Below are 55,924 nucleotides of genomic sequence, written 5' to 3'. Positions count from 1 at the left end.
CAGCTCCGCGTCGGCGTACTCGGCGGGGATTTCGAGGGGGTCGTTCGCGCGGTGCCGTAGGAGGGCGTCGCGTATCTGGTCGGCGGTGACGGCCGCGGCGAGGTCGGCGCCGGTGCGCCCTTCGGCCCGGTGCCGGGTCTCGGACGTCTCCCGCGCGGCCGGGTCGAGGTAGCGGCGCAGCAGCTTCTGGCCCTGGCGGATCTCGACGCGGCGGCGCAGCAGGGGGAAGTGGGCGCTGCGGCCGCGCAGCAGGTCGTCGCGGTGCGGGGCCGGGCGGCGCAGGGTGATGCCGGGGTCGGCCCGGTCCAGCGCGGCCCACAGGTGGCGCAGCTGCCGGTAGCGGAGGTGGGCGGTCGTCCAGTCGCGGGCTGCGGCGGTCCGGCGGGCCAGCGTGGGGAGGAAGTAGCCGATCTGGGTGGCGGTGGCGCCGATGTCGCCGCACGCCCAGGCGAACGGGTCGAGCTGCTCGACGCCGAAGCCCGCCTCGGCTCCGACGACCGCGCCGATCCGGATGGTGCTGTAGCCGAGGGTGATGATCGCGCCGGCCGTGATGAGCCGCAGGCCCCAGGTGATCGAGGGGTTGCTCGCGGTGCGGGCGTACTTCCAGCAGGACCGCGCGAGGTAGAGCTCGGCGACGGTGTAGGTGCCGAAGTACAGCAGCACGTACGCCTGGTAGTACGGGTCGTGCGCGTAGTACGTGGCGAAGTCGGCGGGGCGGGTCGTCGCCGGGGTGAGCAGGGCGAACAGTACGGCCATGCCGGCGATGACCGCGGCGGCCGCGATGAGCAGGAGGCGGCTGCGGCGGCGGGCTTCGGCGGCCGGCTTCGACCAGTACGCGAGGACGGTGGCCTGGAGCGCGAAGACGAGGATCACGCAGCTCTGGGCGAGCGGTACGGAGATGTTGGTGACGCCGAAGACGTCGTCGATGCGCACCCACACCCAGGTGAGGGAGACGGCGTAGCTGATCGCGGAGAAACCGTACGTGAAGGCCAGCGCGATCAGGGCACGGTCGCGGCGGCTCTTGGCGAGGTCGCGCAGCAGGAAGAGGAATCCGCTGCCGGCGATCGCCAGACACAAGGGGTGGAGGATGTCTTTCACGGGGCCTGATTCGGTCAGCGCAGCAGCGTACGGGCGATGGGGTCGGCGTCCCGGGAGACATGGGAGGCCGTGGCGCGGGAGGTGCTCACGTGCTCCTGCAGGAGGGAACCGAGCATTTCGGCTTCGAACTCCTCGGGTTCGTTGTAGCGGGTCCGGCCCAGGACGAGCTGAACGGTGCTGGGGTCGATGCCGGTGATCAGGCCGCCGAGGCTGTCTGGGGCGACCGGTGTCTTGCCGCGGTGCCGTCTGAGCATGTGCGCGAACTCGTGACCGACGATGATCTCGGCGTGTGCGCGGCTGATGCCCGTGTCGTAGAAGACGTAGTCCGTGGTGTCCGTGGCGAGCCACATGCCGCAGGGGGCGGAGGCGTCCAGGGAGTCCGCGTCGGCCGGGTCCGGGGAGAACGGCATGAGCCGGATCGACCGGCCGAATCGATTCTCCATGAACGGCACCAGGTCGAGGACGCTGTCCACGGGCGGCAGGTCCAGCTCTGCCACGAACGCCCGGCTGCGACGCTCGACTTCGTCGGCCCCGCGGTCACGGCGGTCGGCCCCCCGGTCACGACGGCTGCGCCACATGCGGCTCCCTCTCAAGATCGACCCCCTGGGGCCCGTCACGGCGAGCCCCTCTCGGGGTCGGCGGGCAGACCCTCCTGCTCCCGCACGGCGTCGATCGCCTCCAGGACCTTGCGCTGACTCGTGTCGGACAGGCCCATCGCGCGCAGGGCGATCTCCCGCACGCCGGCCTCGCTGAGCTTCCGCAGCAGCTCGAACTGGTCCGCGACCTTCCGCGTGATCTCGTCCTCGACGAAGTAGCCGGCCTCCACGCCGAAGAACCGCGCGAGGAGCGGCACGAGGGTGATGGTCGGAGTCCGTTCGCCCTTGCGCAGCATGCCGATGTAGGCGCCGGTGCAGCTGTCGTCGCCGTACGACGAGATCGTCCGGGCCACGTGCGCGTTGCTGAACTCCTTGGTCCCCGGCGCGCGCACCCGGTCGAAGAGGAAGTTCAGCCGGTCGGCGAACGAAGCGCCTGGTCCCGGGACGGGAACGGGCACGGACGCGGGAACCGCGGGGGGCTCCCCCGGCGTCCCGGCGTCGGCACGGTCGTCCATCACGGCCACGGCTGCTTCCTCTCGATCAGCCTAAACTATAGTTGACGCCGCAGCGTGACCGGAAGCCCGGGTTCTGTGCGGAATACGACGCAACCGACAGCGAACCCCGGCGAATGCCTTCGCCGGGGTTCGCTGTACGACCGGTGACCGGCCTCAGTCCGTGCCGGACTCCATCGCCGCGCGGTCCAGCACCGCGTCCTCGGCCGAGACCTCGCCGCGCGAGGCGATGGCCTGGGCGCCGCCCTGGTCCATGGCGCCGATCAGACCGGTCGAGGCCGCCTGCGCGGCGCCGATCGGGGTCGGGTGCACGCTGCCGACCAGACCCAGGCCCGCGTACTGCTCAAGGCGGGCACGCGAGTCGGCGATGTCCAGGTTCCGCATGGTGAGCTGGCCGATCCGGTCCACCGGGCCGAACGCCGAGTCCTCGGTGCGCTCCATGGAGAGCTTGTCCGGGTGGTAGCTGAACGCCGGGCCCTTGGTGTCGAGGACCGAGTAGTCCTCGCCGCGCCGCAGCCGCAGCGTCACCTCGCCGGTGACGGCCGCACCGACCCAGCGCTGCAGCGACTCGCGGATCATCAGCGCCTGGGGGTCCAGCCAGCGGCCCTCGTACATCAGCCGGCCGAGACGCCGGCCCTCGTTGTGGTACGCCGCCAGGGTGTCCTCGTTGTGGATCGCGTTGACCAGGCGCTCGTACACGATGTGCAGCAGCGCCATGCCCGGCGCCTCGTAGATGCCGCGGCTCTTGGCCTCGATGATCCGGTTCTCGATCTGGTCGGACATGCCGAGGCCGTGCCGGCCGCCGATCGCGTTGGCCTCCATGACGAGGTCGACCGGGGAGGCGAATTCCTTGCCGTTGATGGTGACCGGGCGACCCTGGTCGAAGCCGACCGTCACGTCCTCAGTGTCGATCTCCACCGACGGGTCCCAGAACCGCACACCCATGATCGGGTCGACGGTCTCGATGCCGGTGTCGAGGTGCTCAAGGGTCTTGGCCTCGTGCGTGGCGCCCCAGATGTTGGCGTCCGTGGAGTACGCCTTCTCCGTCGAGTCCCGGTAGGGCAGCCCGTGCGCGAGCAGCCACTCCGACATCTCCTTGCGGCCGCCGAGCTCCGTGACGAAGTCCGCGTCCAGCCAGGGCTTGTAGATCCGCAGGTGCGGGTTGGCGAGCAGCCCGTAACGGTAGAACCGCTCGATGTCGTTGCCCTTGAACGTGGAGCCGTCGCCCCAGATCTGCACCCCGTCCTCGAGCATGGCGCGCACCAGCAGCGTGCCGGTCACGGCGCGACCCAGCGGCGTGGTGTTGAAGTACGGGCGCCCGCCCGACCGGATGTGGAAAGCGCCGCACGCGAGCGCGGCCAGCCCTTCCTCGACCAGCGCGGCGCGGCAGTCGACGAGCCGGGTGATCTCGGCGCCGTACGCGGAGGCACGGCCGGGCACGGACGCGATGTCGGGCTCGTCGTACTGACCGATGTCGGCGGTGTACGTGCACGGGACGGCGCCCTTGTCGCGCATCCAGGCGACGGCGACCGAGGTGTCGAGCCCGCCGGAGAAGGCAATGCCGACGCGCTCGCCGGTGGGGAGTGAGGTGAGGACCTTGGACATAGCAAGATTATGCAACATCACGCATGACCATGCAAGGCGGGGGCGGTGCACCCCCGCCTTGCCGGGGTGAGCTCGCTCACTTCCGCAGCGTCACCGTGAATTCCCGGTCCATGGAGATCCGGTCGGTGCGGATCGTCGTCACTCCCGTCTTCGCGTCGTAGGACCAGCCCGTCCCGGCCTGTGCGAGCGAGGCCGCGGAGTCGGTCCGGTGCAGGGCGCGGCCCCCCAGCGAGACCCGGCGCGGGGCGGCGTCCGTGTGGATCGTGAAGCGGTACGACCGCGCTTCGGGCTTGCCGGTGTACGTGCCCTTGCTCGCGCCGACTTCGACGTCGACGCCGTGCCTGTCCTCGTCCATGGTCACGCGCTGCGTCGCCGCCGCGCCGGACGCGTACTTGCGCGTCACACCGTCGTCCTCGTACAGCGTGTACCCGCTGTGCCCCTTCGGGTACAGGTCCCAGCCCAGTTCGTGCCGGTCACGGGTCTTGTACGACGTCGTGCCCTGCGGCCACATCGGGACGATCGCGCCGTCCCGGACGAAGAGGGGAAGCGTGTCGAGGGGCGCGTGGTAGCCGTTCACCGTGGTCGGACCGTGGTACTTCTTGCCCGTCCAGTAGTCCGTCCAGGTGCCCTTGGGCAGATAGATGCCGTCGCGGGTGTCGGAATCCTTGTACACCGGCGCGACGAGGAAGTCGGAGCCGGCGAGGTACTCGTATTTTGCGTCGGGGCCGAGGGTGCGGGGGTCGTCCGGGTATTCCAGGTACAGCGGGCGGACGCCGCCGACGCCGGTCTTCGCGGCCTCGGCGGCCAGCGTGTACAGGTACGGCAGCAGCCGCTCGCGCAGCTGAAGGTACTTGCGGTTGATGGACGTGTAGGGCTCGCCGTCGACCCACGGCTGCTGGTTGATCTTCTTGCCGGTGCTGATGTCCTTCGCCCAGCCGTCCATCGTCATGATGGCGGGCAGGAACGTCTTGGCCTGGAGGTCACGCGCGTACATCTTCGCGTCGTGGGAGTAGATCGAACCCACGTCGCCGGTGTTGTACGCGATGCCGGACATCGTCGCGCCCGCGTACGTCGGAATCTGCCAGCGCACGAAGTCCCACGACAGCTTCTGGTCGCCCGACCACAGGACACCGCACCGCTGCGCGCCCGCCCATGACACCGGCAGCCACACGAATCCGCGCGCGTCGCTGTTGTCCTCGATGCCGGCCTTCGCCTTGTCGCAGCCGTCGAGCGCCATGCCGTAACCGTTGCCGACCCAGGCGACGTCGAGCTTCGCGACGCGCTGGCCCGCCTTGACCTGATCGGCGAGCTTGTCCAGCCCGTCCTGGGTCCACAGGCCCAGCTCGGCGCCGCGCTCCCGCAGCCCCTTGCCGGTCTCGGCGAGATTCTCGTAGCCGCAGCCGTATCCGTCGTTGACCAGCATCCAGCCCAGCGGCAGCTGATGCTGCACATAACCGTCGGCGACCTTGAGGGAGTCGAGCGTGTGGCGCTCGCCCTGGTTGGCGTTGTGCAGATAGCAGTCGGCATCGCCCGGTTCGAGTCCGTACACCGGTGGCATGAACGGCTTGCCGACCAGGGAGGTGTACTTGCCGATGACCTTCTTCGCGTCGCCGAGGAAGTAGTACGCGTCGAGGCGGCGCTCCTGCTGCCCCGTCTGCACCGAGGAGCCGAAGTGGTACACACCGGGGGCGAAGGTGTTGCGGTAGACGCCGTATCCCGCCGAGGAGAGGTAGAACGGCTGCGAGTTGTTGTAACCGCCCTCGTTCCAGTTCGTGTTGTTGGCGACGTACACCGTCTTGTCGCGGTGCGAGAACGAGCCGTTCTGCTCGCCGCCCCCGAAGAACTGCTCGCCGCTCCCCCGCTCCAGGCTCTGCCGCATGCCGCTCGTCGACCAGCGGAGGGGCTTGTCCTCCTGCCAGATGCGGGTCTTGTTGTCGGCCTTGTAGAGACCGAACCGCAGCGGCTTCTTGTAGACGCGCAACACCGCTTCGGAAGACCGGATGCCGTAGTACGCACCCGCGTCGAAGGAGGTGGTGTGCTTCTGGAGGGCGGGCCGCTTGCGGACGATCTGCGAGCCGGCCGGGTCGCTGAAGTCGCCCGACGGGTCGGCTTGGAGGCGGAGTTGACCTCCTGTCAGGAAGTCCGCCTTCGCCTTCAGCGGGCCGGCCGCGAAGCGGTAGCTGCCGTCCCGTCCCTCGAAGGACGTCAGGTCGCCCGCGTCGGTCGTCTCCGGCAGATACGCCTTGCCGACGAAGGAGTTGTCGTGCACGTCGTACGGGACGACCACGACGTGGTACGTGCCGTTGGCCTTCGGAATCACCGTGGCCTCGGGGTCGGCCGCGCCCGCGCCGCTGGCGACCTGCTTGCCCGCGTCGTCGTAGACGTACATGTCGAAGTCGTCGGTGGGCCGCTCGGTCCACTCGATCGAAATCGGCACGCCGCCCTCGGGGTTGTCGTCCCAATAGCCGTCCGGCACGGAGACCTTGAGGTCGAACCGGTCACAGACCTTGCCGGCCGGGTCCTGCGAAGCGGGCGGACACTTCTTGGGGTCGCTCACGGTCCCCGCGGCGTACACCGGGCTCTGCCAGGTCACGCTCTTGTGGTCGCCGTCCAGCACACCGCTCGCCGGTGTCGCGGCGCTCGCCGGCTGCGTGGGAGCGGCCAGGAGGGCCGCGGCGAGGGCGGTGACGATCCCGGCCGTGGCACCCCCCGCCCACCGTGAACGGTGCCGCACTCTTCGGCGCATTCTTCGCATAGGACCAACTCCAAGCCGACGCTAGCTGTCTAATCTTGCTTGAAAGTGCACTGCTGCGAGCATGTTCACGCAGTACGGTCCACCTTCAGGCATAGACATGTCAACGGATGGGGGGAGGTCACCCGACACGACCCGGCGGATACGCGGCCGATAACTCGAACGGGCCTGTCCTCTGCGTGGCTGACGGGGACTCAGCTCGAGAAGTGGTGCTCTCTGTGCAGGGGGACACACCCAACTACAGGAGAGTCATGCGTACCGCACTGCAGAGACACGGGGCGAGGGCTGCGACCGCCGCCCTCGCCTTCACCCTCGCCTTCGCTTTCACCCCGCTCGGCGGCGTGGCCACCGCCGATGCCTCGCGCCACGGCGACGACGCCCGGAAGCCCATCGAGGTGAGCATCGGCGCCTCCGGCATCCAGGCACCGCACACCGCGCAGGCCGGGCTGGCCGAGTTCCACGTCAAGACCGACGACCCCAAGGGCCGCTTCGTCCAGGCGTTCCGGCCGCACCGGGGCGTCACGACGCACAAGGTGCTCGCCGACCTGGCCAAGGCCGTCGGCGACAGCCCCGCTGCCGCCGCCAAGGGCGTCTCATCGATTCGCGGCGAGGCGGAGCTGTACGGCGGGGCCCAGGTCACCCCGTCCGTGTCGGCGACCTTCAGCACTCCGATCACCGCGGGCACCGTCGTCCTGCTGGACTTCACCGCCTTCCTCAAGGACTCGGCCCATCCGGTCACCCGCACCCTGGAACTGCGCGGCGGACCGTCCCGGGGCCGCGCCGACTTCCCCGACAGCATCGTGACCACGAAGGAGACCAAGGCCGGTCCCCGCTTCGAGGTGCACGGCCTGCGCAAGGCCGAGGACAACATCCTGGTGCACAACGCGTCGGACGAAATCCACGAGATGGGGCTCCAGCCCGTCCCGCGGGGCACCACGGACGCGCAGATCCAGAAGGCGTTCAGCGGCACCGCGGCCGGCTCGCCGCCCTTCACCGGTCCGTCCCTCGGTCTCGGCGCCATCTCCCCCGGCCGCACCGCCCTCCTGAGTAACCATCACCTTCCCCGGGGCACGTACGCGCTGCTCTGCTTCGTCCCGGACGACAAGACCGGGCACCCGCACGTCGCCGAGGGAATGCACAAGGTCGTGGTGCTGAACTGAGGCAGATCTGTCGGCTCCGTGGCCGGCATGCTCCCCACGGACACCGCCCTATGGGCCCCGGACTCCACTCCTCCGGCGAGGGAGCCCGGGGCCTCGGCGGAGCTAGCGCTCGTCCCGTTCGGCCGGAGTCTGCAGGTTGGCCATGGCGGAGCTCATGTGCTCGTGCAGGATGGCCAGCGCCGCGTCGGTGTCCGCGCGTTCGATGGCGTCGACGATGGGGGCGTGGTGGGCGGCGGACATGGTGACCTTGCGCTGTTCGCCGGCGGCGCTCATCACGACGACGCGCGTGGGGCCTTCCAGGTGGCGCCAGGTCTTCACCAGCATGGAGTTGTCCGACAGTTCGCACAGCAGGAGGTGGAAGGCGAGGTCCGCCTCCACCTGCTCCTCCAGGCCGTTGGACGGCCCGAAGGCCTTCTCCAGGCGGTGCAGTGCCTCGCGCAGTGCCGTTACCGCCGCCTGGCGGTCGGGGGAGGCGATGACCTGTGCCACGGCGAGGCCTTCGAGGGCCTCTCGTACCTGGAACAGCTCGCGCACTTCGCGCGGTGACAGGGCCCGCACCCGCAGCATGCCCCGGGCGCCGGCGACGACCAGTCCTTCTTGCTGCAGGTGTCGCAGTGCCTCCCGCACGGTGCCGCGGCTGACCGACATGCGCGAGGCGATCTCCACCTCGCCCAGGTGATCCCCGGGCCGGTACTGGCCGGTGGTGATCGCGGAACGCAAGGCCGCCAGGGCGCGTTCGCGCAGCGTCGACCGGTCGAGGTTCGGCAACGCCGGAACGGTCATGGCCGTCTCCCCCTTCAGCGATGTACGGCGATGTACGGCGGCGCCCTGCTCGGACACAGCAGCGCGCGGGCTCGGGAAGTCTACTGTCAACTGTTGACCGCCGACCATGTGGGCATGGCGCCGCCCGGGTCATAGAAATCGCGCGTCCGAGGCGTTGACAAGCGCCATCGCGGCGCTCAGTATCGACACCGCCTGTTGACTGTTAACAGTCAACACTGAGAGGCAGGCGCGTTGCGATCAAGGAGGATCCGCATGGTCAGCTCCATGCCACCGGCACCGGCACCACCACCGCCACCGGCCCGGCCGAGGGCCGAGGGGTCACCGGAACGCCGCCGGGTGGCCGTCGGCTGCGGCGTCGGCGCGGTCATCGAGACCTACGACTTCATCGGCTTCGGCACGGCCGCCGCCCTGTACTTCGGGGACGTCTTCTTCCCCGGTTCCGAGCCGCTGGCCGCGATGCTGCTGTCGTTCGCCACCTTGGGGATCGGCTTCGCCGCCCGCCCGCTGGGCGGCATCATCGCCGGTCACCTCGGCGACCGCATCGGCCGCAAGCCGGTGCTCGTCGGCTCCCTGCTGATCATGGGGGTCGCCACCGTCCTCATCGGCTGCCTGCCCACGTACCAGATGGTCGGCCTGTGGGCGCCGATTCTGCTGGTCATCGTCCGCATCGTGCAGGGGCTCGCCTTCGGTGCCGAGTGGGGCGGCGCCATCCTGATGACCTTCGAGCACGCCCCGTGGCGCAAGCGCGGCCTGTACACCGGCATCACCCAGGCCGGCTTCCCCGTCGGCCTGCTCCTCTCCAACCTGGCGTTCCTGGTCAGCACCCGCACGCTGGAGGGCTCCTGGGCCTGGCGCGTCCCCTTCCTCCTCAGCTCCGTACTGATCGTCGTGGGCATCCTCATCCGGCTGAAGATCGATGAGTCGCCGGAGTTCGAGGAGCTCAAGGAGACCGGCCAGGTCGCCAGGAATCCGCTGCTGGAGGTGGTCCGCGACGACTGGCGCAACGTGGTGCGCGCCTTCTGCCTCCGGACGGCGGAGACCGCCGGCTACGCCGTCTCGATCACCTTCGTACTGTCCTACCTGGACGACGACGCCGCGCCGAACGTCTCCGGAACCGTCTCCCTCACCGCCCTCGTGACGGCCGCCGCGCTCGGCATCCTCGCCACCGTCTTCTGGGGTGCGCTCTCCGACCGGATCGGGCGACGCCCGGTCTATCTGCTGGGCTCGGCGGTCACACTGCTGTGGGGCGTCCCGATGTTCTTGCTGGTGGGCACCGAGAGCGCGGTGCTGGTGCTGCTGACCTTCGTCGTCAGCTACTGCCTCTGCCAGAACTCGCTGGCCGGCGTGCAAGGCGCCTGGTTCTCCGAGCTGTTCGCCACCAAGACGCGGACCGCCGGCACCTCCCTCGCGTACCAGCTCTCCGCGGTGGTCTCCGGCTTCACGCCCATGATCGCCACCGCGCTGTACTCCGCCACGGGCTGGGCCGGCCCCGCCGTCCTGTTCAGCTGCTACGGCCTGCTGGGGCTCGTGGCGACGCTGCTGACCCGCGAGACGTGGGGGCCCGGGGACCGCACGCCGGCCGATCACACGCGCACGCCCGAACCCGCACCACTCCCCCAGTAAGCAAGGAGCACCGAAGAGTGAGCTCTACCGACACCACACTCCGCACCGGCCCCGCCCCTACGGACGCCACCGACGCCACCGACCGCACCCAACGGGTCAGCGCGCTGCGCGACTCGGCGTATCGCATCCGGCGCCACGCCCTGGACATGGGCGAGGTCCAGGGCCAGGGATACATCGGCCAGGCGCTCGGCGTCGCGGACATTCTCGCCGTCGCCTACAAGGACGTACTGAACTACCGTCCGGACGAGCCCACTTGGCCGGGGCGCGACCGGTTCCTGCTCTCGATCGGCCACTACGCCATCGCCCTGTACGCGGCGCTGGCCGAGGCCGGCACCCTGGACGTCGCGGAGCTGGCCACCTACGGCAGCGACGACTCGCGGCTGCCCATGTCCGGGATGGCCTCCTACACCCCCGGCATGGAGATCTCCGGCGGCTCGCTCGGCCACGGCCTGGGCGTCGCGGTGGGGATGGCGCTGGGCCTGCGTCACCAGGGCAGTGCGGCACGCGTGTACAACCTGCTCTCCGACGGTGAGCTGGATGAGGGCTCCACCTGGGAGGCCGCCCTGGCCGGTGCCCACCACGGTCTGGACAACGTCACCGCCATCGTCGATGTCAACGCCCTCCAGGCCGACGGCCCCACCGCGGGCGTGCTGCGCACCGAGCCCGTCACCGACAAGTGGGAGGCGTTCGGCTGGCGCGCCATACGGGTGGACGGCAACGACATCGATGCCCTCCTCACCGCCTTCGACACCCTGCGCACCCACCGGGGCTCGCCCTCGGTACTGATCTGCGACACCCGGATCGGATGCGGCGTGCCTCTGCTGGAGACCCGGGAGAAGGCGCACTTCATGCGGGTCGAGGAGCACGAATGGCAGGTCGCCCGCGACCAGTTGGACGGGACACACCACCACCGCATCCGGAAGGACACCGACGCATGAACGCCCCCGCCGCGGCCCAGGCCGCACCGCGCAAGCTCACCACCTCGGCCATGATCGCCTCGATCGCGGAGGAGGGGCAGCGCACCGCCAAGGCACCCTTCGGCCATGCGCTGGCCCGGCTCGCCGAGGAGCGCCCGGAGATCGTCGGGCTCTCCGCCGACCTGGCCAAGTACACCGACATGCACGTCTTCCGAGCGGCCCACCCGGACCGGTTCTTCCAGATGGGCATGGCGGAACAGTCCATGCTGGGGGCCGCCGCCGGCCTGGCGGAGGTGGGCCTGGTGCCGTTCGCCTCCACGTACTCCGTCTTCGCCACCCGCCGCGCGTACGACTTCCTGTGCCTGGACATCGCCGAGCCGGGACTCAACGTCAATGTCGTCGGCGCGCTGCCGGGCCTCACCACCGGTTACGGGCCCAGCCATCAGGCCACCGAGGACCTGGCCATCCTGCGCGGCATCCCCGGCCTCACCATCGTCGACCCGGCCGACTCGGTGGACATCGAGCAGGCCGTCCCGGCCCTGGCCGCCACTCCGGGGCCGACCTATCTGCGGCTGCTGCGCGGCGCCGTGCCGACCGTGCTCGACGAGTACGACTACCGCTTCGAGGTGGGGCGGGCCGCGGAGCTGCGCACCGGCCGCGACGTGCTGTTCATCTCCACGGGCCTGATGACGACACGGGCCCTGACCGCGGCGCGGGAACTGGCGGCCGATCACATCGATGTTGCCGTGCTGCACGTGCCGACCATCAAGCCCCTGGACAGCGAGGCGATTCTGCGCGAGACGGCGAAGGGGCGGCTGGTGGTGACACTGGAGAACCACACCGTCATCGGCGGCCTGGCCGAGTCCGTGGCCTCCTGCCTCGCCTACGCCGGAGCGGGGGTACGCATCGTACCGATCGGCCTCCCCGACGCCTTCCTGGCCGCGGGCGCGCTGCCGACGCTGCACGACCGGTACGGACTGTCCGTGGCCGCCATCAAGGCGCGCGTACGGGACGAGTTGTGCGCACCCGGCCCCGGAAACCACTGAATTCCGCCACCCGTCCCCAGAGCCCTTTCCTCTTTCATCCGTACCACTCGACCGCCGCAAAGGAAGCAAGCACCCATGACCAGCACCGCCAACTCCATCGCCAACCCCACCGCCGCCGTTCCTCGCACCGCCCTTGTCACCGGCGCCGGATCCCTCCGCGGTATCGGCCGGGCCACCGCGCACGCCCTGGCCGCGGACGGTTACCACATCGCCGTACTGGATCTGGACAAGGAAGCCGCCGAGCACGCCGCCGAGGAGGTGGCCCAGGCCCATGGCGTGCAGGCGCTGGGCCTGGCCGCCGACGTGACCGACCCCGACGCCGTGCACGCCGCCGTGGAATCCGTCGAGGCCGCACTGCCGCCGGTCGGCGCCCTGGTCAACAACGCCGGCATCACCTCGCCGACCCGCTTCCTCGATGTCTCGGCCGAGGAGTGGGACCGCATCTTCGACGTCAACGTCCGCGGCAGCTTCCTCCTCACCCGCCGGGTGGCCCCCGGCATGGCCGAGCGCGGCTTCGGCCGCATCATCCACCTGTCGTCGGTCTCGGCCGAGCGCGGCGGTGGCGTCTTCGGCGGTGTGGCCTACTCGGCGGCCAAGGCGGCCCTGCTCGGCTTCTCGCGCGCCCTGGCCCGCGAGCTCGGCCCCTCCGGCGTCACCGTCAACTCCGTCGCCCCGGGCCTGATCGACACCGACATCACGTCCGGCAAGCTCGACCCGCAACGCAAGGCCGCGATGATCGACGACATCCCGATGCGCCGCGCCGGCAGCGTCACCGATGTCGCCGACGTCATCGCCTTCCTGGCCCGCCCGGCCTCCGGCTACCTCACCGGTGTCACCTACGACATCAACGGCGGGTCACACATCCACTGACCCTTTCCCCGGCCGGGTCCGCGTCCCTGTCCCGCGCACACGCCCTCGTGGGCGAGGTGCCGCCGCGGCGGACGATGACGACTGCCGCGAGGCCGATGGCCAGGCCCAGCAAGGTCTGAAGGCCGAACGTCTCACCGAACATGACGGCTCCCCAGACCGCCGTGACAGGGGCCATGAGGAACATGAGCGTATTGACCTCGGTGACTCCGGAGCGCTTCAGGATGAGCCAGTACAACCCGTACCCGCCAAAGGTGGACAGGGCCACGAGCCAGGCGATCGCGGCCCAGAACGAGGGCTCGGCGGGGGGCTTCGCGGCTCCGGTGCTCGCGGCGAGCGCCGTGAAGATGACGGTACTGGTGACGCAGTGGACGGTCATCGACACCGCAGGCGCGACCCGCGTGCGGGAACGGCTTTCCAGGAATGTGGCCGCGACCAGCGAAAACATTCCGAGGAACGGGATGAGGTAGGCCCACCAGGCCACGCCGGTGCGCGCCGCGGCATCGGCCGTGGTGACGAGGGCGACGCCGCTCACCCCCAGGCACAGGCCGAGCCACTGCGTGCGCGAGACGTACTGACGCAGCAACGGGCCGGCGAGCGCTCCGGCGACGAGGGGCTGGACACCGTCGATCAGGGCCGTGGTGCCGCTGGAGACCCCGAGCTGGATCGCGTAGTAGACGGTGAGCAGATAGCCGCTCTGCGACAGCACGCCGACCACGGCCTGCCTGGCCACGTCCCGCACCGCCAGGCCCCGCCACGACGCTCTGGCGGCGGTCGCGGCGACGGCGATCAGGATGACGGTCAGCGGCAGGAACCGCCACATCAGGACCGTGACCGCGGAAGCGCTGCCGGCCCCGAGCTTGGCCCCGATGAACCCGGAACTCCAGCACAGCACGAAGGCGATCGAGAGCAGGAAGTGCACGTCTCACCCTCCAGTAAACAGATCGGTATACCCCTTCACCCTTCACTATACAGATCGGTATACTTTTGGGCATGGGTACTACGGAGAAGTCGCGGCGGATCAGGATGACGCCTGCCGCGCTGCGCGTCCTGGAGGCCGCTGCACGGCTGTTCTACGAGCGCGGGATCCATGCCGTCGGCGTGGACCTGATCGCCGCCGAGGCCGGGGTGACCAAGAAGACCCTCTACGACCGGTTCGGCTCCAAGGAGCAGATCGTCGTGGAGTACCTCGCGGACCGCGACGAGCGTTGGCGGGCCTTCCTCGCCGAGCGCCTGGCGGCCGCGGACCCGGCGCCGTCGGCACGTGTCCTGGCCGTCTTCGACGCCTCGCACGCGTGGTCGTCGGAGCACAGCTCCAAGGGGTGCAGCATGGTCAACGCCCACGCCGAGATCAGCGATCCGGCCCACCCGGCCCATCCGGTCATCACCGGGCAGAAGCAGTGGATGCTCGACCTGTTCAGCCGCCTCGCCGGGGAGATCGCCCCCGACGGAGCCGACCAGCTGGCCCGGACGCTCATGCTGCTGCACGAAGGAGCGCTCGTCGCCCACGGCCTGAGCATCTTTCCTGACCCCATCCGCCATGCCCGCGAACAGGCACAAGCCCTCCTTGCCGGGACGCGGACCCAGTAGCGGGAACTCCCCGGACGCTGCTGGGCGGTGACGGCCCCCGGGGTCACTCCGCGATGCCCACCTGTGCCACCACCCTCTCCACCCGCCCCCGGACGAGGTATTCGCCGGGGACCGCGTTGCGGCGGCCGTAGGTTTCGGCGTGCTGCGGGCCCATGTAGCGGGCGGCGAGGCGGGTGGCCCAGGTGAGGAGGGGGGCGGGGGCGGGGGCCAGGCGGGCGGTGCCGTTGAGTTGTACGTAGGCGTACGGGGCTGTCTGGTCGTCGACGCAGAGGCTGAAGCGGCCGCTGCGGCGCAGGGCGCGGGCCTTCAGGGAGTCGCCCCAGACCGTGAAGACGACCTCGGTGACGGTCCCGGTACCGGTGGCGTCGGGGACCTCGTCGAGCAGGAACCAGACCGGCGTGACGTGCGGTTCGCCGGCGGCCCGGGTCACGGCGAGCTTCCCGGTGCGGGTGCCGGCCGAGACGAATGTCTTCCATTCGGTGTCGGTCATGGTGCGCATGGGGTGCTTTCCTTTGCGGCGTTTTGTGCCGGTGATTTTCGGCGTTGTGTAGTGGCGGTGGTCAGGCGCGGCGGGCGGCCTTGCGGAGGGCTTCGGCGCGGTCGGTGCGTTCCCAGGTGAAGTCGGGGAGTTCGCGGCCGAAGTGGCCGTAGGCGGCGGTCTGCGCGTAGATGGGGCGCAGCAGGTCGAGGTCGCGGATGATCGCGGCGGGGCGGAGGTCGAAGACCTCGGTGACGGCGCGCTCGATGCGGGCCTGGGAGACGGTGGCCGTGCCGAAGGTCTCCACGAACAGGCCGACCGGCTCGGCCTTGCCGATGGCGTAGGCGACCTGCACCTCGCAGCGGGTCGCGAGCCCGGCCGCGACGACGTTCTTCGCCACCCAGCGCATCGCGTACGCGGCGGAGCGGTCGACCTTGGAGGGGTCCTTGCCGGAGAAGGCGCCGCCGCCGTGCCGGGACATACCGCCGTACGTATCGATGATGATCTTGCGGCCGGTGAGGCCCGCGTCGCCCATCGGGCCGCCGGTCTCGAACCGTCCCGTCGGGTTGACCAGCAGGCGGTAGCCGTCCGTCTCCAGGTCCAGGCCCGCTTCGGCGAGGTCCTTCAGGACGGATTCGACGACGTACGTGCGGAGGTCGGGTGCGAGGACGGAGTCGAGGTCGAGGCCCGCGGCGTGCTGCGAGGAGACCACGACGGTGTCCAGCCGGACCGGCTTGCTGCCCAGGTACTCCACGGTGACCTGGGTCTTGCCGTCGGGACGGAGGTAGGGCAGCGTGCCGTCCTTGCGTACCTCCGTGAGCCGGCGGGAGAGGCGGTGCGCGAGCTGGACTGGCAGGGGCATCAGCTCGGGGGTCTCCGTGCAGGCGTAGCCGAACATCAGGCCCTGGTCGCCGGCGCCCTGCTCGTCGAGCGCGTCCCCGCCCCCGCCGACCCGCTTCTCGTACGCGGTGTCCACGCCCTGCGCGATGTCCGGGGACTGGACGCCGAGCGAGACGCTGACGCCGCAGGAGGCCCCGTCGAAGCCCTTGTCCGACGCGTCGTAGCCGATGGCGAGGATCTTCTCGCGGACCAGGGCAGCGAGGTCGGCGTACGCGCGCGTCGTGACCTCGCCGGCGAGGTGCACCTGACCGGTGGTGATCAGCGTCTCCACGGCGACCCGGGACGCCGGGTCCTGTGCGAGGAGTGCGTCGAGGACGGTGTCGCTGATCTGGTCGGCGATCTTGTCGGGGTGGCCCTCGGTGACGGATTCGGAGGTGAACAGACGGCGGGACATGGCGCTCCCAGGGGTTGCGGCGGCTGCCGGCTCGGTGGCGGAGAGGGAGGTGCGGGGTGGGCCGTGGGCCGGAGTGCTCCGTCGCGGGGGTCGGCGAAGCACTCCGGCGGTCTGTGGGGGCCGGGGACAGTGGCCGCGCGGCATGGGCCGGGCGGACCCCGGGCCTACGCTGCGCGGCAGCGCAGCAGGACGAGTGTGGGGTTGGCACGCCAGTCGTCCCAGTAGGCGTCGCCGAGGGCGGCGACTCCCTCCGGGGCGATGTGCACCGGCTCCCAGGTGATGTCGGTGAAGCCGGTGGCCTTCAGGGCGCTTTCGTAGACGTCGCGGCGCGGGAAGTGCGCGGTGATCGTGACAGGGGGTTCCAGGAGCGCGGTGATCGAGGCGCGGGGGCCCGCTTCGGCCTGCTCGTCGAACTCGTGCAGGAAGCCGTACTTCCGGGTGGACGGGCCGTCGAAGCGGTAGTCCGGGTTCTGGGTGAGGGTGAGGAATTCCCCGCCGGGTGCGAGGGCGCTCCGTACGCCCTCGCACATCCGCTTCATGGCGGTGCCGCTCTCCGCGTAGTTGAGCAGATAGGCGGCGGTGACCAGGTCGAAGGGGGCGTCGGGGAGCGTCATGGCGGCCACGTCGGCGACCGCGTAACGCACCCCTGCGGGCCGCTGTTCCTCGATGGCGCGGGCCGCCTCGATCATGGCCGGCGAGATGTCGACGCCGAGCACGTCAGCGGCGCCCAGCGCCTTGATCCGCCGGGTGTAGAACCCGGTGCCGCACGCCAGGTCCAGGACCGAGCGCCCGACCACGTCGTCCAACATGCCCAGGAAGCTGGGGAGTTCGGAGTACCTGATCATCGGCAGCGACTTGAAGCCCTCGTAGGCCACGCCGATCTCGTCGTACTGGTCAACGCTCATGTCGCTTCTCTCTTCTCGGGCCGCGGGAGGCGGCCGTCTTGGGCCGTGGAGTGCGGCGTCGGGTGCGGCCGTCAGGCGGTGGACCCGTCGGCCGCTACTGCGGAGGCGCGCCGGGCGCGGAGGGCGACCAGGGCGCCGATCAGGGAGACCAGGACGATGGCGGCTCCCACGTAGGCGAGCGTGTTGACGGCGGCGCCGGAGCCGAGCATCCGTGAACCGGTCCAGGAGCCCGCGGCGTTACCGAGGTTGAAGGCGGAGGTGTTGGCCGCGAGGACCAGGGTCGAGCCGCCGCCCGCCGCACCCAGCGCCCAGGCCTGCAGCGGCGGTACGAGCGCGCCGGAGGCCAGGCCGATCAGCAGGACCGCGATCACGGTGGGGACCGCGGCGCCCGCGCCGAAGCCGATCAGCAGGAGCATCGCGGCGAGCACGGCGAGCATCCCGGCGATCGTGCCGCGCAGGGACCGGTCGGCGAGCTTGCCGCCCAGCGCGTTGCCGATGAAGCCGCCGAGTCCGAAGACGAAGAGCATGGCGGCCGCCACGCCCTCGCTGAAGCCGGTGACCTGGCGCAGCAGCGGGGTGATGTAGCTGTAGAGCAGGAACCAGCCGGTCTGCGAGACGACGGTGACGCCCATCGCCCACAGGACCTGGGACCTGCCGAGCGCGCCGACCTCGGCGCGGAAGGACACCTTCGCGCCGCCGCCCAGCCCGTTGGGCACCAGGAAGCCGATGGCCAGCACGCCGACCACGGCGGCCACCGCCACCGTCCAGAAGGTGGCCCGCCAGCCCCACGTCTCACCGATCACGGTGCCGATGGGGCCGCCGAGTACGGTCGCGAGGCCGAGGCCGCCGGCGACCCAGGCGATGGCCGACGCCTGCCGGCCCGGGGGCGAGAGCCGTACCGCCAGCAGGATGCTCGCGGCGGCGAAGGTGCTGTGGGTGAGCGCGCCGATCGTCCGGGCGCCCATCAGGATGCCGAAGGTGGGCGCCAGCGCGCCGAGGACATTGGCGACGCCGAAGACCGCGAGCAGCGCGAGGGCCAGGGTCTTCGGTGCGACGCGCGCGGTGAGCACGGTGACGATGGGGCCGCCGATGGCGACGGCGAACGCGTACGCGCTGAGCAGCTGGCCCGCCGTCGCCACGGTCACGTGCAGGTCGTGGGAGACGTGGAGGAGCAGCCCGATCAATGCGAACTCCGCCGAGCAGAGGGCGAAGACGGAGAGCGAGAGGGCGAGCAGCGGTACGACGGAGAACCGCTCGGCCGCCGGATCGGCAGCCGTGGCGGAGGCCGCGGGCACCGCCGGGCCGCCGGCCCCGTCGTCGGGGGCCAGGGCCGTGGGTTGCGGATTCGATGAGGCGGACAAGGGGGTGACCTCCTAGCCATGAGGCCGGCCGCGGTCGCTCGGTTCGACCGTCGTTCCCGGCCTGCGTTTATGTCGACACGCTCTATGTCGTTGACTTAGTACATCGCGAAACTTGTATGTCGCGAGCCTTGTATGTCGTATCGACCTATGGCGAGTTTAGCCGTATGCTCGTGAGCCATGTCAAGCACACTGGATCTGGCCGTACTGGGCTTCCTCCACGAAGAGCCCCTGCACGGGTACGAGCTGCGCGTCCGCCTCGCCCGGCTGACCGGGCACGTGCGTGCCGTCAGCCAGGGCACGCTCTACCCGGCCATCAAGCGCATGGAGAAGGCGGGGCTGCTGCGGCGCTCGCCGGAACAGGGGGCCGCGGCGGCGCCCCGCCATGTGCTGACCCTGACCGGGCAGGGCGAGGAACGGCTCATGGAGCTGCTGCGCAAGCCCGAGGAGCCGTTCATCACCGACGAGAACCGCTGGTTCGTGCTGCTCGCCTTCCTGCGTCACCTGGCGGACCCGGCGGCGCAGGCGGAGGTGCTGCAGCGGCGGCTGGACTTCCTGAGCGAGCCCAGCAGTTACTTCTACGAGGGCGACCGGCCGCTGCGTGCCCAGGACCTCGACGACCCCTTCCGCCAGGGCATCCTGACCATCGCGCGGGCCACTTCGAAGGCGGAGCTCAGCTGGCTGCGGCAGACGCTGACGGAGCTGACCAGCGCGGCCGGGGCGGAGTCCACTCCCTGACGGCCGCGAAGAAGTCCTCCGCGGTGCGGATGGGGACCAGGGACCGGCTCTCCTCGGCGCTCATGAAGCCGTGGTTCGCGGCCTTGAGCGCCAGCGAGACCAGCCGGTTCCAGTACCCCTCGGTGTCCAGCAGCATCAGCGGCTTGCGGTGATGGCCGAGCACCAGCCCCGCCCACACCTCGAACAGCTCCTCCAGAGTGCCCACCCCGCCGGGCAGTGCGACGAAGCAGTCCCCCAGCTCCGCCATCAGCGCCTTGCGCTCCTGCATGGTGTCCACCACCCGGAGGTCGGTGAGGGACGTGTGGGCGACCTCCGCGTCGACCAGGGACTGCGGGATGACGCCGGTGACCTTGCCGCCATGGGCCAGCGCGGCGTCGGCGATCACCCCCATCAGGCCGACGCTGCCCCCGCCGTAGACGATCTCGCAGCCCTGCCGGGCGAGCCCGGCCGCGAACCGTCCCGCCTCCTCGGCGAAGGCCGGCCGGCTGCCCGACGAGGAACCGGCGTAGAGGGTGACACGCATATCTGGACCTCCTTGGTGGGGTACGCGGCCGGGACCGGTGCCGCACCGGTCCCGGCCGCGTACGGTCTCTTCCGCGATTACGGGCTGACCCGGCCGAACTTCTCGAACGCGGTGTGCGTGAGCGGCATCAGCCGCGCGAACTCCGTCTCCATGCCCTCCGCCACCAGCTCGATCTCCCGCTGCGGCGAGGACGGGTAGGCGGCGTCGGGCCGGTTGGTCCGCAGCCCCAGGAAGTGCATGAGCGCCCGCGCGTTGCAGGTCGCGTACACCGAGGAGTACGTCGCCACGGGCAGCACCATGCGGGCTATCTCGCGGGCGATGCCGCCGTCCAGCATCCGGCTGTACTCGCGGAACGCCGCCCCGTACACGGACCGCGCCGAGGAGACCACCTCCTCCAGGTCGCCCGGGGCGCCCGGCACGTAGTGGTAGTGGCCCGGCTTGCCCTCCTGGCGGAGCAGCCGGGCGCCGTCGGGGACGTAGAAGACGGGGCTCATCTCCCGGTAGCGCGCGCTCTCCTCGTTGAACGACCAGGTGCGGTGGCGCATGAGGTGGCGCACCGTGAAGATCGGCGCGTGGATCAGGAACGTCATGTAGTTGTGTTCGAAAGGGCTGCCGTGGCGGCTGCGCATCAGGTAGTTGATGAGCCCCGCGGCATACGAGTCGCCGCGCTCCTCCTGATGCGCCCGCTCGCCCGCGGTGGACACCCGCGCGGCCCGTACGACACCGATGTCGTCGGCCCGGTGGTCCACCAGCTCGACCGTGATGTCGCTGCACAGCTCGATGTCGGTACCGGTGTCGAGGTCGAGCGACGGGACGGTCACCGGGGTTTCGGTCATGGACGTCATGGTTGTCCGCCTGCTTCTGTCAGGGAGCCGTGAGCTCCGGTTCGAGGGAAGGACGCTCGTCGCGTGCCGTGCGTGCGGTGGCGTTCGGCGACTGGCACGCCAGCACGGCGGCGAGCAGGACAGCGAGGGAGGAGAGGACCGCCCCCGGCCCGGTGCCGGCGTCCCCGGGGAACAGCGCGTCGACGAGCAGCGCGCCCACGGTCTGCCCCGCCACCATGGCCAGCCCCGTCACCAGCACGCCGATGCGGCGCACCAGGAGGACCGAGGCGAGGACGAACACCAGGCCGAGGAGCCCGCCGGAGTACAGCAGCGGGTCGCCGGGCCAGTGGCGCGGGAGGCCGGCGCGGGCGATGTCGACGCACAGGGCGGCGCCGAGCACCACGGCCGCGAGCAGGAAATTCAGGGTCACGGACGGGTAGGGGGTGCGGGCCTCGACGTTGAGCCGGCCGTTGACCGCCATCTGCCAGGACAGCCCGATGCCGGCCAGCAGGGGGAGGGCGGCGAGCCATACGGCGCCGGTGGCCAGCGAGCCGAGCAGCGGTACGGCCACCGCCGCCAGCGCGAGCGCGGCACCGGCGATCCGGCGGGGCGTGACCCGGCAGGCGTCGCCGGGCCCGAGCCCGAAGTGGTCGACCCACAGGCCGCTCAGAGTCTGGCCGCCGACCAGCGCGACCGTGTATGCGGCGGTGCCCAGGGCGCCGGTGCTGACGCCCTGGGAGAGGACGACGACGCCGCCGACGAGACCGCCGAGGAAGTGGTGGGGGCGCAGCCTGCCGGGCGCGCCGGGCGGCGTGCGCAGGGCGGCCGCCAGGCGGCGTACACCGGCCCGGAAGGCCGGCAGCCAGGGGCAGACGAGCAGCAGGACCAGCAGTCCGGCGCCGTCCGACAGGGCCGCGGCGGCCACACCGTCGTGCACTCGGCCGCCCAGCCTGCCGTTCACCCACGCCTGGAGGGAGAGCACCGCGCCGGCCGCGACCGCCAGGGCCACGGCCACCGCCCGGACGGTGGCGGCCCGGGGCACCGCCGGCCCCGGCCGCCGTACGCGGGCGCTCCGTGTGCCGGTGCTCATATGCCGTACGCGGCGCTGAGCTTGCCGACGAGGTACGCGCCCGACGTGGTCGGGGCGTGCCGCGGCGGGTTGTCGGGGCCGGTGCAGGTGGGGATGCACTCGATGGGCGCCGTGTAGTTGGGCTGGAGGAAGAAGGGGAGGGAGTAGCGCTCGCGGTGGGCGACCTCGCGGGGCGGGTTGACGACCCGGTGCACGGTGCTGACCCAGCGGTCGTTGGTCCACACGGCCATCAGGTCGCCGATGTTGACCACGAAGGTGCCCTCGACGGCCGGCACGTCCAGCCATCGGCCCGCCTTGTCCCGTACCTGAAGGCCGCCGGGCGCGCCGTCCTGGTACAGGATGGTCAGCAGGCCCCAGTCGCTGTGCATGCCCTTGCGGAGCTGGCCGGGCTGCGGCGGGTTCTCCTGGCCCGGGTAGTAGTTGGCCGTCATGTTCGAGATGTGGTGGTCGATCTTGTCGTCGAACCAGGTCTCGGGCAGCTCCAGCGCCAGCGCCATCAGCCGGGCCAGCTCCCGGGCGAGGTGTTCCATCTCGCGGTAGTACGCGAGGTAGGCGGCGCGGAAGCCGTCCAGCACCGGCCACTTGTTGAGGCTGACCAGGCCGCGCCGCGCGTCGTCGGGGATGCCGGTCGCGCCGACGTCGCCGAGCCGGTTGTAGGTGTACGTCTCGGAGAGGTCGGCGAGCTTTCTGGCCTGCTCGGCGTCCACGCCGTCGTTCGCCGCCGCGAGGTTGCCCTCGACGCCGAAGCCGCGCATCAGCGGGTCGTCCGGGTCGGCGAGCAGCCGGCGCTTCTCCTCCGGCGCGAGGGCGAAGAACCGCTTGGTCGCCTCGTACACCTCGCGGATCCGGGACTCGGGCACGCCGTGTCCGGTGATCGCCATGAAGCCGCTGTTCTCGCAGACCTCGCCGATCGCGCGGGCGACCGCCAGCCGCCGGAAGGGGTCGCCCTTGCGGGCCGAGGAGATGTCGATCACGGGCACATAGCCGTGGGCGAGGGTGACCGGTGTACCGTCCGCCGCCGGGGCGCCTGCCCGGCCGGCCGTCGAATCAGTGAGCATGTGTCACCTTCCTTGCGCAGTCGCGTGTTCGGGGGCCTGGACGATCGCGGAGACCCAGGTGAGGCCGGCTCCCGCGCCGATGAGCAGCGCCATCTCGCCCGGCGCCAGGATCCGGCGCTCGTACAGGTCGTTGAGGTCGGCGCCCCAGTCGCCGCAGCCCAGATGCCCGGTCAGGTCGTCGAAGCGCAGATACTCGACGTCCAGCAGGTCCCGCAGCGCGGGCAGGTAGAGGGAGTTCACGCCGGAGGTCCCGATGCGCGGCAGGACCACGTACCGCAGCCTGCGGTCGCCGGGGCCGGTCCCCGCGTCGTCCAGGGTCGCCTTGACCAGGCTCGTGATGTGGTCGTACGCGACCGAGGACAGCAGTTCCGATCCGGCGCGGGCGGAGTCCAGGACGCTGAAGGGCAGCTCGACCTGCATCGGCATGTCGGCGAACGGCCGGTCGCCGCGGACCAGGATCTCCAGCTCCGGCGCGACGTAGGTGTTGACCGCGCGCAGCGCGAACGCGGCGCCGGGCTCCCCGGTGCGGTCGAGCAGGATCGCGGTGCCCGAGTCGCCGAGCGGCATGGAGGGCTGGAAGTTCCAGCGGTCGATGCCCGGCAGGACGAACCGGTCGGAGCTGGCGACCAGGGCCTTGCGGGTGCCGGGGTCGGCGGTGAGCCGCAGGGCGGCGTCCTGCAGGGCCAGCCCGCCGCCGTCGCAGCCCTGGTGGAGCGCGAGCGGCAGGCAGTCGGCGGCGCCGAGCAGCTTGGCGATGTAGTGCGGGGGCGACCACATGTCGTGGCCCTGGTGGTAGATCCAGCTGTGGACCAGCAGGTCCAGCTCGCCGCCGTCCCAGCCGGCGCGCTCCAGCGCGATCCGGGCCGCCCGTACCGCCATGTCCGGCGCGGAGATGTCCGCCGCCACCGGGAGCGCCGTGATGCCCATGCGCTCGGCCACTTCAGGGAGGAGCCGGCCTTCGGCCACCGCCTGGGCGGCGGTGTCCAGGGCCGGCGGAGTCCATGCCCCAACTGCCCGTATCTGCACGTCGGTTCCGAATTTCATACCGCTTCCCTCCGGGAACGGGCCGCCGTCGACCGTTATGCAAGCAGTCGGCCCTGGTCTCTGTCAATACTGTCATTGACAGAGACCAGGGCCAGTCAAAATCCGGGATTCAGTTGTCACATGGGGCCGTCGCGGCGGGCCGCGACCACGCACACCACGGCCGCCAGCCCCGCAGCCGACAGCAGCACCCACGCCCCGCCCGCGAACTGCTCGTAGAGCCGCCCGAAGGCGAACGGACCGGCCGCCGCGCCGAGCGAGACGCCCATCTGCGTCACGGCGGTGGCCTGCTTCTCACGGCCCGGATACGAGGCCCCGGCGACGTGGTGCAGCACCCCGGCCCAGCCCCAGCCGCCCGCGTAGGCGAGGAAGGCCCCGGCGGCGCTGCCCACCGCGCCGCCCCCGGCCAGCAGCGCGGTACCCGCCGTGCCCACCGCGAACATCACCCACAGCAGCCGCCACGTCCGGTGCCCCGCCCGGTCCGTCAGCCAGCCCGCGCCGAGCCGCGCCAGTACGGACAGTCCCGCGGCCCCGGCCGCCAGGAAGCCCGCCGTGCCGAGGGCGAACCCGTCGTCCTCCAGGGTCAGTACGAGGAATCCGCCCAGGCTGTTGCCGATCGCCGCGCCCAGCAGTCCCGCCGCGGCCAGTGCCACCAGCCGCCGGTCCCACGGCACCGCGCCCCGCGGGCCGCCCCGCGGCTCCGGTGTGCGCTCGCGGCGTACCCGCGCCAGCAGCACCACCGCGTAGCCGCCGCACACGGCCGCGCCGCCCGCGAAGACCGCCCGCCAGCCCAGCGGGACCGCGAACAGCGGGACCGTGACACTGCACAGCAGCGTCGTGGCCGGCACCGCGGCCTGCTTGAGGCCGAACGCCCGCCCCTGCGCGCCCGGCGGACAGCGGCGCATCAGCAAGAAGTTGGTGTACGGCTGGCTGAAGCCGTACGCGCAGCCGCCGAGCACCGCACCGGCCCACAGGCCCGTGCCCGGCACCACGGCGCCCGTGGCGAGCGCGGCCGCGGTGGCCAGCAGCGCCGCGGCGACCACCGTCCCGGCGTCCACCGGGATCCTGGCCGACCGGCTGGCGCAGGCGCCGAGCAGCGACCCCAGCCAGTAGACCGCCAGCAGGGCACCGAACGTGCCGGTGGTCCAGTGCAGTTCACGGCAGATCAGGCTGTCGGCGGCGCCCGGCAGGAAGACCGGCATCGAGGTGAGCGTGGTCACCGCGGCCACATGCCACGCGGTGCCGAGGCCGCGGCCCGCCCGGGGCCGCGGGTCACGGGCGCCGGACGGCTGCCCCGCCCGGCCCGCGAGGACCGTCCGCGGGAGCGAGCCGCTCATACGGCCACCTCGCTGCGGTCCACCGGACGCGGCGCGGCCCCCAGGCCCAGCAGCGCGCTCGCGACCGCGTCGGTGTCCTCCAGCGTGACCGAGCCGACGCACGGCCGGATCCCCGCCGCGGTCACCCAGTGCACCCCCTCCGTCGGGACGCCGAGCGCGAATCTTCGCGGATGCGCGCGGCCGTCCGCCGCGACCAGGCGCCCCGGCCGGCCGGTCACGGCCAGCGCGCCCGTGTCGTACGCCGGCCCTTCCGGGTCGGGGACAACGAAAGAGGTGGCCTCGCCGCGTGCCAGGAGGTCCCGCAGCAGCGGGTCGGCGGTGCGCCGGACGTCGGACTCCGGCAGCCGCGCCTCGATCAGCGCGCCGGCCCGCACCGGCTCCCCCGGCACCACGGGCGAGGTGGCGAGGAACCCCCGCCCGTCGGCGTCCGGTTCGACCCGCAGCCGCGGGCCGAGCAGCCGCAGCACCCCCGCGTCCATGAGCGCCACCGCCTCCTCCGTACGCCGGCGGGGCGGCCCGATGGAGAGGAAGGCGTTCAACGGCGTGTACCAGCCGCGCAGTTCGGCACGGTAGGAGCCGCCGGTGATCCCGGCGTGGTCGACGACCCGGCGGATCACATTGCGCAGGTCCCGCAGCACGTCCAGGGCGGCCTTGACCGGGTCGGAGACATTGCCGCGCCCCGCGCGTTCGGCGTCCCGCCGCAGGTACTCCCGCGCCCAGACGCCGTAGTCGGCCGCTCCGCCGAAGGACAGCCCCGCGTACGGCTCGGCGATGCGCCGCCAGCTCCACCGGTCCCCCGCGGGAATCCCGTACGCGTCGAGCAGGGCGCCCTCCCCCGGCCCGCCGCCCTCGGCCGTCAGGAACCGGCCCCGGAACTCGCGGACGCCGGCCGGGGCGGTGCCCCGCGCCCGCAGCAGCGTGCCGTAATAGACGGTCTCCACCTCCTTGGCGACCAGCGGCCACACGTCCCGCCGGAAGGAGAGATCGCGCCGCTCGGCGGCGCGCCGGCGCAGCCGGGCGATCGCCGCCGGGGTCAGCAGCAGCGGCGTGTGCATCCCGTGGGCGCCCTTCTCGTTCTCGCCGCGGGCGTGGTACGGGACACCGCGCCGGGAGCCCGCGAACAGCACCGGCTCCCGGCCGGACCGCCGGTAGACCAGCCTGCCCTGCGCGTCCCTGACGAAGGATCCGCCGCGGCCCTGCGTGAACAGGGCCATGTAGTCGAAGAAGTTGAGGCCGAGGCCGCGCAGCAGCACGGAGCTGCCGGGCGCGATGCCCGTCAGATCGACGTCGGCGGGGTTGGCCGGGCCGATGTACCGAAGGCCGTTGCGCTCGGCGTACACCCCCAGCTCGGTCCCGGCCTCCGTCGGGGCCATCGGTATGTGCCCCTGGGCCAGCACCACCGCGTCCAGACCGAGGAGCACCGGACCGCCGGCCAGCCGTACGCCCTGCCCCGCCGCGTCCTCGAAGAGCCGTACGGCGCGGTCCTGGTGGATGCGTACCGTCATGCCCTGCGGCAGCCGGCTCACGATGTACCGCAGCGCCCAGCAGAGATACCGGCCGTACAACGCGCGCGTCGGGTAGTCGTCGGGTCCGGGTGCGGCCTCGCCGGGGCGGGCCGAGAAGCCGGCCCACTCGTGCAGGCTCGGGCCGCTGAGCACCGGCACGTCCCGCCCCACCGTGCTGTCGGCGAACACCGTGACCTGGGAGGCGACCGTGTTCATCAGCAGCGCGCCGGACTGGTCGGTCCGCCACACGGCGCCGGCCCCCGGCGGGTACGGGTCGATCAGATGGACCGTCACCGACCGCGGCCGGTCCCGTGCCACCGCCACCCTGGCCGCCAGCCGCTCCAGGACGGACAGCCCGCGCGGACCCGTACCGATGACGGCGATATTCATCCTCGTGCTCACCCAGATCTCCTGGTCTCAAGGGGGGAGTGCCGGTGGCGTGCCGGAAGCGGCACCCGTAAGCGGTGCCGTACTGCGAGGACGTGCTCAAAGGCGGAACGTGCACCGGGCGAGAGGGCCACGGTGGTCGAGCGGATCGCCGGTGCGCGGCGGCGCCGGTCGCGCCGTGTGCGCAGCGGATGAGGGGCTGCTCCCGGTCCTGGAGCGGCGCGTGGTACACCCCGGTGAAGCCATGCATCTCCCCCGTGCATCGCATATCCAGATCATGGTGCCCGACCCGGCGGAGAGACAGAAATAGCTCTTGAGCCGCACTTATAGCCGGTACGCATCAATGGATCGGCAGATGGCATGAGTGGCACGGGAACAGGGGCGCCGGGCAGGCCGACGGGCCGGGCGGCGGGCGCCCGGCCGGTGGTCGGCGCGGTCTCGTCCTCCGGCGGCCGGGCGCCGGGATCTCAGGAGGAGGGCAGGCCGTCGCGTTGCTCGTCCCGGTCCCGCCGCTCGGACGGCAGCAGTCCCGCCACGGAGGAAGCGCGCCGGTAGCAGGCGAGCGCGGCCCGTACCTCGCCGTCGGCCTCGTACAGATCCGCCAGCTCCAGGTGGACGCTCGCCGCCTGGCGGTCCGCGCCGAGGGCGGCCAGCTCGGCCGCCGCGTCCTCGAACCGGTCGGCCGCGCCGCGGTCGCCCAACGCCCATCCGGACCGCCCCTGCACGAGCAGGGCATGGGCCCGGACGCGCCGCCAGGACGGGCCGACGCGCTCCTCGGCGGCCCAGGCGAGGTCGCGGGCGCCTGCCGCGTCCCCGGCCGCGAGCAGCCGGCCGGCCAGCGCGACCTCGCCGTACGCGACGTCCACGGGCGTGCCCCACTCCGCGAGCACCTCCCGCGCCGCCGCGAGGCCGGAGTCCTGGCCGCTCGTGTGCGGGCCGCTCTCCTGTGAGCCGCTCCGGCCGCCGAGCACCGCGGCGGCCGCGGTGCGCAGCCGGGCGACGGGCAGGCCTGCGCCGCCGTCGCGGCAGGCGTCGACGGCGCGCTCGGCGAGCGCCGCGGCGTGCCGTGCCCGGCCCGCCGCCCTGGCCGCCTCGGCAGCCGCGTCGTACGCCAGCGCCCACTCCTGCCGCCCGTCGAGCGCGGCGGCGGTGGCCGTGGCCCGGTCGAGGAGTTCGGCGGCCGCGCCGTCCTGGCCCAGGTCCCAGCGGAACTCCGCGACCAGTCCCGCCAGTTCGAGACCCATGGGCGTGCCGGTCAGGCCCGCGTCCTCCGCGCCGCGCAGGGCGTCCTCCGCCTGTGCGGCGGCCGCGCGCAGCTCGCCGGTCTCCCTGAGGCAGCGCAGCAGACCGGTCAGTACCTCGGTGTGCAGGACGTGGTCCTCGTCCCGGTCGCCGAAGGTGTCCAGCCACTGGCGGCGGAGCGTCGCCGCCTCGGCGGGCCGGTCCAGTCGTTCCAGGGCCGCGGCCCGGCCGAGCAGGGCGTCGGCGAACAGTGCGGGCGCGGCCGAGCCGTCGCCGCCGACGTCGGTGAACCGGTCGAGCGCGGCCGCCGCGTCCCCGGTGAGCAGGGCGAGCCGGGCCCGGGACAGCGCGTAGGACGCTTCCAGGGCGGCGTCCAGCGGGGCTTGGGGCCGGGCGATGCCGGTGTCGCCGACCAGTTCGTCGGCCGTGATGCCGAGCCGGGCGGCGAGTTTGAGGAGGACCTCGTCCGTGGGCGGGCGTTTGCCGCTCTCCAGGAGGCTGATGTAGCTGGCGGACAGTTCACCGCCGCCCAGCTCGGCCTGGCTGAGTGCCTGCTGTCGGCGCAGCGCGCGCAGCCGACGGCCAAAGGACAGCTGGTCCACTGGCCCTCCTCACTTTTACCGGTCACGGATCAGCAACAGGGTTTGTCACCCCTCGTTCCCCCGTTGTGAAGCCGTCGCATGCTACCGCGTGACGAAGAGCTGACAGCTTCCCGGGCAGATTTCCTTGCCTCTGTCACTCCCGATGCTGTCACTTCCCATGACGCATATGTCACAAACGGTCAATGACTTCACCGTCGCAGCACGGCATGGCGGAGGCGGCCGCGAAGGTCGCGGCGGTCCGCAGGACACGGTCGCCCTGCTCCGGCGGACCGACGGTGATCCGTACGCCCTCGCCAGGGCGCAGCGTGACATCGGCGCCCGCGGCCCGGCCGACCAGCGCGAAGCGGGTGCTCGCCGGGCCCAGCGGCAGCCAGAGCTGGTTCGTCTCGCTCGGGGGTACCTGGAAGCCCAGCAGCCGCAGCTCCTCGCGCAGCCGCTCCCGTTCCCGCACGACGGCGTCCGTCCTGGCCCGCACCTCGGAGGGGGTCCGCAGCGAGGCGAGCGCGACGAGCTGGGCGAGCATGCTCACCTCGTGCGGCAGTATCTGACGCTGCATCATCTCGACGGTGCCGGGGGCGCAGGCCGCGTAGGCGAGGCGCAGCCCGTCCAGCCCGTGCACGACGGACAGGTTGCGGACCACCACGAGGCGCGGGTACCGGGCGATCAGCCCCGCGGCGGGCGTGAAGCCGGGGTCGCGGACGAACTCCCAGTGCGTCTCGTCCAGGACGACCATCGCCTCCGGGTCGACCGCGTCCAGGAACCGGCACAGCTCCGGGCCCCTGATCACCGATCCGGTGGGGTCCTGCGGGTTGCTGAGAAAGACGACGGAGTTCCGGCCGGTGGCACGGGCGGCCAGGGCCCGCAGATCCTGGTGGCCGTCGGCGGTCGACGGGACGCGCGTGCACACGGCGGCCGGCAGCCGGCGGGCGAGGTCCGCGTACAGGTCGAAGCCGCCGTGCGGGACGACGAGTTCGAGGGGGGCGCCGGGCGCGCCGGAGGCCACGCTCCGCAGCAGGGCGAAGGCGAGGCTGGGCCCGCCGGCGCCGAGTACGACGCTGTCCTCCAGTACGCCGATGCGCTGCGCGATCTCCGCGACGAGCTCCACACAGAGCGGCCCCAGCGAGGGGTCGGTCCGGCCGAGCGCCTGCCGCGCCGCGCGCAGGGCGCTGGGCAGCGGGGCGTGCGCGTTTCTGTCGGATGTTCCGTCGCAGGACCGGGTGTTGATGTGCTGCACCGAGTTCCCCTTCCCCCTGTGGTGATCACTGTCGCAGCTCGGCGTAGAAGCCCTCCGGGCCAAAAGACACGCCCCAGTCGGACGCCTCGGATGCTAGGCAGCGCCGCACGCGGAACGGAAATATCAACCGCGCCGCATTCATGCGGAACCTGAATGGATCGGCCGTCGTGCGGCGGTCGCCGCCACGTCCCGGTACGGGCGGGCACCACCTGCACTTATACCGGCCTCGCATGAATCGCTACAGGGAGTCATTTCCCTGCCGCCGTCAGCAATGGCTAGCGTGCAGCCACGCCCCCGACAGGTCCGCCCATTCCGGCATGTACGGAAATAGCTCGGCCTCCTTCCAGTAAGGCAACCGTAAAGAAACTTCCGGAGAGGAATCGTGCGGAGATGGAAATAGCCGACGACGACGGGGGCGACGGCACCGCGCAGGGTAAAAACTCGGCTATGCCCGGTCCGGCCCTGCCATCGTTACGTAATCTCCTCGACATGGGGATAGAGCTGCACCATCTACGGGGTTTTCTGCTGCTTGCCGAGGAACGGCACTTCACTCGGGCGGCCGAAAAGCTGCATCTGTCCCAGCCCAGCCTGAGCCGCAACATCCGGCGGCTGGAGGAACACCTGGGTGTCCGGTTACTCGCCCGGACCACCCGGCACGTCGATCTCACCCCGGCCGGAAACCGGCTCTACGGGCAATTGGCGGCCATACTGCCGCGGCTGGAGGAGGCACTGCGTCCCGACCGGTCGGGGGAGGTCCTCCGGCTCGGTTTCACCTGGGGCTTTCCGGCCCGGTGGGCACATGCGGCCATGGGCGCCTTCCATGAGGAGACCGGCGTACGCGTCGATCCGATCCGCAAGGACGAGGCGCTGGCCGGCCTGGACCACGGGGACGCGGACGTGGCCATCGTGCGCGGCCCGGTCACGGCGAACGGCGTACGCGTCGTCGTACTCGGCGAGGAACGGCGCATCGCGGCCGTCGCGGCACACTCACCGATCAGCTCCCGGGAATACCTCACCTGGTCCGAATTGCCGGAGCTGCCGTTCGTGGTGAATTCGGTGAGCGGCACGACCCAGCTCTCCGAATGGCCCGCTGACAACCGTCCGACCGCCTCCGCCACGTGCACCAATTTCGACGAGTGGCTGGAGGCGGTGGCCGCGGGCCGCGGAATCGGAGTGGTACCGGAGCCCATCGCGCACTCCCACATCCACCCCACGGTCGTGTTCGTGCCGCTGGTGGGCGCGCCGCCCTCGCAGCTGCAGCTCGTGGTGCCCCGGCAGGGGGCGCATCCGCTGGTGAACACCTTCATCGCCATCGCGCAGAAGGCGGCCGCCGCGCATCTCAGACGCCCCGCGCCGCCCGACGGGCCCGGACCCGGCAAGCGGCGCGGCACCGGCCGTACGCCCTGATGTCCCGGCCCGCGCACCCACTGTCCGTGACGAACAGCCGGTGCACGGGCCCGAGTTCACCCCCTCAGCTCGGGGAACTGGTCCTCGCACCAGTCGTCGGCGCCGCCCGCCGCCACGGCGGCCGCCTCCTCCTCGCGCAGCACCGCCCGCCGGATCTTGCCCGACTCGGTCTTCGGCAGCGGCGTACGGAACTCCAGTCTGCGCACCCGCTTGTAGGGCGCGAGCCCGGCCCGCGCGTGGGCGAGCAGCGCGCGGGCCGTATCGGCGTCCGGGTGGTACCCGGCGGTCAGTTCGATGTACGCCTTGGGGACCGCGAGGCGCAGTGGATCGGGGCTCGGCACGACGGCCGCCTCGGCGACGGCCGGGTGTTCCAGCAGCGCGCTCTCCAGCTCGAACGGTGAGATCCGGTAGTCCGACGCCTTGAAGACGTCGTCCGCGCGGCCGACGTAGGTGTACCAGCCGTCGGCGTCCCGGGCCGCGATGTCACCGGTGTGGTACAGCCCGTCCGTGCCGGGGATCACCGGCTGCCCGGCGGCGCCGGCGTAGCCCGCCATCAGCCCGACCGGCCGGGCCGCCAGGTCGAGGCAGATCTCGCCCTCGGCCGCGGCGTCGGTCCGCCGCTCGCCCGTGACCGGGTCGGCCAGCACGATCCGGTAGCCCGGCAGCTCGACGCCCATGGAGCCGGGCCGTCCCGGGTGGCCGGGCGGGTGCCCGATCTGTGCCGTGGTCTCGGTCTGCCCGTAGCCGTCCCGTACGGTCACGCCCCAGGCCCGCCGGACCTTCTCCACCGTGTCGGGGTCCAGGGGCTCGCCCGCGCTGACGGCCTCGCGCAGCGTCACGGGCCAGCGGCCGAGGTCCTCCTGGAGGAGCATCCGCCAGACGGTCGGCGGCGCGCACATCGTGGTGGCCCGCTGTTCGCTCAGGGCCCGCAGCAGTCCGCGCGCGGTGAACCGCCGCTGATTGACCGTGAGCACGGTGGCCTGCGCGTTCCAGGGCGCGAACAGGGAGCTCCAGGCGTGCTTGGCCCAGCCCGGCGAGGAGACGTTGACATGGACGTCGCCGGGCCGCAGGCCGAGCCAGAACATGGTCGACAGATGCCCCACCGGATAGCTGGTGTGCGTGTGCTGGACGATCTTCGGCAGTGACGTGGTCCCCGACGTGAAGTAGAAGAGCAGCGGGGCGTCCGCGGGGAGGTCGGGGCGGGGTGCCGCCGGGGCGTCGTCGCGCCGCAGTTCGGCGAACGGGGTCCAGCCGAACACCCCGCCGTCCAGCGCGATGCGGTTGCGCAGGGCGGGCAGCCCCGGGAAGCGCTCTGCGTACGCGGACTCCGCGACGACGTGCCGGACGCCGGCGCGCTGCATGCGGTCCCGCAGGTCCTCCCGGCCCAGTTGGGTGCTCACGGGCACGACCACGGCGCCGATCTTGAAGGCGGCGAGCATCGTCTCCCACAGCTCGGTCCGGTTGCCGGTCATCAGCAGCAGCCGGTCGCCGGGGGCCACGCCGAGAGCGGCGAGCTGCCCGGCCAACCGGGTCGAGCGGGCGGCGAGTTCGGCGTAGGACATCCGGGAGAAGCGGCTGCGCCCGTCGGCCCCATGGGTCATCACCCGCAGGGCGGCGGTGTGGTTGCCCTGGGCGATCACATCGAACCAGTCGAGCGCCCAGTTGAAGGAGCCGGCCCGGCGCAGCGCCGCCAGGTCCAGGGCCGCGGGGTCCGGGGCTCCGCCCGCGGCGGCGCGGCGCAGCAGCCCGTCCCGCACCTCGCGGAACGCCTCGTGGGCGGCGTGGTTGCTGATGAGGGCCGTGGTCGCGGGCGGCCGGGGCGAACTGGTCGCGTACCGGGTCGTGTTCATCCGATGCCTCCATGGGGCTCCGCTCCCCCGTACGGGCGGAAGCGCGACGGCGACTTGACAATCCCCAACGATCCTTGACCAGCCTCCATTTCTTGTCAATGACAATATTGACACGCACTTCGCGGTGCTGCTTGCATGACCGCAGCCGACCGCTCACCGACGCGAAGGGCCGAACCCTCCATGGACACTCCGCAGCCGATCGGGATCGTGGGCCTGGGCGCGCACGTCCCGCCCGATGTCGTCGACAACGCCCGCATCGCCGCCTGGAGCGGGGCCGACCCGGCCTGGATCGAAGAACGCACCGGGATCCTCGAACGGCGCTACGTCACGCCCGGCACGACGACGTCCCGGCTCGCCGCCGAGGCCGCCGCACGGGCGCTGCGCGACAGCCCGGACGCCGCGGCGGACCTCGGCGTCCTCATCGTGGCGACCTCCACTCCCGACCAGCCCCAGCCCTCCACCGCCGTGCTGCTGCAGCAGGAACTCGGCCTCAGCAACGTCCCGTCCTTCGACGTCAACGCCGTGTGCAGCGGCTTCCTCTACGCGCTCGCGGTGGCCGAGTCGATGCTCAGCCACCGCATGGCGGGCCGGTACGGCCTGGTCGTCGGCGCGGACCTGTACTCCTCGCTCATGGACCGGACCGACCGGCGCACCGTCAGCCTCTTCGGCGACGGCGCGGGCGCTGCCGTACTCGGTCCGGTACCGCACGGATACGGGCTGCGCGGCCTGGAGCTCCAGGCCCACGGCGAGTACCGCGACTTCGTCGAGGTGGTCGCGGGCGGCACCCGCAAGCCTTCCGACGCCGCGGCCCGTGAGGCCGGCGAGCACCTCTTCCGGATGCAGGGCAGGCCGGTACGCGACTACGCGCTGCGCACCCTGCCCAAGGTCATCGCGGCAGCCCTGGACCAGGCCGGGCTCGGCCTGCACGACGTGGACCGCTTCATCCTCCACCAGGCCAACACCCGCCTGGTGGAGGCATGCGTGGCCGAGCTGGGCGTGGACCCGGAGCGGGTGCCGCTGACCGCCCCGGTCTACGGCAACACCGCCGCCGCCTCCCTCCCGCTCACCCTCGACAGCGCGCACCGCCGCCGCCCCTTCACCCGCGGCGAGCACCTGGTGCTGGCCGGCGTCGGCGGCGGCATGACGGCCGGCGCCGCCGTCCTGACCTGGTACTAGGCCGGGTCGCCGACGCGCAGGCACAACACCGGCACGACACCGCCCACCGACGACAGGAAGGCTGTCCGTTCATGTCCGCATCCCCGCCGTCCCGGCAGACCGCGACGCGGCGCCTGTACGAGCTCAACGACCCGATGCCCAGTGAAGTACGCGCCGGAGCCCGCAAGTTCGCCTCCGTACAGGCGCTCAACGAGCTGGTCGGGGTGCTTCCCTTCGCCGCGTGGCTCGGCCGGGCGCCGAGCCTGGCCCGCAAGCAGATGCTGATGGCCAAGGTCCAGGACGAGGTCGGCCACGGCCATGTCGCGGCCAGAGTCGCCCAGGACCTGGGCAGCGACTGGGAGTCCATCCTGGTCGACTACGTCGAGGGCCGCGCCAAGGTGCACAACATCTTCCATTACGACTTCGAGAGCTGGGAGGAGTTCGGGCCCGGGCTGCTGCTGATGAACTCCGCCGCGATCGTGCAGTTCCAGTCCCTGATGCAGGGCGTGTACCTGCCGTACGCACGGGCGCTGCGCAAGATCGAGCGCGAGGAGTCCTTCCACTACCAGCACGCGCTGGACATGACGCACGAGGTCCTGCACTCCGGCGACGCCGCCCAGCGCCGCCGTACGCAGGAGGCGTTCGAGGTCTGGATGCGGCGGGTCCTGGCGTACTTCGGGCCCCCGGACACCGAGACGCTGCCCACCAACCCGATGTACCTCGCCGGGCTCAAGCCGCACGGCAACGACGAGCTGCGGCAGCGCTGGCTGACCCGCATCGTCCCGGTCTTCCGCGACCTCGGCATCCATGTCGACCCGGCGCTGGTGCGCGAGACGGCGCCCGGCGAGTGGGAGTTCGACATGCCCGACTGGGCCGAGGTGAAGCGGGTGATCTCGGGCGGCGGACCGGCCTCCGAGGCCCGGCTGGCCTGGGTACGCGGCGTCCTCGACCGGAACGCCGGGGACAGCGCCGTGCGGAGGGCCGCCTGATGACCAAAACCCCTGAAATCCCCGACATCCCTGACATCGCGCAGCAGAACCCCGACGGCCTCCTCGTGTTCGAGGTGTTCCTGCAGAGCGGCAGCACCACCCCGCTCGCCCACGTCGGCTCGCTGCTGGCCGGGGACGAGGCCCAGGCATGGCGGCTGGCCCGCGAGACCTACGGACGGCGCGACAACGCGGTACGGATGTGGGTGGTACAGCGCACCGACGTGCACGCGGCCGAGTCCGACGGCCGCCGCCTGCTGGACGGCAAGTCCCGGATGTCCTACCGGCTGCCGGCCTTCCCGCAGGAGCGGCGCCGCCGCCGGGCCGGGCTGCACCGCGACCCGGGCCCGGCACCGGATGCCGCCCCCTCCCCCACGCCCCCGCCCGCGCCGGACGGCGTCGCGGTGCTCTGGCCGGCGCTCGCCGACGACCTCTTCCTGCACGCCCACCGGCTCGCCGAGCGGACCGTGGACTACACGGAGCTGGAGGAGGCCCTCGCGGTCGGCTCGATCGCCCAGGAGGACTTGGCCCACGCCCGTACCCTCCTCGGGCTCCTGGGCTACGACGAGGCGGCCGCCGACGCCCACTTCTTCGACCGCCCGGCGGCGCTGTGGCAGCCCACCGCGCTCACCGCGAGCGCACGGGACGGCCGCGCGTGGGCCGTCGCCCGGGGGCTCTACCTCGCCGCCGGCACGGCAGCGCTGGCGCTGTGCTCCCTCGACGCGCCCGGCGGCGACGGCGCCACCGCCGCGGCGCTGACCGCGGTGGCCGACGAGCAACGGCTGCACCTCGCCCACTGGTCCGCGCGCGTCACGCAGTACGCCCGGCGCGGGCGGACCGAGGACATGGCGGCCGCCCTGGCCACCGCGGGCCGGGAAGCCGCAGGCCTCTTCGGCGAGCCGGCCCTCGCCGCGCCGGGCGCGGACACCGCTCCGGGAGGCCCCGCGGAGGTCCCCGCCGACGCGCTCACCGAGCGGTTCCAGCACCTGGTCCGGGACGCCGGCCTGCCGCCTTCCCTGGTCCCCGCGCTCCCGGCGCGCCCGCACGGCCGGGTCACCGGCGACGCCTCCCCCGGCCTCGGCGAGGTGCTCGCCGAGCTGCGGACGGTACGCGCCCAGTACCGGCAGGGGGCGTTCCTGTGACGGCGGCGGACGACACGGCGGGCCGGGTGCGCACAGCGGTGCACGCGGTCCGGGACCCCGAGATCGATGTGACCCTTGCCGACCTGGGGGTGCTGCGCTCGCTGACCGTGCGCGGCGACGCGGTCGACATCGTGCTCGCCCCCACCCGGACGGCGTGCCCGGGGCGGACGGCGATGGAGCGCGCGGTGCGTGCGGCGGTCGCCACGGTCCTGCCCTCGGCGGCCGTGGGCATCGAGTGGCAGCCGGGCGCCTGGCGGGCCGAGCACGTGTCGGAACGCGGGCTGCGGGCGCTGCGCGGCTGCGGCTACGGCGTCGCGGGCCGCGGAGCGGCGGGCGCCGAGGCGCCCACCGTACAGCTGCGCCGCTGCCCGTACTGCGGCTCCGGCGTGGTGGAAAGCATGGGGCGGTTCGGCGGCAGCGTGTGCCGTACGCCCTTCCTGTGCCGCAGCTGCGGCTCGGCATTCGACGAACTGGGCACGGCCCGTGACATCAAGTGAGGTCATCAAGTGAGGTGGGGCGGATGAGGCTGGACGGCAAGGTCGCGGTGGTGACCGGCGGCACCAGGGGACTCGGGCGGGCGATCGCCGAACGGTATCTGCGCGAGGGCGCGTCGGTGATGTGCGCCGCGCGCAACCCGCACGACATCGACACCCTCCTGGAGAACTCGCAGGGCCGCGCCCGGTACTGCTACACCGATGTGACCGACGAGGACTCGGTCGGCAAGCTGATGCGGGAGACGGCGGACGCCTTCGGGCGGATCGACATCCTGGTCGCCAACGCCGGCGTCAGCCGGGACGGCAAGATCGGCCGGCTCGCGCCCGCCGCCTGGCAGGAGATGGTGGCCACCAACCTCAACGGCGTGTACCTGTGCACGCACGCCGTCCTCCCGTACATGGCGGCCCAGGCGGCAGGGCGGATCATCAACCTCTCGTCCAGCATGGCCACCCGGGTGGCCATCGGCGCCGCCGGTTACTGCGCCACCAAGGCCGCCGTGGAGATGTTCACCCGGGTCTCGGCGATGGAACTGGCCCCGAAGGGCATCCTCGTCAACTCCTTGGCGCCGGGCATCGTCGACGAGGGCATGGGCCGCGACCTGACCGACAACGAGCGGGTCTGGTCGGCCTACCGGCGCCGGTTCGCGCTGGGCCGCCCCGGGCGCGCGGACGAGGTCGCGGACGCCGCCGTCTATCTGGCCTCCGAGGAGGCCACCTATGTCAACGGGCACGTGCTGGAGGTCAATGGAGGTCTGCTGTGGGCATGACGCACTCGTCCGTTGTGGGCGTGACCCACTCGTCTGCCGCGGTCCGGCTGGAGGTCGCCGGCGGGATCGGCCGCATCCTGCTCGACCGGCCGCCGGTGAACGCGCTGGACCGCGACGCCCAGGCCGACCTGGAGCGGGCCGCGCACGAGGCGGCATCCCGCCGGGACGTCCGGGTCGTCGTCCTCGTCGGCGGGCCGCGGATGTTCTCGGCGGGTGGCGACATCAAAGAGATGGCGGCCATGAGCTACCCCGACATGATCCACCACTCGGCCCGGCTGCAGGCCGCCTTCACCGCCGTGGCGGACATCCCGCAGCCGGTCGTCGCGGCCGTCGCCGGTGCCGCGCTCGGCGGCGGCTGCGAGCTGGCGCTCACCGCCGACCTGCGGATCTGCGGTGAGAGCAGCCGGTTCGGGCTGCCGGAGATCAAGCTCGGCGTCATTCCCGGCGCGGGCGGCACCCAGCGGCTGCCCCGGCTGGTCGGCCTGGGCCGCGCCAAGGAGCTGGTCCTCTCCGGGCGCGCGGTGGACAGCGCGGAGGCCCTGCGCATCGGGCTGGTGGACCAGGTCGTGCCGGACGACCGGGTGGTGGCCGAGGCGATGGCGGTGGCCGGGCGCTTCGCCGAGGGGCCCGCGTACGCCCTGCGGGCCGCGAAGGCCGCCGTCGACCGCGGCACCCGGACCGATCTGACGGCCGGCCTGGAGATCGAACGGGCCCTGTTCGCCGGGCTGTTCGCGACGCCGGACCGTACTGCCGGTATGCGATCGTTCGTGGAACAGGGGCCGGGGCGGGCGGAGTTCGGCGACGACGACGGCGCGGCCGCATGACGAGCCCCACGGCCCGGCCGGAGCGGGCGGGTCCCGCCCGGCCGGGCCTCCGTGAGGCGCTCACCCGGCCGGGCCTCCGTGAGGTACTGGCCGGCGGGCACCCCTCGTACTCCTTCGAGTTCTTCCCGCCCCGTACGGAGGCGGGGACGCGAACGCTGTGGCAGGCGATCCGCCGGGTCGAGGCGGTCGCGCCCGCCTTCGTCTCCGTCACGTACGGCGCGGGCGGCTCCTCCCGGCACCGCACCGTGGAGATGACCCGGCGGATCGCGGCGGCGACCACCCTGCGCCCGGTCGCCCACCTCACCGCCGTCGGGCACTCCGTCACCGAGCTGCGCCACATCATCGGCCAGTACGCGGATGCCGGGGTCCGGGACGTACTGGCGCTGCGCGGTGACCCGCCGGGCGACCCGCAAGGCCCCTGGACGCCGCACCCGCGAGGACTCCGGCACGCCGCCCAGCTCGTCGAACTGATCCGCGCCATGGGCGACTTCAGCATCGGCGTGGCCGCCTTCCCCGAGCGCCATCCGCGCTCGCCGGACTGGGAGAGCGACATCCGGCACTTCGTCGCCAAGTGCCGGGCGGGCGCCGACTACGCCGTCACCCAGATGTTCTTCCACGTCGAGGACTATCTGCGGCTGCGCGACCGGGTCGCCGCCGCGGGCTGCGACATCCCGATCATTCCCGAGATCATGCCCGCCACCGACGCCCGGCAGATCCGCCGCTTCGCCGAGCTCAGTAACGCCCGCTTCCCCGCCGACCTCGCCCGGCGGCTGGAGGCGGCCCGCGGCGACGCGGCCGCCGGGCACCGCATCGGCGTCGACCATGCCACGGCCATGGCCCGGCGGCTGCTCGCCGAAGGCGCGCCCGGCCTGCACTACATCACCCTCAACCGGTCCACCGCCACGCTCGAGATCCACCGGAACCTCCGGGGAACGCCCGAGTACGCCGCGAGCGGGCCCGCCGAGCCTCAGGAGAGAGCGCCGTCATGCGCATCGCCGTCACCGGTTCCATCGCCACCGACTATCTGACGACCTTCGCCGGGCGCTTCGCCGACCAGCTGCTGCCCGACCAGCTGGCCCATGTGTCGCTGTCCTTCCTCGTCGACGACCTCGAAGTGCGGCGCGGCGGCACCGCGGCCAACATCGCCTTCGGCCTGGGTTCGCTCGGGCTGCGCCCCCTGCTGCTCGGCGCGGTCGGGGCCGATTTCGCGCCGTACCGCGACCGGCTGGAGGCGCACGGCGTGGACACCCGGCACGTGCGGGTCTCCGAACGCCTCCGTACCGCGCGCTTCATGTGCACCACCGACCTCGACCAGAACCAGATCGCCTCGTTCTACGCGGGCGCCATGGCCGAGTCCGCGCTCCTCGACCTCGCCCCGCTCGCCGCCTCGCCCGACCGGCCGGGACTGGTCGTGATCTCCGCCGGCGATCCCGCGGCCATGGCGCGCCACACCGCCCAGTGCCGCGAGCTGGGGCTGCCGTTCGCCGCCGACCCCTCGCAGCAGCTCGCCCGCCTCGGCCCGGACCAGGCCCGCGATCTCGTCACCGGCGCCCGCTGGCTGTTCACCAACGCCTACGAGGCCGCCTTGCTCACCGAGACCACCGGCTGGCGCCGCGAGGAGATCCTCGCGCGCGTCGGTACCTGGATCACCACCCGCGGCGGGGACGGCGTCGTCATCGAGTCGGCGGCCGGCGACCGCACCGCGATTCCGGCCGTCGCGACCGCCTCCCCCGCCGACCCGACCGGCGGTGGCGACGCCTTCCGCGCGGGCTTCCTCGCCGCGACGGCCCGGGGAGCGCACGTGGTGGACGCGGCCCGGCTGGGCTGCGCGCTGGCGACGGCGGCCCTGGAGACCATCGGCCCCCAGCAGTACACGGTCACTCCGCACACCCTGCTGTCCCGCGTCGCCACGGCCTACGGCCCGCCGGCGGCCCACGCGGTCTCAGCCATCCTGGCCGTCCCCGAGCCTGCCGGCTGACCTGCGCCGAGGAACCCTTGGCGGCACTGCCGGGCCTCTTTACACTGAGCGCGCCCCGCCCCGATCTGCGCCACCAGCCGCGCATCCCACTGGAGGGCACCGTGTCCGTCTCGATCGAAGAACTCTGCGAGACCGCAGGCGAGATCCTGCGCACCACGCGCTACATGGCGCTGGGCACCGCTTCGGCCGCCGGGGTCCCGATGGTGACTCCGCTGGCCCACGCCTGGGACGACCAGGACGCCTTCTACTGGTTCTCCGCAGTGGACTCCGTGCACTCCCTGAACATCGAGCAGAACCCGGAGGTCTCGCTCGTCGTCTTCGACTCCGATCCGGCCGACGGGGGTGGCCAGGGCCTCTACGCACGCGGTCGGGCCGAGATGCTGCACGGCGACGCGCTGGCCGAGGGCTGCGAGGTCTACTACACCCGCCGCTACCCGGACCCGGCGGCACGCGCGAAGCGGTACCAACCGCCCGCGCGGTTCCGGGACCCCGCCCCCAACCGGCTCTACCGGGCGCGGATCGAGTCGTACTCAGTACTGAGCCCCACCGGCCACCCCGTGCACGGGGACGAGGTCAGCCACCGCGTCACCATCCCGTTCCGCACCGACCGCCTCTGACGGCCGCGGGCCGGGCCCCGCCTCACCGGGGAGACGGGGCCCGCGTATCAGGATTTCCGGCTCAGCTGTGGTACTGGATGTAGCCGTTGCCGTCGCGGTCGGAGCCGCTCTTGGTGTAGGCGTGGACGTCCGAGCGACTGCCGGAGGGCTTGTACAGATAGATCGTGTCGCGGTCGTTGTTCCACAGGAAGTTGCAGTTGTCGCGGTAGACCACGTTGCGCGCGTCGGAGTCGGTGCCGTAGCCGCCGCGGAGCTTCACGTAGTCGCCGGGCTGAAGATAGTGGCCGGCGGTGAACTTGAAGCGATTGCCGGCGGCGTCCTTGACGACATAGCCCTTGAGGTTGATCGTCGCCGAGGACGAGTAGTTCTTGATCGTCAGATACTCCTCGTCGGTGTTGCCGGAGGAGCAGCTGTTGGAGTCCCGGCCGGGGGCGTCGTACTGGACTCCGCGGACCTTCAGCGCCGAGTGGTACTCGGCGGCCTGGGCCGGGGTGGCGGCGAGGACGGCCAGCGCGCCGGCGGCGACGGCGGTGGCTATGACAGGGCGCTTGCGCAAGGGAATCCCCCATGTTCACGGTCTGATGGAGCGACAGGAGCTTATACACATTGTGAAGGATTGGTGAATAGCCAGTGATGATTCCGGAGGCCGCGACCTACTTTTCCGAAGTACGGGCGCCCGCCCCGCGCTGCCACCGGCGGCGCGCCCGCAGGAAGCTCGACCAGTCCTGGTAGCCGAGCAGCTGGGCGATCTCGTACCGCGGGATCGAGGGGTCGCGCAGCAGGTTCTCGGCGACGCCGCGCCGCACCTCGTCGAGGATCGCCCGGAAGGTCGTGCCCTCGTTCGCCAGGCGTCGTCGCAGGGTCCGCGGTGCGTAGTGCAACCGCTCGGCGACGCCCTCAAGACCGATGTCGAGCGAGTCCTGGCCGAGCAGGTGGGCGCGGACCCGGGCCGCGACGCCGGTGCAGTGCAGACGCTCGGTCCGGACCCGCTCACACTGCTCGATCATGACCAGCGCGGTGTGCGCGTTCGCCATCGGCGGCACTTGATCGAGGTACCGGACATCGAAGACAAGCTCGGCACGGGGGTGGCCGAAGCGCACCGGAACCCGGAAATGGTCCCGGTACACCGGTGGCCGCCGGGCCTCGTCGACCTCGAACGGCAGCCTGACCTCACGCAGGGGGACCTGGTTCGCGCCCGGGAAGACTTCGCGCTGGATCTGCACGGTGGCGGCGACGTCCCGCTCCACGACGAAGCGCCGGATGTCCTCGGGCACGTCGTCGGCCTCCATGGCGAGGACGTACTGTCCCGGCTCCCCGAGGTGGGCCGTCATCGTCGAAAAGGCGAAGGTGAGAAGCGCGTACCGCAGGCCGTACCGGATCGTCTCCCGCACCGACGAGCACGCCGCGAGCAGATATCCGAAGTAGCCGTACGCCGTCAGGTGGTAGAGCCGCCCGAGCTCGATGCCCAGGCCCGGACGGTTGTCGAAGGCGGCGAGCAGGTTGCGGATCACCGCGATCTCCTGCTGTGCCTCCAGCAGTTCGCCGGGGTCGGCCAGGCTGCGCGGGGTGATGCGGGAGCCCCGCAGCAGGGTGCCGACGTCGACTCCTTGCCGAGCGGCCCACTCACACAGGATCGCGACGCCGACCATCGTGCGCGGGTGGTCCCACGGATCCCTCATGGTCGCGATCACCTGGGGTGACGCGTGACTCGCGGGTCCGCCGGCCGCGGGTCCGCCGGGAGTCATGTGGCCAGTTTCGCCAACGGGCGATCCGGCGTCAATCGACCGGCACCGCTTCGGTGGCCACAACGGCCGAGGTGTGGCCTCCCGTGCCCTGCCGGTCAGCGGAATCCGTCCTTACCTTGAAGACGACGTTGAAGACCTTGGAGTCCTTGGAGTCCTTGGAGCACCAGGGGATCGCCAAGGGATCACCAAGGGATGGATCGCCACCGGCATCACAAGACGACGGGAACCGAGAACGAGGAGAAGGCCGCATGCCTCTGGACCCCGCATCACAGGCGCTGCTCGCCCGGTTGGCCGAGGCCGAAGGCCCGGCGACCCATGAGTCGACACCGGCCATCGCCCGGATGAGCGGGCCGATCCTCGCCGGCCTGAGTGGACCGGGCCCGGAGGTCGGATCGGTACGGAACCTCAAACTGGACGGAAAGGGCGGCCAGTTCAGAGCCCGCATACTCAAGCCCGACGGCGAACCGAAGGCGATCATCGTGTACTTCCACGGCGGAGGCTGGGTGCTCGGTGACATCGACCTGCAGTACGACCACCTGGGCCGCCAACTGGCGAACACCACGCGCTCGACCGTGGTGCTCGTCAATTACCGCAAGGCTCCGGAGCATCCCTTCCCGGCCGCGATCGAAGACAGCTATGCCGGTCTGGTCTGGGTGGCCGACCATGCCGCGGAGCTGGCGCCCGAGGGTGTCCCGCTGATCGTCGCCGGCGACAGTGCCGGCGGAAACATCAGCGCGGTGCTGACGCTGTGGGCGCGCGACAAGGCGGGGCCGAAGATCGACTACCAGGTCCTGATCTATCCCGTGACCGACTGCGACCTCAACACGCCCTCCTGCCTCGCGCCCGAGAACCAACTGCTGCTCAGCCGGGACACCATGATCTGGTTCTGGGGGCACTACCTCGCGGACGAGGAAGCCCGCAAGAACCCTGACGCGTCCCCGCTGCGCGCCGACAGCCACGCGGGGCTGCCCCCGGCCCTGGTCTACGTGGCCGAGTACGACCCGTTGCACGACGAAGGCGTCGCGTACGCAAAGGCCCTGGAGGCCGCCGGGGTCGCGGTCACGCTCGAAGAGGCCAAGGGCCAGATGCACGCGTACTTCCAGATGGCGAAGCTGCTGCCGGGGTACGACGAGGGGATGCGGCTCGTCGCCGAGCACATCAACGACTTCGTCGCCTCGTACGACAAGGGAGGCGTGCTCCATGCCTGACCACACACCTGACCCCGCGCCGGGTCCCATGCCCGGTCCCATTCCTGGCCCCGCTTCCGGTCATGAGGTGATCATCATCGGTGCCGGGTTCGCGGGCATGTACCAGTTGCACCGGCTGCGCGGGCTCGGCTTCGACGCACGCGTCATCGAGGCCGGCGACGATGTCGGCGGCACCTGGTACTGGAACCGCTATCCAGGGGCGCGCTGCGACATCGAGTCGGTCGAGTACTCGTACTCCTTCGATCCGGAGCTGGAGCAGGAGTGGAACTGGAGCGAGCGGTACGCCGCGCAACCGGAACTGCTCTCCTATGCGCAGCATGTCGCGCAGCGGTACGACCTGCGCAAGGACATCGTCTTCAACTCCCGTGTCGAGAAGCTGGACTGGGACGATGACGCGCGTCGGTGGACGGTGACGACCGACGACGGCACGGCGCGCACCGCGCGGTACGTGATCGCGGCGACCGGATGCCTCTCGGTACCGTCCCGGCCGCGGTTCGAAGGGCTGGCGGACTTCGCGGGAGAGGTGTACTGGACGTCCCGCTGGCCGCACGAGGGCGTCGACCTGGCCGGCAAACGCGTCGCCGTGATCGGCACCGGTTCCTCCGGGCTGCAGACGATCACCGCGATCGCGCCGGTCGTCGGCGAGCTCACGGTCTTCCAGCGCACGCCGAGCTTCGCCGTACCGGCGCACAACGGCCCGAACGACGAGCGGCTGGCCGACGCCAGGACGCGCTACCGCGAGATCCGGGAGTACAGCCGGCTGTCGCGCACCGGATTCCAGTGCCGCAGCGGCACGCGGTCCCTGGTGGAGACCGAGCCCGAGGAGGTCCGGCGCGAGTTCGACACGCGCTGGGCCGACGGCGGCCTGTGCTTCTCCAGCGCCTACCAGGACATCCTCAAGGACATGAAGGCCAATGAGGTCGCCGCCGAGTACGTACGCGGCCGGATCCGGGAAAAGGTCAAGGATCCGCGGCTGGCGGAGAAACTGTCGCCGCGTACGTACCCGATCGCCAGCAAGCGGATGTGCGTCGATACCGGCTACTTCGAGGTCTACAACCAGGACAACGTGTCGCTGATCGACATCAACGAGCAGCCGATCCGCCGCATCGACCGGCGCGGGATCGTCGCGGGCGAGACCCGGCACGAGTTCGATGTGATCATCCTGGCCACGGGCTTCGACGCAATGACCGGCGCGCTGAGCGCCATGAACATCCGCGGCGCGGGCCGAACCCTGCGGGAGAAGTGGGCGCACGGTCCGCGGACGTATCTGGGCGTGATGTCGGCCGGCTTCCCGAACCTGTTCATGGTCACCGGCCCGCAGAGCCCGTCGGTGCTGTCCAACATGATGACCTCGATCGAGTACCACGTCGACTGGATCACCCGGGCACTGGAGTACCTCCGTGAGCACGGCCTGCACCGCATGGAGCCGGCGCCCGACGCCGAGGACAACTGGGTGAACACCACCAACGACATCGCGGCCCTCACCGTGATGCCGCGGGCCGCATCGTGGTACATGGGCGCCAACATCCCAGGGAAACAGCGGGTGTTCATGCCGTTCGCCGGCGGTGTCGGCACCTACAAACAGATCGGTGACGGGGTGGCGGTGGCGCACTACCACGGGTTCGAACTGACCTGAGAGGAGCAGCACCCCTCGCCCTTCCGCGCCCGCGCGCAACCGGCTGCCGATCAGATCGGCAGGTGCGGGCGCAGGCGGTGCGCCGCGGCGGCCACAGCGGCGCCGACCGCGAGCACCGCGCTGCCCATCAGCAGGAAGTAAACGGGCAGCGGGAGCACCGCGGTCAGCCGGTAGAGCTGGCCGCCCAGGACGACGCCGACCGCGGCGAACAGGCCGTTGAGGCCGAGGAACCGGCTCGTGAAACCAGCCGGGGCGACCGCCGCGGCGAGGGCGAGGCCGGCCGGGGCGAGGACGATCTCACCGAAGGAGTACAGCAGATAGACCGCGATCAGCCACGCCGTGGAGACCGGGCCGTCCTGAGCGCGCAGGGCGGCCACGGCCATGACGACGAAGCTCAGACCCGCGACACCCAACGCGCCCGCGACCTTCGTGACCACGGCGGCGCGCCACCGCGACACGAACGCGGCCAGCAGCAGTACGAACAGTGGGTGCACCGACTGGAGCCAGCTCGCCGGCACGTCGAAGCCGAGGACGGTGCGGTCCGTGTGGCGCTCCGCGAAGAGGGCGAGCGCCGAGCCGCTCTGGGCGAAAATCATCCAGAAGGCGGCGGAGGCCGCCATCACGGCCGTGAACGCGGCGAGCGGTTCGCCGTCGACGGGCAGCCGGCGGCGCAGCGCGCGCAGATAGAGGAAGGGCGTGGCGAGGGTGGCCAGGCCCAGCAGTGCCAGCACCGCGGTCAGCGGCAGCACGCCGAGGGCGACCGCGGTGACCGCGGCGGCCGCGACCGCCAGGACCACGGCCGCTCGACGGGCCGCGGTGCGGACCTCGTCGGGCGAGAGCGGGCGCGTCGGGGCACGGCCGACCCCTTCGAAGGCGCGGAGGCCGATGCCGAACTGCGCCAGGCCCGCCGCCATGCCGAACGCGGCAGCGGCGAAGCCGAGGTGCCAGGCGACCTTCTCGGCGAGCAGTCCGGTGACGAGGGGGGCGAGCAGCGCGGAGACCTGAATGCACATGTAGAAGCGGCGGAACGCCTCTTCGCGCCGCTCGCCGCCGCTCACGGCGGCCACCATCGCGGCCAGGGACGGCTTGGCCAGGCCCGTGCCCATGACGATGAGGGCGAGCCCGGCGTAGAGCGTGGGGGCGGGGGTGAGGGACAGGACGGCGTGCCCCGCCGCGATGAGAGCACCGCCGCAGAGCACGGCTCGACGGGCACCGAGCACCCGGTCGGCCAGCCAGCCGCCGGGCAGCTGGGCCATGAAGGTCAGGGACATGTACGTGGCGAACAGCGCGGTGGCCGTCCGGGGGGCCATGCCCATGCCGCCGTCGGCAGGGCTCGCGGTGAGGTACAGGACCAGGATCGCGCTCATCCCGAAGAAGCTGAACCGCTCCCAGAGGTCGACACCGAGCAACGTGCGGAACCCGCGTCGCGTCCCTGGGCCCGGCGCGCCGCCGACCTGCGTGGGCGGCGCGGCCGGGTCAGGCGGCGGCCAGGTCATGGGCGCGCAGCGGCTCCCACCAGGCCCGGTTCTCGCGGTACCAGGCGACGGTCTCGGCCAGGGCCGCGTCGAAGCTCCGCTCCGGCCGGTATCCGAGCTCCGTGCGGATCTTGGTGAAGTCGACGGAGTAGCGCCTGTCGTGTCCCTTGCGGTCGGGGACGGGGTCGACCATCTCCCAGCCGACGCCGCAGGCGGCGAGCAGCCGCCGGGTCAGCTCACGGTTCGTCAGCTCCGTACCGCCGCCGATGTTGTAGATCTCGCCGGGCCTGCCCCGGAGCCGTACGAGTTCGATGCCTCGTACGTGGTCGTCGATGTGCAGCCACTCCCGGACGTTCAGGCCGTCGCCGTACAGCGGCACCTTGCGGCCTTGGAGGAGGTTGGTGACGAAGAGCGGAATGACTTTTTCCGGGAACTGGTGGTGCCCGAAGTTGTTGGTGCAGCGCAGGATCCGCGTGTCCAGGCCGTGGGTGTGGTGGTAGGCCAGGACGAGCAGGTCGCTCGCGGCCTTGGAGGCCGAGTACGGGGACGTCGGGCGCAGCGGCTCCGTTTCGAGGCAGGCGTGGTCCACGGAGCCGTACACCTCGTCCGTGGAGATGTGGACGAAGGTGCCGATGCCGTGCCGCGCGGCCGCGTCGAGGAGGACTTGGGTACCCACTACGTTCGTTCGCACGAAGGGGTCGGCGCCGGTGATCGAACGGTCCACGTGGGTCTCGGCCGCGAAGTGGACGATCTGGTCGTGTTCCGCTGCCAGTTGGTCCACCAGAGCGGCGTCGCAGATGTCACCGTGCTGGAAGGCGAACGCGGCGTTGTCGCGCACCGCGTCGAGGTTGGCCCGGTTGCCCGCGTAGGTGAGCTTGTCGAGGACGGTGACGGCGACGTCGCCGGGGCCGTTGGTACCGAGCAGCGTACGGACGTAGTGCGAGCCGATGAAGCCGGCTCCTCCGGTGATCAGGATCCTGTGGGTCATGAGGAAATCTGCACCTTGCTGTTGTCGCCGAGGATGAGCCGGTGCGCCGCACGGGTCCGGGGCGCGGGAGTGACCTGTACGTTCCGTCCCACGAGGGAGGACTCCAGCCGACGGACGCCGGTGATGGAGGAGTCGCCGAGCACGATCGAGAACTCGATCTCGCTGTCCTCCACCCGGCAGTTGTCGGCGATCGAGGTGAAGGGGCCGACGTAGGAGTGGGAGATCGTGGTACCGACTCCGATGATCGCGGGTCCGACGATGCGTGACGCGCGGATCACGGCGCCTTCGGCGATCTCGACGCGTCCGATGATTTCGCTGGTGTCGTCCAGATCGCCGTCGATCCGGGTGACCAGGGTCTCCAGAATGGTCCGGTTGGCCTCCAGCATGTCCTCGACTCCGCCGGTGTCCTTCCAGTAGCCGGAGATCGTCGTGGAACGGATGTCCTTGCCCTGCTTGATCAGCCATTCGATGGCGTGGGTGATCTCCAGCTCGTCACGCCAGGACGGCTCGATCGCCCGGACCGCCTCGTGGACCGCGGGGGTGAAGAGATAGACGCCGACCAGGGCGAGGTCGCTCTTGGGATGGGTCGGCTTCTCCTCAAGGCCGATCACCCGGCCGGTCGCGTCGAGTTCGGCCACCCCGAAGGCCCGGGGGTCGGGTACCTGGGTCAGGAGGATCTGCGCGTCGGGGCGTTCCTCGCGGAACGTGTCGACGAGCCCGGTGATGCCGCCGAGGATGAAGTTGTCGCCGAGGTACATCACGAAGTCGTCGTCGCCGAGGAAGTCCCGCGCGATCAGCACCGCGTGGGCGAGCCCCAGTGGCTCCTCCTGCGGGAGGTAGGTGACGCGGAGCCCCATCTTCGAGCCGTCGCCCACCGCTTCCCGGATCTCCTGGGCGGTCTCGCCGACGATGATGCCGACCTCTTCGATCCCGGCGTCCGCGATCGCTTCGAGGCCGTAGAAGAGGACGGGCTTGTTGGCCACGGGGACCATTTGCTTCGCCGAGGTGTGGGTGATCGGCCTGAGCCGAGTCCCCGACCCCCCGGACAGGACGAGTGCCTTCACGTGTTCGCTCCGTGGGTCTGCGGCGCAACGCCGGCAAGCGGGTGGGAGAAGCTCACGGTGTTACCGAGTGCGGTACTGAGCGGTCAGCCGCTCCAGGATCGGCACCGTCTCGTTCGGGGAGGGCTCGGCCAGGGCTTCCTGGCGGAGGCGCTCCGCCGCCGCACGGAAGGAAGGCTCCGCCAGTACCCGGACGAGCATTTCGCGCAGCCGGTCCGGCTTCAGTTCCGCCGCCGGAATGCAGAGCCCGGCACCGACGCGCTCCAGGTGTTGGCCCTTGACCGGGGTGTCCCAGGTGGCGGCGATCACGACCTGGGGTACGCCGCACACCATGGCCGTGCCCCAGGTGCCCGATCCGCCGTGGTGGACGATGGCCGAGCAGCTCGGCAGGAGGGCCTGCAGGGGGATGAAGTCGACGAGGCGGGCGTTGTCCGGCACCGCTCGCAGGTTCTCGCGCTGGAGGCTGTCCATCGTGGCGACGATTTCGATGTCGAGGTCGGCCACGGCGTCGAGCAGGTCGGCCTGGGAGACGTAGTCCAGGCCGCGCTCCCGCCCGGCCACACCGAGGGTGAGACAGACCCTGGGGCGCTTCGGGGGCTCGTACACCCACTCCGGTACGACCGAGGGGCCGTTGTACGGCACGTAACGGCTGGGGATCGTCTTGAGGCCGGACTTCAGCCGTGCGCTCTCGGGCAGCAGGTCCACCGTCCACTGACCGGTGACGAGCTCCTCGTCGAAGGTGTCGCCGAAGCGGGCGGCGACACCGCCCAGCCAGTCGGCGAGCGGGTCGCTCCGCCGGTCCGCCGGGCGTGCGCGGTTGAGCGCGAGGAACTCCTCCCTGGCCCGCATCGTCACGTCCTGGCCCCAGACGATACGGCCGTGTGCCGCGCCGACGGCCCGCGCGGCGATGGCACCGGCGTAGGTGCCCAGTTCCCACAGCACCAGCTCGGGCTGCCAGGTGCGGGCGAAGCGCACCATCCCGTCCACGAAGGTGTCGTTGTTCAGTGTGGTGTGGAACCGGTCGACCAGCGATGCGTGCAGCTCGTGGAGGTATTCCCAGGTCAGCGTCTCCGGGGTGGAGAACGTGAAGTCCCACTCCCGGCTGTACGAGGTCACGCCGGACGGGGAGGGGGCGAACATGGCGTGGTCGGTGCCGACCGCGACGGCGGGCAGGCCGGCCTGGACGATGTCGTCGACCAGCACCGGGTGGCCGGCGACCAGCACCTCGTGCCCCGCGTTCTGCAGCGCCCAGGCCGTGCTGACCACCTTGTAGAAGTGCGTCTTGATGCCGACGCAGGCCAGGAGTACTCGCATGATCAACCTCTCGGTGTGCGGGCGGCCACCTCGGCGACCAGGGTGGGGAGCGCGACGGCTCGGTCCGTCACCGGCCGCCAGCCGGTGACGCGGGTGAAGGCGGAGGCGTCCACCTCCATGCCCTGCAGGTCGGTGGCCTCGGCCTCGGCCGGCGGCGGGACCTCGACGACCGGCACGCGGGCCGCCCCTGTGTGGTCCGCCACGGCCGCGGCGATCGCGGTGAACATGTCGCCGAGCGGCTCGCTGTGCCCGGTGCCGATGAGCCAGTGGTGTCCGCCGAGCGCGTCGACGTGGTCGAGCGCGGCGACGAAGGCCCGGGCGACATCCGTCACGTGGATCATCTCCCGGCGCACGGTCCGGTCCCACAGCTCCAGCCGCCGGCCCTCCAGGGCCCGCCGGATCATGGTGACCACCACCCCGCGATCGGCCGCCGTCTCCCGCGGGCCCGGGCCGAAGATGGTCGGCATCCGCAGGGAGACGGCCCGGAGCACGCCCTCGTCGTGGGCGGCCTTCAGCGCAAGCTCGGCCCGGAGCTTCTGCCGGGGGTAGGCGCTCTGGGGTGCGTCCGGCTCCGAACCGTCGATGCGGACCTTGCCGGGGACGCCGACCGACGCCACCGATCCGGCGAACAGCACAGCGGGGCGCCGGCCCGGCACCGCGTTGTTCCGCAACACGTCGATGAGGTCGTGCACCAGGCCGACGTTGACCCGCTCGATGAGCGGGTCGGCACCCGCCGCACGCCACGACGTCGTACTGGCGATCTTCGCGACGAGGTGCACGATGGTGTCCGCGCCCTCGACGGCCGCGGCCAGCTGCGCCGGGTCGGTCAGGTCGGCCGTCACCGGCTCCACCGCGGCCCGGGCGTCGTCCGGTACGGCCGCCGGGCGCCGGGAGACCAGCCGCAGCCGGATGTCCCGCGCGGCCAGCTCGCGGGTGAGGGCGGTGCCCAGATAGCCGGACGCGCCCAGGACGACAACCAGCGGCCGGGTGGCGGCGGCCGTCACAACGCCGCCTCGAGCGCGAGGCTGGTCCGGTAGTCCGGCAGGATGCCCAGGTCGCGCGCCTCGGCCAGGGTGGGGGCCACGGTGTCGCGCTCGGACAGGACCGGCTCGACGCCCTCCACCGTGACGGGCAGTCCGAGTGCCGGGTCCAGCGGGGAAACGGCGTGCTCGTTCTCCGTTACGAACGGCCCGGACATCAGGTACACCATCGCGGTGTCGTCCTCCAGCGCGACAAACGCATGGCCCACGCCGACGGGCAGATACGTCGACCGGAAGTGCTCCTGGTCGAGGAGGACCGCGTCCCACCGGCCGAAGGTCGGCGATCCGACCCGGAGGTCGACGACGAGGTCGAGCGCCCGGCCCCGCGCGCAGTAGACGTGCTTGGCCGTGCCCGGCGGGGTCGTGGTGAAGTGCACGCCCCGGACCACCCCCCTGCGGGAGTGGCTCTGGCTGGCCTGGAAGACGGGGAAGGGGTGCCCGGTCGCGTCGCTGAACAACGGTCGCTGATACGTGGCCACGAACAGGCCACGGTCGTCGGGGAACACCTGGGGGGTGAACTCGAAGGCGCCCTCGACGGCGAGTTCCCGGGCGGTCGCGGCGGCTGCTGTCCTACCTGTCTGTCGGGCCTGTTGGGTGTGTTGGGTCTGTCGGGTCGTCATACGGGGATCCCCTGGGTCCTCACCACTCGACGGCGTGTGAATTGAGTACGGCCATGAGCGTGCGGGCCTGCACGTTCACGTAACGGCCGTACCGCAGCAATGTGTTCAGCTGTCCGGCCGTGAGCCACCGGTAGCCCGGCGGCGGCTCGTCGGGCGCCTCGGTCTCGTCGGCCTCGACGATCAGATAGCGTGCCTGCGCGTTGCGGAAGCGGCCGCCTTCCTCCGAGTGCACGGCCTCGTAGCGGATCCGGTCGGGGCCGGCCGCGAGCACCGAGTCGAGGAAGGGGGGCCGGGCGTCCCCGGTGAGGTGCGCGTAGTGCCGCGGCGTGTACTGGACCGTCGGCGCGAGCTCGATCGAGTCGATGAAACCGGCCTCCACCCGGGCATGCGCGAGGAGGTGCGGGACGCCGCCGAACCTCCGGGTGACGAACGCGATGACCCCGGAGTCCCGGGGTTCGAACAGGGGCTGTGTCCACGCGCCGACTTCGCGGTTGGACGCCTGCACCCGCACGGCGACCACACGGAAGTACCAATCGAGCTCGTGGTCGATGGAGTCCGTGCCGCGCCGCCAGCCGGCCACCCCGGCCAGCGGAATCCTGCGTACGTCGACGGAATGGCGAGACCGCTCCGCCGCGTACCACGACAGCAGCGCGGCATCGGAGTGCAGGGCACCTGTCTCCTCGAAGGGGACGGGGAGGCAGGCGAGCACGGTGCGCGAATCCATGTTCACCACATCGTCACGCCGCAGCAGTTCGCCGAGCTGACCGAGCGTCAGCCAGCAGAAGTCGTCGTCGACCACGACGTCCTGGGTCGTCTCGACGACCACGTTGCGGTTGAACTTCCGGTAGAACCAGGCACCGTGCTCGGACTGCAGCACGTCGACCAGTACGGTCGCATCGGCCGCGCCGGTGAAGTACTCCAGGTACTTCACGTCGGCGCCCCTGTGGGCCTTGGTGTAGTTACTGCGGGTGGCCTGCACCGTCGGCGACAGCTGGAGCAGATTGGTGTTACCGGGCTCCATCTTCGCCTGCATCAGGAAGTGCAGGACGCCGTCGAACTCCTTGGCGAGGATGCCGAGGATGCCGATCTCGGGCTGATTGATGATCGGCTGCTGCCACTCGGGGAAGGGCCCCTCCCCCACGGTGACGTGCAGACCTTCGACGCTGAAGAACCGGCCCGTGTCATGGCGCAGGTTTCCCGTCTCCGGGTCGAACGACCAGGCGTCCATCTCCGCGAACGGGATCCGCTCCACCCGGAACCGGTTCACCATGGAGCGGTACCCGAGCCAGCCCGTGAAGGCGTCGACGGACATCCGGGATCCGGCGTCGCCGGTGGCGGCGGACCGGGCCAGCCGCGCCGGCAGCCCTACGTCCTCACGTGCGCTGAGCGTTGCTGTGGTCGGCATCGGCTCGTCCTCTTCCGTCGTCCGCTCACTCGCCCCACTTCATGTAGATGACCGGCGGCTCGCGGCCCGGCAGCTGCCGGAGCGGGGCGTGGTCGAGGCCGAAGACCTCGCGCAGGGCCGTGGTCTCGCCCGGCCACTTGGGGTGGGCCAGCTCGTCGAACGCGAGGATGCTGCCCTTGGTCAGGTGCGGCCGGATCGCTTCGAGGAGTTCCTTGGTCGGCTGGTAGAGGTCCAGGTCGAAGTAGGCCAGGGCGATGACCGTCTCCGGGTTGTCCTCCAGGTACCGCGGAACGGTCTCGCGGACGTCGCCCTGGACGACGAAGGACCGTTGGGTGTGTCCGAACGGCTCGGACGCCTCGTGGGCCGCGAGGACCTCGCGCAGGTGGTCGACCTCACCCTCCGGCGTCGCGAACCGGCCCGCGACGGCGCTGGTGCTGACCTTGTCGACGTCCTTGATGTCTTCGGGGAAGCCGGTGAAGGTGTCGAAGCCGACGATGCGGCGCAGCGAGTTGTACGGCTCGTAGATGCTGCGCAGGGCCGTGAGGGTGGCCAGGTGGCGGCCGTGCAGCACGCCGAACTCCATGATGGTGCCCGGGACTTCGGGCAGCATGCGGTACAGCGCGTCCATGGAGAGCAGGTCGGCGAGCTGGTGGCGGCGCAGATAGACGGGCAGGTTGTCGATCAGGTATTCCGGCGGGATGGGGCTTTCGACGAGGAGCTTCGTCAGCCGCTCGCGCGCGTCGCGTTCCTGGTCCGACTCGTGGGGAACGATGCTCGGGTCGGTGAATCCGTCCTTGGCCATGAGAAGGCCGGTCCTTTCGTCGGTGAGTCAGGAAAGCCAGGCGTCGGGTGCGGGTCCGCCGCGGCCGACCGGGGGGAAGAGAGCGTCGAGCCGGTCCAGTACGTCCTGGGGCAGTGGCGAGTCCAGGGCGGCCTGGGCTCCGTCCAGGTGGGCTTCGGTGCGGGGACCGATGACGAGCCCGGTCACACCGGGGCGCGACAGGACCCAGGCCATGCCGACCTCCGCGGGGTCCCGCCCGAGGTCGGCGCAGAGCTTCTCGTACGCCTCGATCGTGGCGCGGTGGCGTTCCAGGGCCTCGCTCGCGCGTCCCTGGCCCGATTTGACCGCGGTGTTCTCCCGCAGCTTGCGCAGTACGCCGCTGAGCAGGCCGCCGTGCAGCGGTGACCAGACGAGGACGCCGAGTCCGTAGCTCCGCGCCGCGGGAATCACCTCCAGCTCGGCGTGCCGGGTCACGAGGTTGTACACACACTGCTCGGCGGCGAGGCCGAGGAAGTGGCGCTGCCGTGCGGCCTCTTGCGCGCAGGCGATGTCCCAGCCGGCGAAGTTCGAGGAGCCGACGTAGCGGACCTTGCCCTGGGCCACGAGGATCTCCATGGCCTGCCAGATCTCGTCCCAGCGGACGCTCCGGTCCAGGTGGTGGATCTGGTACAGGTCGATCCAGTCGGTGCCGAGTCGCCTCAGGGACGCCTCACAGGCGGAGATGATGTGCCGTGTGGACAGGCCCTGCTGGTTGGGCCCCTCGCCCATGGGGTCGCCCACCTTGGTCGCGAGGACGACCTCGTCGCGCCGGGCGGGGCGGCCGGTCAGCCAGCTGCCGATGACCTCCTCGGCGTGGCCCTTGTGGACGCGCCAGCCATAGGTGTTGGCGGTGTCGAGGAAGGTGATGCCCCGCGCGACCGCGTGGTCGAGCAGCCGGTGCGCGCCGGGTTCGTCCACTCGGCCACCGAAGTTGACGGTGCCGAAGGCGAGCTTGCTGATCTCCAGCCCCGTCCGGCCGAGCCGGGTGTGGAGCGGGCTGCGGCTCATGTGTCGTACTCCCCACTGCGTCGACGGACCTTGCGCTGTGTGTCTCAGCATGAACAGGCCCTCTCGAACGGACCTGGTGTTCAACTGGACCCGCCGAGGAGGCCCCCGACGACGCGGGGCCGGGGGGGGGGGGGGGGGGGGGGGGGGGGGGGGGGGGGGGGGGGGGGGGGGGGGGGGGGGGGAGGGGGGGGGGGGGGTTGGTTCTTCTTCCCCCCTCGG

Annotated in this window: 52 protein-coding genes (1 of these 52 cut by a window edge); 19 read left to right on the top strand and 33 right to left on the bottom strand. The window is 71.6% G+C overall.

Going from position 1 to position 55,924, the window contains the following annotated elements:
• From ACZ4MH_RS08135 to ACZ4MH_RS08115, 5 genes are all read right to left on the bottom strand, one after another.
• Positions 1-1,098 carry the 5' portion of an MAB_1171c family putative transporter gene (locus ACZ4MH_RS08135; RefSeq protein WP_351589183.1) on the bottom strand. 123 nt of this gene lie to the left of the window's left edge, so only the first 1,098 of its 1,221 coding nucleotides appear in the window; the start codon lies at positions 1,096-1,098; the stop codon falls past the left edge of the window.
• A gap of 14 nt (positions 1,099-1,112) precedes the next feature.
• On the bottom strand, positions 1,113-1,595 hold the full coding sequence (locus ACZ4MH_RS08130) for a hypothetical protein (protein ID WP_351589186.1): 483 nt from the start codon (positions 1,593-1,595) through the stop codon (positions 1,113-1,115).
• 116 nt (positions 1,596-1,711) lie between these two features.
• Entirely contained in the window at positions 1,712-2,209 is a 498-nt protein-coding gene (locus ACZ4MH_RS08125; protein ID WP_351589266.1) for a hypothetical protein, read from the bottom strand.
• A 153-nt stretch (positions 2,210-2,362) separates the two neighbouring features.
• Positions 2,363-3,811, bottom strand: a complete 1,449-nt coding sequence (argG, locus tag ACZ4MH_RS08120; protein ID WP_351589189.1) for an argininosuccinate synthase — start codon at positions 3,809-3,811, stop codon at positions 2,363-2,365.
• A gap of 76 nt (positions 3,812-3,887) precedes the next feature.
• Positions 3,888-6,557, bottom strand: coding sequence for a glycoside hydrolase family 31 protein (locus ACZ4MH_RS08115; RefSeq protein ID WP_351589192.1), 2,670 nt, complete (start codon positions 6,555-6,557; stop codon positions 3,888-3,890).
• A gap of 257 nt (positions 6,558-6,814) precedes the next feature.
• On the opposite strand from ACZ4MH_RS08115, the gene ACZ4MH_RS08110 reads away from it, so the two are divergent.
• Entirely contained in the window at positions 6,815-7,723 is a 909-nt protein-coding gene (locus ACZ4MH_RS08110; protein ID WP_351589195.1) for a hypothetical protein, read from the top strand.
• 102 nt (positions 7,724-7,825) lie between these two features.
• Here ACZ4MH_RS08110 and ACZ4MH_RS08105 read toward each other — a convergent pair whose 3' ends face one another.
• A complete protein-coding gene (locus ACZ4MH_RS08105) occupies positions 7,826-8,506 on the bottom strand; it encodes a GntR family transcriptional regulator (protein ID WP_351589197.1) in 681 nt (226 codons plus the stop codon).
• A 252-nt stretch (positions 8,507-8,758) separates the two neighbouring features.
• On the opposite strand from ACZ4MH_RS08105, the gene ACZ4MH_RS08100 reads away from it, so the two are divergent.
• From ACZ4MH_RS08100 to ACZ4MH_RS08085, 4 genes are all read left to right on the top strand, one after another.
• Entirely contained in the window at positions 8,759-10,129 is a 1,371-nt protein-coding gene (locus tag ACZ4MH_RS08100) for an MFS transporter (protein WP_351589200.1), read from the top strand.
• 17 nt (positions 10,130-10,146) lie between these two features.
• The gene (locus ACZ4MH_RS08095; protein ID WP_351589203.1) at positions 10,147-11,067 is read left to right on the top strand and encodes a transketolase; all 921 of its coding nucleotides are present in this window, start codon (positions 10,147-10,149) and stop codon (positions 11,065-11,067) included.
• Entirely contained in the window at positions 11,064-12,092 is a 1,029-nt protein-coding gene (locus tag ACZ4MH_RS08090) for a transketolase family protein (RefSeq protein ID WP_351589206.1), read from the top strand. Before ACZ4MH_RS08095 ends, ACZ4MH_RS08090 begins: the two co-directional genes overlap by 4 nt.
• A gap of 75 nt (positions 12,093-12,167) precedes the next feature.
• Positions 12,168-12,962, top strand: coding sequence for an SDR family NAD(P)-dependent oxidoreductase (locus ACZ4MH_RS08085; protein ID WP_351589209.1), 795 nt, complete (start codon positions 12,168-12,170; stop codon positions 12,960-12,962).
• Here ACZ4MH_RS08085 and ACZ4MH_RS08080 read toward each other — a convergent pair.
• Positions 12,937-13,881, bottom strand: a complete 945-nt coding sequence (locus ACZ4MH_RS08080) for a DMT family transporter (protein ID WP_351589212.1) — start codon at positions 13,879-13,881, stop codon at positions 12,937-12,939. The two genes, ACZ4MH_RS08085 and ACZ4MH_RS08080, sit on opposite strands and share 26 nt — an antisense overlap.
• A 71-nt stretch (positions 13,882-13,952) precedes the next feature.
• Between ACZ4MH_RS08080 and ACZ4MH_RS08075 the strand changes: the two genes are divergently transcribed.
• On the top strand, positions 13,953-14,549 hold the full coding sequence (locus tag ACZ4MH_RS08075; RefSeq protein WP_351589214.1) for a TetR/AcrR family transcriptional regulator: 597 nt from the start codon (positions 13,953-13,955) through the stop codon (positions 14,547-14,549).
• Between the two features lie 43 nt (positions 14,550-14,592).
• Here the strand turns inward: ACZ4MH_RS08075 and ACZ4MH_RS08070 are convergent, their stop codons facing one another.
• The 4 genes from ACZ4MH_RS08070 to ACZ4MH_RS08055 all read right to left on the bottom strand — a co-directional run bounded on the left by ACZ4MH_RS08070 (position 14,593) and on the right by ACZ4MH_RS08055 (position 18,587).
• On the bottom strand, positions 14,593-15,048 hold the full coding sequence (locus tag ACZ4MH_RS08070) for a PPOX class F420-dependent oxidoreductase (protein ID WP_351589216.1): 456 nt from the start codon (positions 15,046-15,048) through the stop codon (positions 14,593-14,595).
• Positions 15,049-15,109: 61 nt separating this feature from the next.
• Entirely contained in the window at positions 15,110-16,321 is a 1,212-nt protein-coding gene (gene metK / locus ACZ4MH_RS08065) for a methionine adenosyltransferase (RefSeq protein ID WP_351589218.1), read from the bottom strand.
• 164 nt (positions 16,322-16,485) lie between these two features.
• Positions 16,486-17,226, bottom strand: a complete 741-nt coding sequence (locus ACZ4MH_RS08060; protein ID WP_351589220.1) for a class I SAM-dependent methyltransferase — start codon at positions 17,224-17,226, stop codon at positions 16,486-16,488.
• A 71-nt stretch (positions 17,227-17,297) separates the two neighbouring features.
• A complete protein-coding gene (locus tag ACZ4MH_RS08055; RefSeq protein ID WP_351589222.1) occupies positions 17,298-18,587 on the bottom strand; it encodes an MFS transporter in 1,290 nt (429 codons plus the stop codon).
• Positions 18,588-18,764: 177 nt separating this feature from the next.
• Here ACZ4MH_RS08055 and ACZ4MH_RS08050 point away from each other — a divergent pair, with 177 nt between their 5' ends.
• Positions 18,765-19,322 (top strand): PadR family transcriptional regulator, encoded by a 558-nt coding sequence (locus tag ACZ4MH_RS08050; protein WP_351589224.1) that lies wholly within the window; start codon positions 18,765-18,767, stop codon positions 19,320-19,322.
• Here ACZ4MH_RS08050 and ACZ4MH_RS08045 read toward each other — a convergent pair.
• The 9 genes from ACZ4MH_RS08045 to ACZ4MH_RS08005 all read right to left on the bottom strand — a co-directional run bounded on the left by ACZ4MH_RS08045 (position 19,258) and on the right by ACZ4MH_RS08005 (position 30,165).
• Positions 19,258-19,845 (bottom strand): LOG family protein, encoded by a 588-nt coding sequence (locus ACZ4MH_RS08045; RefSeq protein WP_351589226.1) that lies wholly within the window; start codon positions 19,843-19,845, stop codon positions 19,258-19,260. The two genes, ACZ4MH_RS08050 and ACZ4MH_RS08045, sit on opposite strands and share 65 nt — an antisense overlap.
• Before the next feature lie 77 nt (positions 19,846-19,922).
• Positions 19,923-20,681, bottom strand: coding sequence for an FAD-dependent thymidylate synthase (gene thyX / locus ACZ4MH_RS08040; protein WP_351589228.1), 759 nt, complete (start codon positions 20,679-20,681; stop codon positions 19,923-19,925).
• 28 nt (positions 20,682-20,709) lie between these two features.
• Positions 20,710-21,759, bottom strand: coding sequence for a DMT family transporter (locus tag ACZ4MH_RS08035; protein ID WP_351589231.1), 1,050 nt, complete (start codon positions 21,757-21,759; stop codon positions 20,710-20,712).
• The gene (locus tag ACZ4MH_RS08030; protein WP_351589234.1) at positions 21,756-22,817 is read right to left on the bottom strand and encodes an isopenicillin N synthase family dioxygenase; all 1,062 of its coding nucleotides are present in this window, start codon (positions 22,815-22,817) and stop codon (positions 21,756-21,758) included. Before ACZ4MH_RS08030 ends, ACZ4MH_RS08035 begins: the two co-directional genes overlap by 4 nt.
• Positions 22,818-22,820: 3 nt before the next feature.
• The gene (locus ACZ4MH_RS08025; protein ID WP_351589237.1) at positions 22,821-23,861 is read right to left on the bottom strand and encodes a ketoacyl-ACP synthase III family protein; all 1,041 of its coding nucleotides are present in this window, start codon (positions 23,859-23,861) and stop codon (positions 22,821-22,823) included.
• Between the two features lie 116 nt (positions 23,862-23,977).
• Positions 23,978-25,195, bottom strand: a complete 1,218-nt coding sequence (locus tag ACZ4MH_RS08020) for an MFS transporter (protein WP_351589240.1) — start codon at positions 25,193-25,195, stop codon at positions 23,978-23,980.
• On the bottom strand, positions 25,192-27,102 hold the full coding sequence (locus tag ACZ4MH_RS08015) for an FAD/NAD(P)-binding protein (protein ID WP_351589243.1): 1,911 nt from the start codon (positions 27,100-27,102) through the stop codon (positions 25,192-25,194). Before ACZ4MH_RS08015 ends, ACZ4MH_RS08020 begins: the two co-directional genes overlap by 4 nt.
• Before the next feature lie 452 nt (positions 27,103-27,554).
• Positions 27,555-28,931 (bottom strand): helix-turn-helix domain-containing protein, encoded by a 1,377-nt coding sequence (locus tag ACZ4MH_RS08010; protein ID WP_467754412.1) that lies wholly within the window; start codon positions 28,929-28,931, stop codon positions 27,555-27,557.
• 169 nt (positions 28,932-29,100) lie between these two features.
• Positions 29,101-30,165: an aminotransferase class I/II-fold pyridoxal phosphate-dependent enzyme gene (locus tag ACZ4MH_RS08005; RefSeq protein WP_351601335.1), complete on the bottom strand. Its 1,065-nt coding sequence runs from the start codon at positions 30,163-30,165 to the stop codon at positions 29,101-29,103.
• 489 nt (positions 30,166-30,654) lie between these two features.
• Here ACZ4MH_RS08005 and ACZ4MH_RS08000 point away from each other — a divergent pair, with 489 nt between their 5' ends.
• Complete coding sequence (locus ACZ4MH_RS08000; RefSeq protein WP_351601338.1) at positions 30,655-31,572, top strand: LysR family transcriptional regulator; 918 nt, start codon at positions 30,655-30,657, stop codon at positions 31,570-31,572.
• A 56-nt stretch (positions 31,573-31,628) separates the two neighbouring features.
• Here the strand turns inward: ACZ4MH_RS08000 and ACZ4MH_RS07995 are convergent, their stop codons facing one another.
• Positions 31,629-33,422, bottom strand: a complete 1,794-nt coding sequence (locus ACZ4MH_RS07995; protein WP_467754411.1) for an AMP-binding protein — start codon at positions 33,420-33,422, stop codon at positions 31,629-31,631.
• 180 nt (positions 33,423-33,602) lie between these two features.
• Here ACZ4MH_RS07995 and ACZ4MH_RS07990 point away from each other — a divergent pair, with 180 nt between their 5' ends.
• The 9 genes from ACZ4MH_RS07990 (at position 33,603) to ACZ4MH_RS07950 (ending at position 41,385) form a co-directional block, all read left to right on the top strand.
• A complete protein-coding gene (locus ACZ4MH_RS07990) occupies positions 33,603-34,598 on the top strand; it encodes a 3-oxoacyl-ACP synthase III family protein (RefSeq protein ID WP_351601341.1) in 996 nt (331 codons plus the stop codon).
• Positions 34,599-34,669: 71 nt separating this feature from the next.
• Entirely contained in the window at positions 34,670-35,566 is an 897-nt protein-coding gene (locus ACZ4MH_RS07985) for a Phenylacetic acid catabolic protein (protein WP_351601344.1), read from the top strand.
• The gene (locus ACZ4MH_RS07980) at positions 35,566-36,705 is read left to right on the top strand and encodes a Phenylacetic acid catabolic protein (RefSeq protein ID WP_467754410.1); all 1,140 of its coding nucleotides are present in this window, start codon (positions 35,566-35,568) and stop codon (positions 36,703-36,705) included. The genes ACZ4MH_RS07985 and ACZ4MH_RS07980 overlap by 1 nt, the downstream gene beginning before the upstream one ends.
• Positions 36,702-37,202 carry an iron-sulfur cluster assembly protein gene (locus ACZ4MH_RS07975; RefSeq protein ID WP_351586478.1) on the top strand — a complete coding sequence of 167 codons (501 nt, stop codon included), beginning with the start codon at positions 36,702-36,704 and terminating at the stop codon, positions 37,200-37,202. The genes ACZ4MH_RS07980 and ACZ4MH_RS07975 overlap by 4 nt, the downstream gene beginning before the upstream one ends.
• Before the next feature lie 23 nt (positions 37,203-37,225).
• Positions 37,226-37,966 carry an SDR family NAD(P)-dependent oxidoreductase gene (locus tag ACZ4MH_RS07970; protein WP_351586476.1) on the top strand — a complete coding sequence of 247 codons (741 nt, stop codon included), beginning with the start codon at positions 37,226-37,228 and terminating at the stop codon, positions 37,964-37,966.
• On the top strand, positions 37,963-38,790 hold the full coding sequence (locus tag ACZ4MH_RS07965) for an enoyl-CoA hydratase/isomerase family protein (RefSeq protein ID WP_467754409.1): 828 nt from the start codon (positions 37,963-37,965) through the stop codon (positions 38,788-38,790). Before ACZ4MH_RS07970 ends, ACZ4MH_RS07965 begins: the two co-directional genes overlap by 4 nt.
• The gene (gene metF, locus ACZ4MH_RS07960; protein ID WP_351586472.1) at positions 38,787-39,818 is read left to right on the top strand and encodes a methylenetetrahydrofolate reductase [NAD(P)H]; all 1,032 of its coding nucleotides are present in this window, start codon (positions 38,787-38,789) and stop codon (positions 39,816-39,818) included. The genes ACZ4MH_RS07965 and metF overlap by 4 nt, the downstream gene beginning before the upstream one ends.
• Entirely contained in the window at positions 39,776-40,768 is a 993-nt protein-coding gene (locus ACZ4MH_RS07955; RefSeq protein ID WP_351586470.1) for a carbohydrate kinase family protein, read from the top strand. The genes metF and ACZ4MH_RS07955 overlap by 43 nt, the downstream gene beginning before the upstream one ends.
• A 101-nt stretch (positions 40,769-40,869) precedes the next feature.
• Positions 40,870-41,385 (top strand): pyridoxamine 5'-phosphate oxidase family protein, encoded by a 516-nt coding sequence (locus ACZ4MH_RS07950; protein WP_351586468.1) that lies wholly within the window; start codon positions 40,870-40,872, stop codon positions 41,383-41,385.
• 61 nt (positions 41,386-41,446) lie between these two features.
• On the opposite strand, the gene ACZ4MH_RS07945 is transcribed toward ACZ4MH_RS07950, so the two are convergent.
• From ACZ4MH_RS07945 to ACZ4MH_RS07935, 3 genes are all read right to left on the bottom strand, one after another.
• Positions 41,447-41,941 carry a lamin tail domain-containing protein gene (locus tag ACZ4MH_RS07945; RefSeq protein WP_351586466.1) on the bottom strand — a complete coding sequence of 165 codons (495 nt, stop codon included), beginning with the start codon at positions 41,939-41,941 and terminating at the stop codon, positions 41,447-41,449.
• Between the two features lie 97 nt (positions 41,942-42,038).
• Positions 42,039-43,064: an AraC family transcriptional regulator gene (locus ACZ4MH_RS07940; RefSeq protein WP_351586464.1), complete on the bottom strand. Its 1,026-nt coding sequence runs from the start codon at positions 43,062-43,064 to the stop codon at positions 42,039-42,041.
• Between the two features lie 97 nt (positions 43,065-43,161).
• Positions 43,162-43,308 (bottom strand): hypothetical protein, encoded by a 147-nt coding sequence (locus ACZ4MH_RS07935; RefSeq protein ID WP_351586462.1) that lies wholly within the window; start codon positions 43,306-43,308, stop codon positions 43,162-43,164.
• A 70-nt stretch (positions 43,309-43,378) separates the two neighbouring features.
• Between ACZ4MH_RS07935 and ACZ4MH_RS07930 the strand changes: the two genes are divergently transcribed.
• On the top strand, positions 43,379-44,338 hold the full coding sequence (locus ACZ4MH_RS07930; protein ID WP_351586460.1) for an alpha/beta hydrolase: 960 nt from the start codon (positions 43,379-43,381) through the stop codon (positions 44,336-44,338).
• Between the two features lie 67 nt (positions 44,339-44,405).
• On the top strand, positions 44,406-45,974 hold the full coding sequence (locus ACZ4MH_RS07925) for a flavin-containing monooxygenase (protein ID WP_351586458.1): 1,569 nt from the start codon (positions 44,406-44,408) through the stop codon (positions 45,972-45,974).
• 50 nt (positions 45,975-46,024) lie between these two features.
• Here the strand turns inward: ACZ4MH_RS07925 and ACZ4MH_RS07920 are convergent, their stop codons facing one another.
• The 9 genes from ACZ4MH_RS07920 to ACZ4MH_RS07880 are packed head-to-tail and all read right to left on the bottom strand — an operon-like array spanning position 46,025 to position 55,705.
• On the bottom strand, positions 46,025-47,470 hold the full coding sequence (locus ACZ4MH_RS07920; RefSeq protein ID WP_351586456.1) for a peptide MFS transporter: 1,446 nt from the start codon (positions 47,468-47,470) through the stop codon (positions 46,025-46,027).
• On the bottom strand, positions 47,451-48,437 hold the full coding sequence (gene rfbB, locus ACZ4MH_RS07915; protein ID WP_351586454.1) for a dTDP-glucose 4,6-dehydratase: 987 nt from the start codon (positions 48,435-48,437) through the stop codon (positions 47,451-47,453). Before rfbB ends, ACZ4MH_RS07920 begins: the two co-directional genes overlap by 20 nt.
• Positions 48,434-49,501 carry a glucose-1-phosphate thymidylyltransferase gene (locus ACZ4MH_RS07910; RefSeq protein WP_351586452.1) on the bottom strand — a complete coding sequence of 356 codons (1,068 nt, stop codon included), beginning with the start codon at positions 49,499-49,501 and terminating at the stop codon, positions 48,434-48,436. The genes rfbB and ACZ4MH_RS07910 overlap by 4 nt, the downstream gene beginning before the upstream one ends.
• Positions 49,502-49,561: 60 nt before the next feature.
• A complete protein-coding gene (locus ACZ4MH_RS07905) occupies positions 49,562-50,812 on the bottom strand; it encodes an activator-dependent family glycosyltransferase (RefSeq protein ID WP_351586450.1) in 1,251 nt (416 codons plus the stop codon).
• A 2-nt stretch (positions 50,813-50,814) separates the two neighbouring features.
• A complete protein-coding gene (locus tag ACZ4MH_RS07900; protein ID WP_351586448.1) occupies positions 50,815-51,816 on the bottom strand; it encodes an NAD-dependent epimerase/dehydratase family protein in 1,002 nt (333 codons plus the stop codon).
• On the bottom strand, positions 51,813-52,472 hold the full coding sequence (locus ACZ4MH_RS07895; RefSeq protein WP_351586446.1) for a dTDP-4-dehydrorhamnose 3,5-epimerase family protein: 660 nt from the start codon (positions 52,470-52,472) through the stop codon (positions 51,813-51,815). Before ACZ4MH_RS07895 ends, ACZ4MH_RS07900 begins: the two co-directional genes overlap by 4 nt.
• A gap of 19 nt (positions 52,473-52,491) precedes the next feature.
• Entirely contained in the window at positions 52,492-53,877 is a 1,386-nt protein-coding gene (locus ACZ4MH_RS07890) for an NDP-hexose 2,3-dehydratase family protein (RefSeq protein WP_351586444.1), read from the bottom strand.
• A 25-nt stretch (positions 53,878-53,902) separates the two neighbouring features.
• A complete protein-coding gene (locus ACZ4MH_RS07885; protein WP_351586442.1) occupies positions 53,903-54,679 on the bottom strand; it encodes a class I SAM-dependent methyltransferase in 777 nt (258 codons plus the stop codon).
• Between the two features lie 27 nt (positions 54,680-54,706).
• A complete protein-coding gene (locus ACZ4MH_RS07880; RefSeq protein ID WP_351586440.1) occupies positions 54,707-55,705 on the bottom strand; it encodes an aldo/keto reductase in 999 nt (332 codons plus the stop codon).
• Positions 55,706-55,924: the final 219 nt, after the last annotated feature.

The sequence above is a fragment of the Streptomyces sp. NPDC026301 genome (assembly GCF_055567935.1).
The sequence above is the reverse complement of the archived record's forward strand: the minus strand, read 5'-3'. Positions and strand labels throughout refer to the sequence as shown.

Bases quoted from the DNA above. Each gene is read 5' to 3' on its own strand.
- ACZ4MH_RS08125 (WP_351589266.1), bottom strand. From the start codon at position 2,209: ATGGACGACCGTGCCGACGCCGGGACGCCGGGGGAGCCCCCCGCGGTT.
- argG (WP_351589189.1), bottom strand. From the start codon at position 3,811: ATGTCCAAGGTCCTCACCTCACTCCCCACCGGCGAGCGCGTCGGCATT.
- ACZ4MH_RS08115 (WP_351589192.1), bottom strand. From the start codon at position 6,557: ATGCGCCGAAGAGTGCGGCACCGTTCACGGTGGGCGGGGGGTGCCACG.
- ACZ4MH_RS08110 (WP_351589195.1), top strand. From the start codon at position 6,815: ATGCGTACCGCACTGCAGAGACACGGGGCGAGGGCTGCGACCGCCGCC.
- ACZ4MH_RS08105 (WP_351589197.1), bottom strand. From the start codon at position 8,506: ATGACCGTTCCGGCGTTGCCGAACCTCGACCGGTCGACGCTGCGCGAA.
- ACZ4MH_RS08100 (WP_351589200.1), top strand. From the start codon at position 8,759: ATGGTCAGCTCCATGCCACCGGCACCGGCACCACCACCGCCACCGGCC.
- ACZ4MH_RS08090 (WP_351589206.1), top strand. From the start codon at position 11,064: ATGAACGCCCCCGCCGCGGCCCAGGCCGCACCGCGCAAGCTCACCACC.
- ACZ4MH_RS08085 (WP_351589209.1), top strand. From the start codon at position 12,168: ATGACCAGCACCGCCAACTCCATCGCCAACCCCACCGCCGCCGTTCCT.
- ACZ4MH_RS08075 (WP_351589214.1), top strand. From the start codon at position 13,953: ATGGGTACTACGGAGAAGTCGCGGCGGATCAGGATGACGCCTGCCGCG.
- ACZ4MH_RS08070 (WP_351589216.1), bottom strand. From the start codon at position 15,048: ATGCGCACCATGACCGACACCGAATGGAAGACATTCGTCTCGGCCGGC.
- metK (WP_351589218.1), bottom strand. From the start codon at position 16,321: ATGTCCCGCCGTCTGTTCACCTCCGAATCCGTCACCGAGGGCCACCCC.
- ACZ4MH_RS08060 (WP_351589220.1), bottom strand. From the start codon at position 17,226: ATGAGCGTTGACCAGTACGACGAGATCGGCGTGGCCTACGAGGGCTTC.
- ACZ4MH_RS08050 (WP_351589224.1), top strand. From the start codon at position 18,765: ATGTCAAGCACACTGGATCTGGCCGTACTGGGCTTCCTCCACGAAGAG.
- ACZ4MH_RS08045 (WP_351589226.1), bottom strand. From the start codon at position 19,845: ATGCGTGTCACCCTCTACGCCGGTTCCTCGTCGGGCAGCCGGCCGGCC.
- thyX (WP_351589228.1), bottom strand. From the start codon at position 20,681: ATGACCGAAACCCCGGTGACCGTCCCGTCGCTCGACCTCGACACCGGT.
- ACZ4MH_RS08035 (WP_351589231.1), bottom strand. From the start codon at position 21,759: ATGAGCACCGGCACACGGAGCGCCCGCGTACGGCGGCCGGGGCCGGCG.
- ACZ4MH_RS08030 (WP_351589234.1), bottom strand. From the start codon at position 22,817: ATGCTCACTGATTCGACGGCCGGCCGGGCAGGCGCCCCGGCGGCGGAC.
- ACZ4MH_RS08025 (WP_351589237.1), bottom strand. From the start codon at position 23,861: ATGAAATTCGGAACCGACGTGCAGATACGGGCAGTTGGGGCATGGACT.
- ACZ4MH_RS08020 (WP_351589240.1), bottom strand. From the start codon at position 25,195: ATGAGCGGCTCGCTCCCGCGGACGGTCCTCGCGGGCCGGGCGGGGCAG.
- ACZ4MH_RS08000 (WP_351601338.1), top strand. From the start codon at position 30,655: ATGGGGATAGAGCTGCACCATCTACGGGGTTTTCTGCTGCTTGCCGAG.
- ACZ4MH_RS07995 (WP_467754411.1), bottom strand. From the start codon at position 33,422: ATGAACACGACCCGGTACGCGACCAGTTCGCCCCGGCCGCCCGCGACC.
- ACZ4MH_RS07990 (WP_351601341.1), top strand. From the start codon at position 33,603: ATGGACACTCCGCAGCCGATCGGGATCGTGGGCCTGGGCGCGCACGTC.
- ACZ4MH_RS07985 (WP_351601344.1), top strand. From the start codon at position 34,670: ATGTCCGCATCCCCGCCGTCCCGGCAGACCGCGACGCGGCGCCTGTAC.
- ACZ4MH_RS07980 (WP_467754410.1), top strand. From the start codon at position 35,566: ATGACCAAAACCCCTGAAATCCCCGACATCCCTGACATCGCGCAGCAG.
- ACZ4MH_RS07970 (WP_351586476.1), top strand. From the start codon at position 37,226: ATGAGGCTGGACGGCAAGGTCGCGGTGGTGACCGGCGGCACCAGGGGA.
- ACZ4MH_RS07965 (WP_467754409.1), top strand. From the start codon at position 37,963: ATGACGCACTCGTCCGTTGTGGGCGTGACCCACTCGTCTGCCGCGGTC.
- metF (WP_351586472.1), top strand. From the start codon at position 38,787: ATGACGAGCCCCACGGCCCGGCCGGAGCGGGCGGGTCCCGCCCGGCCG.
- ACZ4MH_RS07955 (WP_351586470.1), top strand. From the start codon at position 39,776: ATGCGCATCGCCGTCACCGGTTCCATCGCCACCGACTATCTGACGACC.
- ACZ4MH_RS07940 (WP_351586464.1), bottom strand. From the start codon at position 43,064: ATGAGGGATCCGTGGGACCACCCGCGCACGATGGTCGGCGTCGCGATC.
- ACZ4MH_RS07930 (WP_351586460.1), top strand. From the start codon at position 43,379: ATGCCTCTGGACCCCGCATCACAGGCGCTGCTCGCCCGGTTGGCCGAG.
- ACZ4MH_RS07920 (WP_351586456.1), bottom strand. From the start codon at position 47,470: ATGACCTGGCCGCCGCCTGACCCGGCCGCGCCGCCCACGCAGGTCGGC.
- rfbB (WP_351586454.1), bottom strand. From the start codon at position 48,437: ATGACCCACAGGATCCTGATCACCGGAGGAGCCGGCTTCATCGGCTCG.
- ACZ4MH_RS07905 (WP_351586450.1), bottom strand. From the start codon at position 50,812: ATGCGAGTACTCCTGGCCTGCGTCGGCATCAAGACGCACTTCTACAAG.
- ACZ4MH_RS07895 (WP_351586446.1), bottom strand. From the start codon at position 52,472: ATGACGACCCGACAGACCCAACACACCCAACAGGCCCGACAGACAGGT.
- ACZ4MH_RS07890 (WP_351586444.1), bottom strand. From the start codon at position 53,877: ATGCCGACCACAGCAACGCTCAGCGCACGTGAGGACGTAGGGCTGCCG.
- ACZ4MH_RS07885 (WP_351586442.1), bottom strand. From the start codon at position 54,679: ATGGCCAAGGACGGATTCACCGACCCGAGCATCGTTCCCCACGAGTCG.
- ACZ4MH_RS07880 (WP_351586440.1), bottom strand. From the start codon at position 55,705: ATGAGCCGCAGCCCGCTCCACACCCGGCTCGGCCGGACGGGGCTGGAG.